Annotated in this window: 43 protein-coding genes and 2 pseudogenes (1 of these 45 running past the window's edge); 26 read left to right on the top strand and 19 right to left on the bottom strand. The window is 71.7% G+C overall.

Annotated features, from left to right (window positions below):
• Positions 1-86: the start of a Gfo/Idh/MocA family protein gene (locus tag JNO44_RS17285; protein ID WP_205365103.1), read on the bottom strand. Its footprint begins 949 nt before the window's first position; 86 of the gene's 1,035 nt are visible here — the first part of the coding sequence; it begins with the start codon at positions 84-86; its stop codon lies beyond the left edge, outside the window.
• Positions 87-477: 391 nt separating this feature from the next.
• On the opposite strand from JNO44_RS17285, the gene JNO44_RS17280 reads away from it, so the two are divergent.
• Positions 478-1,560 carry a LacI family DNA-binding transcriptional regulator gene (locus JNO44_RS17280; RefSeq protein WP_205365101.1) on the top strand — a complete coding sequence of 361 codons (1,083 nt, stop codon included), beginning with the start codon at positions 478-480 and terminating at the stop codon, positions 1,558-1,560.
• Positions 1,561-1,650: 90 nt separating this feature from the next.
• Here JNO44_RS17280 and JNO44_RS17275 read toward each other — a convergent pair whose 3' ends face one another.
• The 5 genes from JNO44_RS17275 to JNO44_RS17255 form a co-directional block, all read right to left on the bottom strand.
• Positions 1,651-1,845: a MerR family transcriptional regulator gene (locus JNO44_RS17275; RefSeq protein WP_073442326.1), complete on the bottom strand. Its 195-nt coding sequence runs from the start codon at positions 1,843-1,845 to the stop codon at positions 1,651-1,653.
• Between the two features lie 345 nt (positions 1,846-2,190).
• The gene (locus JNO44_RS17270; protein ID WP_240167572.1) at positions 2,191-2,562 is read right to left on the bottom strand and encodes a peptidoglycan-binding domain-containing protein; all 372 of its coding nucleotides are present in this window, start codon (positions 2,560-2,562) and stop codon (positions 2,191-2,193) included.
• A gap of 372 nt (positions 2,563-2,934) precedes the next feature.
• Entirely contained in the window at positions 2,935-4,425 is a 1,491-nt protein-coding gene (locus JNO44_RS17265) for a sugar porter family MFS transporter (RefSeq protein ID WP_205365097.1), read from the bottom strand.
• A 540-nt stretch (positions 4,426-4,965) separates the two neighbouring features.
• Positions 4,966-6,003 carry a Gfo/Idh/MocA family protein gene (locus tag JNO44_RS17260; RefSeq protein ID WP_205369971.1) on the bottom strand — a complete coding sequence of 346 codons (1,038 nt, stop codon included), beginning with the start codon at positions 6,001-6,003 and terminating at the stop codon, positions 4,966-4,968.
• 238 nt (positions 6,004-6,241) lie between these two features.
• Complete coding sequence (locus JNO44_RS17255; protein ID WP_205365095.1) at positions 6,242-7,162, bottom strand: sugar phosphate isomerase/epimerase family protein; 921 nt, start codon at positions 7,160-7,162, stop codon at positions 6,242-6,244.
• A gap of 434 nt (positions 7,163-7,596) precedes the next feature.
• Between JNO44_RS17255 and iolC the strand changes: the two genes are divergently transcribed.
• The 9 genes from iolC to JNO44_RS17210 all read left to right on the top strand — a co-directional run bounded on the left by iolC (position 7,597) and on the right by JNO44_RS17210 (position 20,021).
• Positions 7,597-8,589: a 5-dehydro-2-deoxygluconokinase gene (gene iolC, locus JNO44_RS17250; protein WP_205365094.1), complete on the top strand. Its 993-nt coding sequence runs from the start codon at positions 7,597-7,599 to the stop codon at positions 8,587-8,589.
• Positions 8,590-8,680: 91 nt separating this feature from the next.
• Positions 8,681-9,568 (top strand): Cgl0159 family (beta/alpha)8-fold protein, encoded by an 888-nt coding sequence (locus tag JNO44_RS17245; RefSeq protein WP_205365093.1) that lies wholly within the window; start codon positions 8,681-8,683, stop codon positions 9,566-9,568.
• A 148-nt stretch (positions 9,569-9,716) separates the two neighbouring features.
• The gene (iolB, locus tag JNO44_RS17240) at positions 9,717-10,754 is read left to right on the top strand and encodes a 5-deoxy-glucuronate isomerase (RefSeq protein ID WP_240167571.1); all 1,038 of its coding nucleotides are present in this window, start codon (positions 9,717-9,719) and stop codon (positions 10,752-10,754) included.
• Positions 10,751-12,787 carry a 3D-(3,5/4)-trihydroxycyclohexane-1,2-dione acylhydrolase (decyclizing) gene (iolD, locus tag JNO44_RS17235; protein WP_240167570.1) on the top strand — a complete coding sequence of 679 codons (2,037 nt, stop codon included), beginning with the start codon at positions 10,751-10,753 and terminating at the stop codon, positions 12,785-12,787. The genes iolB and iolD overlap by 4 nt, the downstream gene beginning before the upstream one ends.
• 36 nt (positions 12,788-12,823) lie before the next feature.
• Positions 12,824-14,317: a CoA-acylating methylmalonate-semialdehyde dehydrogenase gene (locus JNO44_RS17230; RefSeq protein WP_205365092.1), complete on the top strand. Its 1,494-nt coding sequence runs from the start codon at positions 12,824-12,826 to the stop codon at positions 14,315-14,317.
• Between the two features lie 206 nt (positions 14,318-14,523).
• The gene (locus JNO44_RS17225) at positions 14,524-15,666 is read left to right on the top strand and encodes a hypothetical protein (RefSeq protein WP_240167569.1); all 1,143 of its coding nucleotides are present in this window, start codon (positions 14,524-14,526) and stop codon (positions 15,664-15,666) included.
• Between the two features lie 137 nt (positions 15,667-15,803).
• Positions 15,804-18,578 carry an alpha/beta fold hydrolase gene (locus tag JNO44_RS17220; protein WP_205365091.1) on the top strand — a complete coding sequence of 925 codons (2,775 nt, stop codon included), beginning with the start codon at positions 15,804-15,806 and terminating at the stop codon, positions 18,576-18,578.
• Positions 18,575-19,435, top strand: coding sequence for an ABC transporter permease (locus JNO44_RS17215; RefSeq protein WP_067351380.1), 861 nt, complete (start codon positions 18,575-18,577; stop codon positions 19,433-19,435). Before JNO44_RS17220 ends, JNO44_RS17215 begins: the two co-directional genes overlap by 4 nt.
• 148 nt (positions 19,436-19,583) lie before the next feature.
• The gene (locus JNO44_RS17210) at positions 19,584-20,021 is read left to right on the top strand and encodes a hypothetical protein (RefSeq protein ID WP_205365090.1); all 438 of its coding nucleotides are present in this window, start codon (positions 19,584-19,586) and stop codon (positions 20,019-20,021) included.
• 79 nt (positions 20,022-20,100) lie between these two features.
• On the opposite strand, the gene JNO44_RS17205 is transcribed toward JNO44_RS17210, so the two are convergent.
• The gene (locus JNO44_RS17205; RefSeq protein ID WP_205365089.1) at positions 20,101-21,123 is read right to left on the bottom strand and encodes an alpha/beta hydrolase; all 1,023 of its coding nucleotides are present in this window, start codon (positions 21,121-21,123) and stop codon (positions 20,101-20,103) included.
• A 439-nt stretch (positions 21,124-21,562) separates the two neighbouring features.
• On the opposite strand from JNO44_RS17205, the gene JNO44_RS17200 reads away from it, so the two are divergent.
• The gene (locus tag JNO44_RS17200; protein ID WP_205365088.1) at positions 21,563-23,629 is read left to right on the top strand and encodes an FUSC family protein; all 2,067 of its coding nucleotides are present in this window, start codon (positions 21,563-21,565) and stop codon (positions 23,627-23,629) included.
• Between the two features lie 163 nt (positions 23,630-23,792).
• Positions 23,793-24,968 carry a rod shape-determining protein gene (mreB, locus tag JNO44_RS17195; RefSeq protein WP_205365085.1) on the top strand — a complete coding sequence of 392 codons (1,176 nt, stop codon included), beginning with the start codon at positions 23,793-23,795 and terminating at the stop codon, positions 24,966-24,968.
• A 73-nt stretch (positions 24,969-25,041) separates the two neighbouring features.
• Here the strand turns inward: mreB and JNO44_RS17190 are convergent, their stop codons facing one another.
• Positions 25,042-25,791, bottom strand: a complete 750-nt coding sequence (locus JNO44_RS17190) for a TetR/AcrR family transcriptional regulator (RefSeq protein ID WP_205365083.1) — start codon at positions 25,789-25,791, stop codon at positions 25,042-25,044.
• A gap of 97 nt (positions 25,792-25,888) precedes the next feature.
• Here JNO44_RS17190 and JNO44_RS17185 point away from each other — a divergent pair, with 97 nt between their 5' ends.
• The 10 genes from JNO44_RS17185 to JNO44_RS17140 all read left to right on the top strand — a co-directional run bounded on the left by JNO44_RS17185 (position 25,889) and on the right by JNO44_RS17140 (position 37,951).
• Entirely contained in the window at positions 25,889-27,271 is a 1,383-nt protein-coding gene (locus JNO44_RS17185; protein WP_205365081.1) for an FAD-dependent monooxygenase, read from the top strand.
• A 189-nt stretch (positions 27,272-27,460) separates the two neighbouring features.
• Positions 27,461-28,045, top strand: coding sequence for an LURP-one-related family protein (locus tag JNO44_RS17180; RefSeq protein WP_205365079.1), 585 nt, complete (start codon positions 27,461-27,463; stop codon positions 28,043-28,045).
• 192 nt (positions 28,046-28,237) lie between these two features.
• The gene (locus tag JNO44_RS17175; RefSeq protein ID WP_073442311.1) at positions 28,238-28,420 is read left to right on the top strand and encodes a hypothetical protein; all 183 of its coding nucleotides are present in this window, start codon (positions 28,238-28,240) and stop codon (positions 28,418-28,420) included.
• A gap of 89 nt (positions 28,421-28,509) precedes the next feature.
• Complete coding sequence (locus JNO44_RS17170; protein WP_205365077.1) at positions 28,510-29,763, top strand: lanthionine synthetase LanC family protein; 1,254 nt, start codon at positions 28,510-28,512, stop codon at positions 29,761-29,763.
• Complete coding sequence (locus tag JNO44_RS17165; RefSeq protein WP_240167568.1) at positions 29,760-32,984, top strand: lantibiotic dehydratase; 3,225 nt, start codon at positions 29,760-29,762, stop codon at positions 32,982-32,984. Before JNO44_RS17170 ends, JNO44_RS17165 begins: the two co-directional genes overlap by 4 nt.
• Positions 32,977-34,824, top strand: a complete 1,848-nt coding sequence (locus JNO44_RS17160) for an ABC transporter ATP-binding protein (protein ID WP_205365075.1) — start codon at positions 32,977-32,979, stop codon at positions 34,822-34,824. The genes JNO44_RS17165 and JNO44_RS17160 overlap by 8 nt, the downstream gene beginning before the upstream one ends.
• Positions 34,825-34,847: 23 nt before the next feature.
• Positions 34,848-35,840: an LLM class flavin-dependent oxidoreductase gene (locus JNO44_RS17155; protein ID WP_205365073.1), complete on the top strand. Its 993-nt coding sequence runs from the start codon at positions 34,848-34,850 to the stop codon at positions 35,838-35,840.
• Positions 35,841-35,893: 53 nt separating this feature from the next.
• Entirely contained in the window at positions 35,894-36,295 is a 402-nt protein-coding gene (locus tag JNO44_RS17150) for a hypothetical protein (RefSeq protein WP_159030889.1), read from the top strand.
• 133 nt (positions 36,296-36,428) lie between these two features.
• A complete protein-coding gene (locus JNO44_RS17145) occupies positions 36,429-37,106 on the top strand; it encodes a response regulator (protein WP_205365071.1) in 678 nt (225 codons plus the stop codon).
• 80 nt (positions 37,107-37,186) lie between these two features.
• Complete coding sequence (locus JNO44_RS17140) at positions 37,187-37,951, top strand: class I SAM-dependent methyltransferase (RefSeq protein WP_205365069.1); 765 nt, start codon at positions 37,187-37,189, stop codon at positions 37,949-37,951.
• Here JNO44_RS17140 and JNO44_RS17135 read toward each other — a convergent pair.
• The 10 genes from JNO44_RS17135 to JNO44_RS17090 form a co-directional block, all read right to left on the bottom strand.
• Positions 37,906-39,117, bottom strand: a complete 1,212-nt coding sequence (locus JNO44_RS17135) for a sensor histidine kinase (RefSeq protein ID WP_205365068.1) — start codon at positions 39,115-39,117, stop codon at positions 37,906-37,908. The two genes, JNO44_RS17140 and JNO44_RS17135, sit on opposite strands and share 46 nt — an antisense overlap.
• A 545-nt stretch (positions 39,118-39,662) precedes the next feature.
• A complete protein-coding gene (locus JNO44_RS17130; RefSeq protein ID WP_205365067.1) occupies positions 39,663-41,045 on the bottom strand; it encodes a VanZ family protein in 1,383 nt (460 codons plus the stop codon).
• A 76-nt stretch (positions 41,046-41,121) separates the two neighbouring features.
• Positions 41,122-43,743, bottom strand: a complete 2,622-nt coding sequence (locus tag JNO44_RS17125) for an ABC transporter permease (protein ID WP_205365066.1) — start codon at positions 43,741-43,743, stop codon at positions 41,122-41,124.
• Positions 43,744-43,803: 60 nt separating this feature from the next.
• The gene (locus tag JNO44_RS17120) at positions 43,804-44,592 is read right to left on the bottom strand and encodes an ABC transporter ATP-binding protein (RefSeq protein WP_205365065.1); all 789 of its coding nucleotides are present in this window, start codon (positions 44,590-44,592) and stop codon (positions 43,804-43,806) included.
• A gap of 248 nt (positions 44,593-44,840) precedes the next feature.
• Complete coding sequence (locus JNO44_RS17115; RefSeq protein ID WP_205365064.1) at positions 44,841-47,402, bottom strand: ABC transporter permease; 2,562 nt, start codon at positions 47,400-47,402, stop codon at positions 44,841-44,843.
• A 62-nt stretch (positions 47,403-47,464) separates the two neighbouring features.
• Positions 47,465-48,292, bottom strand: a complete 828-nt coding sequence (locus tag JNO44_RS17110; protein ID WP_420882653.1) for an ABC transporter ATP-binding protein — start codon at positions 48,290-48,292, stop codon at positions 47,465-47,467.
• A gap of 153 nt (positions 48,293-48,445) precedes the next feature.
• Positions 48,446-49,705 (bottom strand): sensor histidine kinase, encoded by a 1,260-nt coding sequence (locus JNO44_RS17105; protein WP_205365062.1) that lies wholly within the window; start codon positions 49,703-49,705, stop codon positions 48,446-48,448.
• A gap of 5 nt (positions 49,706-49,710) precedes the next feature.
• On the bottom strand, positions 49,711-50,412 hold the full coding sequence (cseB, locus tag JNO44_RS17100) for a two-component system response regulator CseB (protein ID WP_205365061.1): 702 nt from the start codon (positions 50,410-50,412) through the stop codon (positions 49,711-49,713).
• A gap of 351 nt (positions 50,413-50,763) precedes the next feature.
• Positions 50,764-51,462 carry a response regulator gene (locus JNO44_RS17095; RefSeq protein ID WP_205365059.1) on the bottom strand — a complete coding sequence of 233 codons (699 nt, stop codon included), beginning with the start codon at positions 51,460-51,462 and terminating at the stop codon, positions 50,764-50,766.
• A 22-nt stretch (positions 51,463-51,484) separates the two neighbouring features.
• The gene (locus JNO44_RS17090; protein ID WP_205365057.1) at positions 51,485-53,212 is read right to left on the bottom strand and encodes a sensor histidine kinase; all 1,728 of its coding nucleotides are present in this window, start codon (positions 53,210-53,212) and stop codon (positions 51,485-51,487) included.
• A 273-nt stretch (positions 53,213-53,485) separates the two neighbouring features.
• On the opposite strand from JNO44_RS17090, the gene JNO44_RS17085 reads away from it, so the two are divergent.
• The 3 genes and pseudogenes from JNO44_RS17085 to JNO44_RS43495 form a co-directional block, all read left to right on the top strand.
• The gene (locus JNO44_RS17085; protein WP_205365055.1) at positions 53,486-54,169 is read left to right on the top strand and encodes a DUF4232 domain-containing protein; all 684 of its coding nucleotides are present in this window, start codon (positions 53,486-53,488) and stop codon (positions 54,167-54,169) included.
• Positions 54,170-54,345: 176 nt separating this feature from the next.
• Positions 54,346-54,528 (top strand): annotated as a pseudogene (locus JNO44_RS17080) (aldo/keto reductase); the annotation flags it as partial.
• 206 nt (positions 54,529-54,734) lie between these two features.
• Positions 54,735-55,034: pseudogene (locus tag JNO44_RS43495) on the top strand (recombinase family protein); the annotation flags it as partial.
• Positions 55,035-55,105: 71 nt separating this feature from the next.
• Here the strand turns inward: JNO44_RS43495 and JNO44_RS43490 are convergent.
• The gene (locus JNO44_RS43490; protein WP_240167567.1) at positions 55,106-55,423 is read right to left on the bottom strand and encodes a hypothetical protein; all 318 of its coding nucleotides are present in this window, start codon (positions 55,421-55,423) and stop codon (positions 55,106-55,108) included.
• Between the two features lie 930 nt (positions 55,424-56,353).
• Between JNO44_RS43490 and JNO44_RS17070 the strand changes: the two genes are divergently transcribed.
• Positions 56,354-57,652: a pentapeptide repeat-containing protein gene (locus tag JNO44_RS17070; RefSeq protein WP_205365053.1), complete on the top strand. Its 1,299-nt coding sequence runs from the start codon at positions 56,354-56,356 to the stop codon at positions 57,650-57,652.
• Positions 57,653-57,671: the final 19 nt, after the last annotated feature.

Genomic DNA, 57,671 nt, shown 5'->3' with positions numbered 1-57,671 from the left:
ACCAGCCCGGTGACACCGGGGACCTTCAGCAGGGTCGCGGCATGGAACGCACCGATGCGCCCGGTGCCGATGAGGCCGATCTTCATGGGGGTTTCCTTCGGGGGAGGGGTGGCGGGAGGCGGGTGGGGTGGGGAGGAGGGAGAGGGAGGGCCGAGGGGCCGGGGGCTGAGGGGCCGGCCGGGGCAGCTTGCGGGAGAGGGCGCCGCAGGTGGGGTGGGCGGGCTTCCGGAAGGGGTGGGGCAGCGAACGGGGCGGTCGGGATCCGGGCGCAAGAGTTGGAACGGTCCAAGTGCTGCGTCTCCGGCACCTTGCATGTCCGTATGTCCTGATGTCAACCCCTCGGTGGTAGCCAACTCTGCGTACCGGCACCGGCACCGGCACCGGCACCGGCGGTGGCAGTGGCAGTGGTGATGGTGGTGCTCAAGGTGAAGGTGCTCGCATTGACGGCGATGCGACCCGGTGGAAGGATTTCCAGTCATGGAACGGTCCAATGGCTCGCCGGGCGAGCCTCCCAAGGAACGCTCCGGTGCAGACCGGCCTCCGACGATCCGTGGTGTCGCCGAGCGCGCCGGTGTCTCCAAATCGCTGGTGTCGCTTGTCCTCCAGGGCTCACCCAGGGTCAGCGACGCCAAGCGGCAGGCTGTCCTGGAGGCCATCGACGAACTGGGTTACCGGCCCAACGCCGCCGCCCGCAGTCTGGTCGCCCGGCGCACGCACACCATCGGCGTCCTGCTGAACGACATGCGCAACCCGTGGTTCGTGGACGTCCTCGACGGCCTCAACTCCCTGTTGCACGCCCACGGCCTGCGGATGCTGATGGCCGACGGCCGGCTGGACCGGCGTACCGGCCAGGAGTTCGCCCGCGCCTTCCAAGAACTCCGGGTCGACGGCCTGGTCGTCGTCGGCACTCTCCCGGACACCACGGGGCTCGCCGAGGTCGCCGAGCGGCTGCCGACCGTCATCGCCGGCAACCACGAACCCCGGCTGCCGCGGGCCGACATCGTCGCCAACGACGACGAGCGCGGCGCCCGCCTCGCCACCGAGCACCTCATCGGCCTCGGGCACCGCAAAATCGCCCATCTCGCAGGTCAGGGGCTGGTCGGCGACCTGCGCCGGCGCGGCTTCGAGGCCACGATGCGCGACCACGGGCTGGCCGCGAACGCCGTGGTGGAGAGCGGCGACGGAACGGAGGAGGGCGGCTACCGCGCCGCCGTACGACTGCTCAGCCCGGCCCGTGGCGGTCGCCGCCCCACCGCCGTCTTCGCGTTCAACGACCTCTCCGGCATCGGCGTGCTGTCCGCCGCCGGGGAACTGGGCCTCGATGTGCCCGCCGACCTCTCCCTCGTCGGCTACGACAACACCTACCTCTCCCGCATCCGCCACCTCTGGCTGAACTCCGTCAACAACGCCAGCCATGAGGTCGGCCGCCGCGCCGCACGCTGCCTGCTGGACCGGATGGCGCACCCCGACGCACCCGCCGCCCATCAGCTCGTCACCCCGGAGCTGGAGATCAGGGGCTCGACGGCGCCGCCGTGGGACGGCGTCGGGGCGGCGCCGTAGCGGAGCGGGTGGCGGGGTGTGGGCTGGCGGGGTCCGGGCGCGGCCCGGCGGTCCTGGCGGATGCCGGGCCGTGCCCGCCGACTCAGGCGCTCATTGCCGTCCGCGGTGGCCCGGCCGCCGCGCCACCCAGGCTCTGACGGTATCGGCGAACCAGTACGGTTTGCCGCCCTCCACCAGATCTGGATCCGGTAGCAAGCCGTGCTTGCGGTAGGAACGCACGGTGTCCGGCTGCACCTGGATATGGGCGGCGATCTCCTTGTAGGACCAGAGCCTTCGATCGGTCATCTCTGCGCACCTCCTTGGCGCCGCACGCAGGTCGGCCCGGCGAGCCGGCGGAGGGCTGCGTACGGCGGGGCGATCACTCACCCTGTGCCGGGACAACGACGGTGAGTGACCCTCGGCGAGGGGCTGTTGAAGGGCTGTGACGGAAGGCCCGCGCAACGGTGACAGCCGTGACAGGGGTGGGACGGAAAGATCTCAACGGGACGAACCGGACGGGGCGTCGCCGCCCGCCGGCCCGAACGTCGGCCGCCACGCGGCGAGGTGGCGGCCGATCCCCGTCAGGGAGACCGACCGCCACCTCGTGGTACGGCGTCAGGGACGCCTCGCATCAGGAACGGACGGGAACGATCAGGAGTACAGCGCCCGCCACGTCCCCTTGCCGACCTTGCCGTCGGCGGCCAGATGGTGTGCGGTCTGGAACTCCTTCACCGCGGTCCGGGTCTTCGCGCCGAAGTTGCCGGTCACGTCCTTCCAGGTCAGGTAGTGGCGGTTCGCCAGCAGGCACTGCGCCTGCCTGACGCGGTCGCCGTGCTGGCCGTAGACGGTCAGGGCGTTCCCGTTGTAGAACGCGCAGGCGGCAAACGTGGCGGGTTGCGTGGAGTCGGCCCGTCCGGCCGGACCGGCGGCGACCGCCGGGCCGGTGAGCAGTCCGGCGGTCAGCAGCCCCGCAGTCGCCGCGAGGGTCCCCGTACGCGGGAGGGCCCGGCCGACGCCCCGCACGGCTCCCGTGCCGGTCGCGGCGCCCGCGGTATCGCTCGCAGCTTTGCTTGCGGCTTTGCGGGTGGCTTTGCTTGTGGCTTCGTCAGTGGCTTCCTTGAAGCCCGTTGTGTTGGCTTTCACGAATTCCATTGCTTCCCCCCGTTGGATGCGTTGGATGTGAGCGCACCCCTTTGCGCGCGGGGAGGACGAAGTGTGGTTCCGAAAGGTGCAGGGATTGGCCGGAAGTGTCTCGGGAACCGTCAGTTCCGTTCATTCCGATCTTCCGTCACTTCCGCTACCTCAGCGCTCCCTTCGTTCCCCTTGTTCCCCTCGTTCCCTTCATGCCGTGCCGTCGTGCCGTCGTGCCGTCGTCCGGTCGGGTGGTCGGGTGGTTCAGCGGGGTGCGCCCGGGGTGCTTTGCGGGGCGTTCTTCGGGGCGGCTCCTTGCGCTGTCCTGCGCAGTTCCTGTTCCAGGTCCTCCAGCGCCAGGCCCTTCGTCTCCGGGGCGTACCGCTTGCAGAAGATCAGCGAGAGCACGCACATCGCGCTGAAGAGCCAGAACGTGACCCCGGCGCCGACCGCGTCGAGCAGCACCGGGAAGACCAGCGCGATCGCGAAGTTGACCAGCCACATCACGAACACCGCCGCGCCCATGGCCAGTCCACGCACCTTCAGCGGGAACATCTCGGCGAGCAGCAGCCAGACGCCGGTGTTGAGGGTCGCCTGCATGAAGCCCATGTACAGGACCATCAGACCGAGGACCAGGTAGCTGACGGCGGTGGAGTGCGGCAGATGGAACGCCGCCCCCAGCAGGGCCAGCGACACGGTCATCCCGGACAGTCCCCACAGGAGCATGGGACGCCGGCCCACCCGGTCGATCAGGGACATGCCGATCGCGGTGGCGACGACCGAGACGGCGCCGACCGCGATGGTGGCGGTGATCGCGGCGTTGGTGCCCAGGCCGGTCGTCGCCAGGATCTTGGGCGCGAAGTAGATGACCGCGTTGACGCCGGTGATCTGTTGGACGATCGCCAGCCCGATGCCGACCAGCAGCAGTCGTCGCACCCAGGGGAGCTGCAGTTCCCGCCAGGCGCCGCTTCGAGCGTCGGTCTCCAGGTCGCGGGCCTGTGCGATACGGGCGAGCTCGTCCGGGACGTCGTCGGCGGCCAACGTACGGCGCAGCACCGCGGCAGCCTCGTCCCGCCGACCGCGACTGATGTACCAGCGCGGCGTATCGGGCAGGAAGAGGACGCCGAGGAACAGCGCCACCGCGGGCAGCGCGGCCAGTCCCAGCATCCAGCGCCACGCCTCCCAGTGGGCCAGTACGGCGTTGACGAGGTACGCCAGCAGCTGACCGCTGACGATCATCAGGGAGTTGAACGAGACCAGCCGGCCGCGGATGTGCGACGGTGCGATCTCGGAGAGGTAGAGCGGGGTGATGACGGAGGCGCTGCCGACGGCGAGGCCCAGCACGAAGCGCGCCACGGTCATGAACGGCACGGTCGGCGCCACCGCGACCGCCACCGCCCCGCCGATGAACACCGCACCCGCCCACAGCAGCGAGTTGCGTCGTCCCAGTCCGTCGGACATCCGGCCGCCGATCAGCGAGCCGAACGCCGCGCCTATCAGGAGCGCACTGGTGATGACGCCCTCGCTGAGGGACGTGAGGCCGAAGTGCTGCTCCATGAAGGGGAGCGCACCGGAGACCACCCCGGTGTCGTAGCCGAACAGGGCGCCGCCGAGCGCGGCGATGGCGGCGATGGCGACGATGAACCGCTTGGCGGTGGGGGACGGGGCGCCGGGGCGGCCGTGGTCCTGCCCTGCGGCGTTCCCCTGCGCTTCGGGCCCGGCGGTGGACGCGGACCGACTGGTCGGAGCTGCCATCGTCAGCCCCCGATCGCCATGGCGTCACGCGCCGACAGCGTGCCGGGCGGCTCGGGAGCGGTTTCCGAAAACGCTGGCCTTTCGGGCGTGCATGGACCGTGCGCAGTGGACATGGTGCGGCCTTTCGGTGGCTTGTTTGCTCGTTTGTGCGCGTCGGGTGGGCGCGGATGGCGCGCGTAAGGAGCGGACGGCCCACGCAGAAAGCGCCAACGGCGCGCGGCAACTGATTGCCGGCGAACTGGAAACACACAACGGGGGGCGAGCGGGGCCGGTCGGACCGCGCTCGCCAGCCGTACGAACCGCTCCGCTACGGAGCCCCTTTCCCGGCGGCCTCGGCCCGCCCACAGGGGTAACTCGCCCGTAGCGGCGATTCATTCACGGTCACATGACCCTCCGGGAATCCTTTCCGGAGTTTTCGGAGTCCCTTCCGGGGCCATGGCTCTGCCGCGCTTCATAACTCGTCCACGAGCCTCGTTTCGAGCCCCATCTCGCCTCCGAGTCGCAGTTCGTCCACGGCCGTGACGCGGTTGCGCCGACCGCTCATCGATAGAGGTCCGGCCGCTCGATCAGCTCGACGACGACCCGGTCGCCGGTGGCCTGGGCCAGCACTCCCGCCTCGCACACCGCGGCCGCCGCATAGCCGTCCCAGCAGCTGGGGCCCTCGACCTCGCCGCGCCGGGTGGCGTCCACCCAGTGCTGCACCTGCCGGTCGTAGGCGTCCTCGAAGCGCTCCACGAAGCCGGGGGTGATGGTGCCGCCCCAGTGGCCCGCGGTGTTGACGTACACCCCGTGGTCATCGCCGATCCGGGCGGTGCCGGCCTCGCAGACCGCCTCGCAGCTGACCTGGTAGCCGAAGCGGCAGTTGACGAAGAGCTCGGTGTCCACGACCTGGCCGCCCGCCGTCTCGAAGAGGATCAGCTGCGGGTCGCTCAGCCCCTCCGGCGCGTTGTCGGTCGGTGCCGGCCGCAGTACGCGTACGGCGGTGATCTCCTCGTCCAGCAGCCAGCGGGTCACGTCGATCTCGTGCACCACCGAGTCGTTGATCATCATCGCGTTGGTGAAGCCGGGCGGGGTGTCGACGTTGCGGTGCTTGTTGTGCAGCATCAGCGGGCGGCCGTAAGCGCCCTTGTCCAGCAGGGACTTGAGGGCGCGGTAGCCGGCGTCGTAGCGGCGCATGAACCCGACCTGGACCCGCCGGTGGCCCAGCTTCTGCTCGGCCTCCAGGACCCGCAGCGCGGAGGCGGCGTCGGGGGTCAGCGGCTTCTCGCACAGCACCGGCAGGTCGCGGGCGAAGGCGTCGAGCAGCGCCGCCTCGTGGGCCGGGCCGGGCGAGGCGATCAGCACGGCGTCCACGCCGGGATCGTCCATGGCGGCGGCCGGTTCGGTGTACGCGGTGGCTCCCTCGATGCCGTGGGCGAGGCGCTCCGCCCGGCCGGCGTCGATGTCGGCCACGGCCGCCACCCTGGCCCCACTGATCACGTCATTGATGCGTCGCACATGGTCGGCCCCCATGCGCCCGGTCCCGATGACCGCCACGCCCAGCGTCCCGCGCGAACCCTGCGCACCCGTCTCGCCCATCTCGCCCATCCGTCCCTCACGCCCTTCGTCGATCTCGTCGTCCCTGTCCATGTGCCACGCGTCGTCCTGCGCCACGCGTGGTCATGCACTACGCGTCGTCATGTGCCATGCGCTCTTGTGCACTGCGCGCTCAGTGCGGCTCGCCTCCCCATCGTCCCTGCCCTCCCCGTCGTTCCTGCCCTCCTCGCCCTCCTCGTCCGCCCGGGCCTCCCGTGTGCGGTGGAGCGGAGGGTGTCGCTCACGCCCCGCAGGACCGCAGGAAGCGGCGCGTCCGCTGGGCGATCGGGAACGGCTGGTCGGGCGGGCAGGGGTACATGTCCTGCTCGACGATGGCGAAGAGGTCGACGTTCAGCTCCTGGGCGGCCTCCAGGACGGGCGGCAGCGCCGGGACGCCCAGCGGCGGCTCGCACATCACGCCCTGCTGGACGGCCGGGCCGAACGGGGTGCCCTTGGCGACGACGTCGCTGAGGATGTCCGGGTCCACCTGCTTGAGGTGGAGGTACCCGATGCGCTCTCCGTAGGTGCGGATCAGCTTGACGCTGTCGCCGCCGCAGTAGGCGTAGTGGCCGGTGTCCAGGCAGAGGTTGACCAGGTCGGAGTCGGTGACGTCGAGGAAGCGCTCGACGTGCTCCTCGGTGTCGATGTGGGTGTCGGCGTGCGGGTGGACGACGATGTCCAGGCCGAACTCGTCGCGGACCCGCTTGCCCAGCCGCTCCATGCCGGTGGTCAGGTGCTTCCACTGCTCGACGGTCAGCTCGGGCGACTCGATGATCTCGGCGGTCTTGTCGTCCCGCCAGAAGGAGGGGATGACGACCAGGTGCTTCGCGCCCATCGCCTGGGTGAGCGAGGCGACTTCGGAGACGTGGGTCCAGGTCTTGTCCCAGACGGACGGGCCGTGGTGCATCGACGTGAAGATGGTGCCGGCCGAGACCTTGAGGCCGCGCCGGGAGGTCTCCTCCCGTAGGGCGGCGGGGTCGATGGGCAGGTATCCGTAGGGGCCGAGTTCGATCCACTCGTAGCCGGCCTCGGCGACCTCGTCCAGGAAGCGCTGCCACGGGACCTGCTGCTCGTCGTCGGGGAACCAGACGCCCCAGGAGTCGGGGGCGGAACCGATGCGGAGGCGGTCCAGAACGGGCGAGGCGGCACGGGGTGCGGACATGCTGCGGCTCTCCTCTCGCCGGTCGGCGATGACCGGGAGGCACTGGGGTGGGTTGTGGGGCACAGCCTCTCTGCCGCCCTGGGGAGTGTCAAGACTTCGTCCTGACATAAGGACTTAAGGACTTGGTGGGGCGAGGGCGGCTCGGGTGGCCCTGGTGTCCTGGGCCGCCCTCGGGGCCCAGGTGCCTCAGGTGGCCCTGTTGGCGCGGGTGGGGCGGCGGGTTCGATGGCCGGGATGGGGTGGCTGACGTCATAATGTAAGGACAAACTGTTGACAGGGTTTGTGGCTGGCCGTTAGACCTTTGGTCGGAGCTGGAACCGGCGGGGAGAGCCGGTTCCGATCGACCGACCCGTCGCGCCGGCCTCCCCCGAACCCTCGGATCCGCCCGAGCGGGGGAACCCCACCGCCGCGCCGGGCGACCCGAAGGGGCGTCTATGACCGAGCCGTACGACCTGATCACCATGGGGCGCATCGGGGTGGACATCTACCCGTTGCAGACCGGGGTGTCGCTCGCCCAGGTGGAGACGTTCGGGAAGTTCCTCGGCGGGTCCGCCACCAATGTGGCGGTGGCGGCCGCTCGGCTGGGGCGTCGTAGCGCCGTCATCAGCCGCACCGGACAGGACCCGTTCGGGGAGTACGTCCATCAGGCGCTGCGCGACTTCGGCGTCGACGACCGCTGGGTGACCCCGGTGCCGGACCTTCCCACGCCCGTGACGTTCTGCGAGATCTTTCCGCCGGACGACTTCCCGCTCTACTTCTACCGTCGCCCCAAGGCCCCCGACCTGGTCATTCACCCCGAGGAGCTGGACCGGGAGGCGATCTCCGCGGCCGGGATCTTCTGGATCACCGGCACCGGACTGTGCGAGGAGCCGAGCCGCGGCGCCACCCTGGCCGCGCTGGAGGCCCGGGGCCGCAGCGGCATCACCGTCTTCGACCTCGACTGGCGGCCGATGTTCTGGGGCGGGGAGGGCGGCGCCTCCGGGGACGGCGGGGCGACCGGGGCCGCCGCGATGGCCGCCGCCCGCCCGTACTACGAGGCCGCGCTGAAGCATGCGACGGTCGCGGTCGGCAACGTCGACGAGGCCGAGGTCGCCACCGGCCTCCGGGACCCGAAGGCGTGCGCCGAGGCGCTGCTGGAGAGGGGTGTGGAACTGGCCGTCGTCAAACAGGGGCCGAAGGGGGTGCTCGCCGTCCACCGGGACGGGCGCACCGCCGAGGTGCCGCCCACCCCTGTCGAGGTCGTCAACGGGCTCGGGGCCGGCGACGCGTTCGGCGGGGCGCTGTGCCATGGGCTGCTGGCCGGTTGGGAGTTGGCGCCGATGATGCGTTACGCCAACGCCGCCGGGGCGATCGTCGCCTCCCGGTTGGCATGCTCGTCCGCGATGCCGACGGCCGGCGAGGTCGAGGAGTTCCTTGCCGGGCGGTGAACGGGGCGCTCGCTCGTCCCGTCCACCCCTTCTCCTGCCCCTTCCTCAAGCCCCGCCCCCACTCAATGTCCTCAAGAAGGTGAGTTGAGCCTTGACTCCTCGGATCAGTGACCTCCCGACGCTGCGGGCCCGGCATCCCGAAGCCGTCGCGGAGGCCGCCGCCCGCCGCGCCCGGCGCCCGCTGCTCGGCGACAACGGCCGACTGATGATCGTCGCCGCCGACCATCCGGCCCGGGGTGCGCTCGCCGTGGGTGACCGCCAACTGGCCATGGCCAACCGCCTGGACCTGCTGGAGCGGCTGGTCCTGGCACTGTCCCGGCCCGGTGTGGACGGGGTGCTGGCCACCGCCGACATCCTGGAGGACCTGCTCCTCCTCGGTGCCCTCGAAGGCAAGGTCGTCATGGGTTCCATGAACCGGGGCGGCATCGCGGGCGCCTCCTTCGAGATGGACGACCGCTTCACCGGCCACCGCCCCCAGGACATCGCCCGGCTCCGCTTCGACGCGGGCAAGCTCCTGCTGCGCATCGACTACGACGACCCCGGGTCGCTGACCACTTTGGAGGCCACCGCCCGAGCCATCGACGCGATGGCGGAACGGCAACTCCCCACCTTCGTCGAACCGTTCCTCTCCCGACGGGTGGACGGGGTGGTGCGCAACGACCTCAGCCCGGAGGCCGTCACCCGTTCCGTCGCCATCGCCTCCGGCCTCGGCGGCACCTCCGCCTACACCTGGTTGAAGCTGCCCGTCACCGACGACCCCGAGGCGATGGCCCGGGTCTGCGAGACGTCCACCCTGCCCGCCGTTCTCCTCGGCGGCGAGGTCGGCGGGACCGTGGCGGAGCAGGAGGCCGCCTACGAGAAGTGGCGCAAGGCGCTCCGGTTGCCGACCGTGCACGGCCTGGTCGTCGGCCGCTCGCTGCTCTACCCGGCGGACGGCGACGTGGCCGCCGCGGTCGATACGGCCGTGGGACTTCTGTAGGCGTGGGACTTCGGCAGCCGTGGGCGTCCTGCAGTCCTGCGGCCGCGGCGCCGTGCGAAGAAGGACTTCACTGTCAGTGGCGAGGAGGAGACTTGCAGTCATGAGTGCTGAGTTTGCGGATACGGCAGATGTGACAGGTACGGCAGATATGACAGGTACGGCAGGTACGGCGGATGGGGCGGATGCGGCGCGTGTCGTGGCCGCCGGAGGCGCGGTCGCCCCCGCGCCCGTAGCCGCCGGTGGGTTCCACCTGGTCGCGGGCCGCGGCGCCGACGGGCCGTATGCGCTGGACGTCTCGCCCGAGAAGGCCGGTTGGGGCTACTCCTCGCTGCGGATCCTCGAACTGCCGCCGGGCGGCCACCACACCTTCGCCACCGGCGACAGCGAATGGATCGTGCTGCCCCTCTCCGGCGGTTGCACGGTCCGCGCGGACGCCTCCGAGGACGGCGCCGGCGACGCGGCCGTCCCCGCCGGCGGGACGTTCGAACTGGCCGGGCGGGAGAGCGTGTTCAGCGGGGTGACGGACTTCGCCTACGTACCGCGGGACGCGCGGGTCCGGATCGACAGCCGGGCCGGCGGGCGGTTCGCGCTCACCGGGGCGCGCTGCGAGCGCCGGCTGCCCGCTCGTTACGGCGCCGCGTCCGACGTGCCCGTGGAGCTGCGCGGCACCGGCAGCTGCTCGCGGCAGGTCAACAACTTCGCCGCGGCAGCCCCCGCCGGAGGCGACAGTCGACAGGGTTTCGCGTGCGATCGGCTGATCGCGGTGGAAGTGCTCACCCCCGGCGGCAACTGGTCCTCGTATCCGCCGCACAAGCACGACGAGTGCCGCCCCGGGGAGGAGGCCGAGCTCGAAGAGATCTACTACTTCGAGATCGCGGCCGCCCACGGGACGGAGGGGCTGGGCTATCAGCGGGTGACGCCCTCCGGGCGCGGGCGCGGTACGGACGTCCTGGCCGAGGTCCGCACGGGGGACGCGGTGCTGATCCCGGACGGGTGGCACGGCCCGTCCATCGCCGCCCCCGGGCACGACATGTATTACCTCAACGTCATGGCGGGGCCCGGCGAGAAGCGCGAGTGGCTGATCTGCGACCACCCCGACCACGGCTGGATCCGCGCGACCTGGCCGCAGCAGCCGGTCGACCCCCGACTCCCTCTGTACGAAGCACCGGCAGGAGACCCGCGATGACCGCCCCCCTCAACACCCCCGGCGACGCCCCGTCCCACGCCCCGAGCAACGCCCCGGTCACCGTCCCCGCCGAGGGCGCGACGAGCGATCCGACGGCCGTCGCGGCGCAGGGCGCGGCGGCGGACGGCGGCACCCGGCGGCTCACCGTGGCGCAGGCGCTGGTCGAGTTCCTCACCCACCAGTACACCGAGCGGGACGGTCGCCGGCACCGGTTGATCAGCGCCTGCTGGGGCATCTTCGGACACGGCAACGTCGCCGGTATCGGGCAGGCGCTGCTGGAGTCCGGCAGCGCGGCGCCCCGGGGGGCGGCCGGCGCGCCGCCGCGACTCCCGTACCTCCAGGGGCGCAACGAGCAGGCCATGGTGCACGCCGCGGTGGGCTACGCCCGGCAGTGCGACCGGCTCTCCGCGCAGGCCGTGACGACCTCCATCGGACCCGGCGCCACCAACCTCGTCACCGGTGCCGCGCTGGCCACCGTCAACCGCCTCCCGGTGCTCCTGCTGCCCGGCGACGTGTTCGCCGCCCGGCCCGCCGACCCGGTGCTCCAGCAGCTCGAAGTGCCCTTCGCGGGCGATGTGTCGGTCAACGACGCGCTGCGCCCGGTCTCCCGCTACTTCGACCGGATCACCCGCCCCGAGGCGCTGATCCCGGCGGCCCTCCAGGCGATGCGGGTGCTCGCCGACCCGGTCGACACCGGCGCGGTCACCCTCGCGCTGCCGCAGGACGTGCAGGCCGAGGCGTACGACTGGCCGGTGGAGTTCTTCGCCGACCGGGTGTGGCGGGTGCCCCGCCCGGCGCCGGACGCCGACGCCCTGGCGGACGCCGTCCGGGCCGTCCGGGCGGCCCGCCGACCGCTGATCGTCGCGGGCGGCGGCGTCCACCACAGCGAGGCGGAGGAGGCGCTGCGGGCGTTCGTCGAGGCGACCGGCATCCCGGTGGCGTCCACCCAGGCGGGCAAGGGGTCGTTGGCCCACGACCACCCGGCGGACGTCGGTGGCATCGGGCACACCGGCACCGCCACCTCCGACGGGCTGGCCCGGCGGGCCGACCTGGTGATCGGTGTCGGCACCCGCTACACCGACTTCACCACCGCCTCGGCCACCCTGTTCGCCGAGCCCGGGGTCCGCTTCGTCAACCTCAACATCGCCGCGTTCGACTCCCACAAGCTCGGCGCGCTGGCCCTGGTGGCCGACGCCCGCGCCGGGCTCGACGCGCTCCGCGGGGCCCTTGCCGGCCATCGGGTCGCGGCGGCCTACGAGGCGGAGTACGCCGCCGCGAAGGCGGACTGGGAGCGGCGGGTGGATGCCGCCTACGAGGCCGCCGACCCGTCGGCGCAGCCGTCGCAGACCCAGGTCCTCGGCGCGCTGGACGCGGTCGTCGACGCGTCCGACATCATCCTCAACGCGGCCGGTTCCCTCCCCGGCGACCTGCACAAACTCTGGCGCGCCCGGTCCCGCAGGCAGTACCACCTGGAGTACGGCTACTCCTGCATGGGCTATGAGATCCCGGCCGCGATCGGCGTCCGGATGGCCGCTCCGGACCGGCCGGTGTGGGCGCTCGTCGGCGACGGTACATACCTGATGAACCCCACTGAAATCGTCACCGCGGTCCAGGAGGGCATCAACATCACCCTCGTCCTCATCCAGAACCACGGCTATGCCTCCATCGGCGGTCTCTCCCAGGAGACCGGCGGCGAGCGCTTCGGCACGGACTACCGCTTCCGCGCCGCGGACGGCACGTACACCGGCGCTCCGCTGCCCGTCGATCTCGCCGCCAACGCCGCCTCGCTGGGCATGCGGGTGCTGCGTGCCACGACGGTCGCCGAGCTGCGCACCGCGCTCGCCGAGGCGCGTGACGCAAAAGCGCCCACATGTGTCTACGTGGAGACCAAAACGACTGACACTGTGCCGGGCGCGCCGCCGGCACAGGCCTGGTGGGATGTACCCGTTGCCGAGACCGCGACGCGTCCGGCGGCGGTCGCAGCCCGCAAGGCGTACGACGAGCACGCCGCCGCGCGCCGCCGCCACCTCTGACATCCGCTCTGCCGCACCGTACGAAAGGCCCCTCGCATGAAGACCATCAACCACTGGATCGGCGGGAAGCCCGTCGAGGGCGTCTCGGGCAACTTCGGGCCGGTCTACAACCCGGCCACCGGCGCCCAGGAGAAGCAGGTCGCCTTCGCCTCCGTCGAGGAGGTGGACGCCGCGGTGCGCACCGCCAAGGAGGCGTTCCGCAGCTGGGGCACCAGCTCGCTGGCCAAGCGCACCTCGGTGCTGTTCAAGTACCGCGAGCTGGTGGACGCGCACCGCGACGAGCTGGCCCAGCTGATCACCGCGGAGCACGGCAAGGTGCACTCCGACGCGCTCGGCGAGGTCGCCCGCGGCCTGGAGATCGTCGAGCTGGCCTGCGGCATCCCGGAGAAGCTCAAGGGCGAGCTGTCCACCCAGGTCTCGACGCGGGTGGACGTGGCCTCGATCCGGCAGTCGCTGGGCGTGGTCGCCGGCATCACGCCGTTCAACTTCCCGGCCATGGTGCCGATGTGGATGTTCCCGATCGCCATCGCGTGCGGCAACACCTTCGTCCTGAAGCCGAGCGAGAAGGTGCCCAGCGCCGCGTTCAAGCTCGCCGAGCTGGCCGCCGAGGCGGGCCTGCCCGACGGCGTGCTGAACATCGTCAACGGCGACAAGGTGGCCGTCGACGCCCTCCTGGAGCACCCGGACGTCGCCGCGGTCTCCTTCGTGGGCTCCACCCCCATCGCCCGCTACATCCACACCACCGGCACCACCCACGGCAAGCGCGTGCAGGCGCTGGGCGGCGCCAAGAACCACATGCTGGTCCTCCCGGACGCCGACCTCGACCTGGCCGCCGACTCCGCGATCAACGCCGCATACGGCTCGGCCGGCGAGCGCTGCATGGCGATCTCCGTGGTGGTGGCCGTCGGCGACACCGCCGACCCGCTGATCGGCAAGATCAAGGAGCGCGCCGACAAGCTGCGCATCGGCCCCGGCGACGACCCGGCCTCCGAGATGGGCCCGCTGATCACCAAGGCCCACCGCGACAAGGTCGCCTCCTATGTCACCGGCGCCGCCGCCCAGGGCGCCGACGTCGTCATCGACGGCACCGGCTACACCGTCGAGGGCTACGAGGACGGCCACTGGATCGGCGTCTCGCTGCTGGACAACGTCACGCCGGAGATGGACGCCTACCGCGACGAGATCTTCGGCCCGGTGCTCTCGGTCGTCCGCGTCGAGACCTACGAGCAGGCCATCGAGCTGATGAACTCCTCGCCGTGGGGCAACGGCACCGCGATCTTCACCCGGGACGGCGGCGCGGCCCGCCGCTTCCAGCTGGAGGTCGAGGCCGGCATGGTCGGCGTGAACGTGCCGATCCCGGTCCCGGTGGGCTACCACTCCTTCGGCGGCTGGAAGGACTCGCTCTTCGGCGACCACCACATCTACGGCAACGACGGCGTGCACTTCTACACCCGCGGCAAGGTCGTCACCACCCGCTGGCCCGACCCGTCCGACGGCGGCATCAACCTGGGCTTCCCGCGCAACCACTGAGCGGCAGCCAGGCCCCCGGCCGGCGGGGCGCCCCCCTCACGGGCGCTCCCGTCCGGACTCCCTGCCGGACCCCCGCCGGCAGGGAGTCTCCCCCGCACCCGGCAACGGACCGCCGCCCAGGGGGAGACCGTGCGGACGGGCGTTGCTACGGTGCTCCTCGCGCCGCCGGAGGCCGGCGGCGCGGCACTGACACGACGGGGGACGAGATGGCACAAGGCATGGCGCTGGCCAAGGGCGCACGGATCACCGGGGGCATCCTCTGCCTGCTGTTCTTCCTGTGGACGGCGTACTGGCTCGCCGTCGACATCGGCGCGTTCGGCGTGGTCGGCGTCTGGGACGGCTGGATCGGTGCCCGCGGACCGGGCGTCAACGAGGTCACCAACCCCGTCCAACTCGGCTTCGGACTGCTCCAACTGGCCGCCGCCGGCGCGGCGTTCACCGGTCGCCGGTCGGCCGGCGGACTGCTGGCCGTGGCCACCACCGTCACCTTCGCCACCGCCCTCCAGGCCCTGGTCAGCGTGGGCAACCACACCAGCGACGAGCGCTGGTTCCGCAACGCCCAGACCGGCACCGCCACCTTCGACGGGGTCTTCCTCAGCAGCCTGCCGCTGTTCCTGCTGACCCTGGTCGCCGGCGTCGTGCTGCTCGCCGGGATGCGTTCCTGGCCGCGCCCGGCCCCCAGTGGGCCGCCGGCCCGCCCGGGCCGGGCCGGCGGCGTGCTCGGCGGTCTGGTGCTCGGCGCGATGGCGCTGTGCTACGTCGTCTACCAGGTCTACATGCTGGTGCAGGGCGGCCCCGAGACCTTCACCATGCTCTACCTGGGCAAGGGCGTGCTGTCCTCGCTGCTGGCGCTCGCGCCAGGCTGGTACGCGGTGGTGTTCTTCCTGCTGACCGCGATCGCCGGCCTGAACTGCCTGACCCGCGGCTGCGCGGCCCGCGGTCTCGCCCTCGGCCTGGCCATCGCCCTGCTGCCCAGCGCCGTGCTGACGGTCGTCTCGTTCCTCGCCTCCGGCACGTTCCTGGAGATGAGCAAGACGATGCCGGGCCTGAGCATCATCATCTGCGTCCAGCTGGCGCTCGATCTGTTCGGTTCGCTGGCGCTGGTCGCGCTGATGGTCCGCGGCGAGCCGGTCGCGCCCGCCTGGCAGCCGCCGTCCCCGGCCCTCGCCTTCGCCGGCCCCGGATTCGTTCCGGGCCCCGTGGCCCCGCCGCAGGCCGGCTGGCAGCAGCCCGGCTGGCAGCAGCCCGGCCCGCCGGCGATGCCCCCGGTCGGTGGCCCGCCCATGCCGCCCGGCGTGCCGCAGCCCCCGCACCCCCCGCAGAGCGGTTTCGGCCCGCCGCAGTACTGACCGCGGCGGGACGCAGCGCCGTTCGGGCCCGTACCACGGACGCGGTACGGGCCCGAACGGCGCTACTCCATGAGGAGGGGGCCCGGTTCCGCCCCGGGGACGGGTCGCCCGCCCGGGCCGGTACCTAGGATTCAGCCATGGATCTCCGACTGCGCGGGCGCCGGCTCTATGCCGCCGTGGGCGCGCTGGCCCTCCTCATAGGAGGCGGCACCTGGGTGGCCGCCGCCTCGGACGCCCCACCCTCCGTGCACCGCGAGGACCACTTCCTGACGATGCCCGAGACGCCCGGCGGCCCGGGCACGGTGCGGATCGACACCTCCTTCTTCACCGCCGGGGGCGCCGCCGGCCGCCGGCCCGCGGTCCTCCTCGGCCACGGCTTCGGCGGCAGCAAGTCCGATGTCCGCGCCGAGGCCGAGCAGTTGGCCCGGGACGGCTACGCGGTGCTGACGTGGTCGGCGCGCGGCTTCGGCAAGTCCACCGGCAAGATCGGGCTGAACGACCCGAACGGCGAGGTCGCCGACGTCAGCCGGCTGATCGACTGGCTCGCCGAGCGTCCCGAGGTGCGGCTCGACAAGCCCGGCGACCCGCGCGTGGGCATCGCCGGCGCCTCGTACGGCGGCGCGATCGCGCTGCTGGCCGCCGGGCACGATCCGCGCGTGGACGCCATCGCCCCGCAGATCACCTACTGGAACCTCGCCGACGCCCTGTTCCCCAACGGGGTGTTCAAGAAGCTGTGGGCCGGGATCTTCTTCACCACGGGTACGGCCGGTTCCGCCACCGGAGCCCCGGCCGCCCCTTCGGCCCCTTCCACCTCGTCCGACGCATCCGGTCCGTCCGACCCGTCCGCGGCGTCCGGCGGCTGCGGACGGTTCCAACCCGCCCTGTGCGCGATGTACGAGCGGGTCGCGGTCAGCGGCACACCGGACGCCGCGGCCCGCCAACTGCTGGCGGCCCGCAGCCCCTCGGCCGTCGCCGACCGCATCAAGGTGCCCGCCCTGCTCATGCAGGGCCAGACCGACTCGCTGTTCCCGCTCGGCCAGGCCGACGCCACGGCGCGGGCCCTCCGCCACAACGGCGCGCCCGTCGCCGTCGACTGGATCGCCGGCGGGCACGACGGCGGCGACCGCGAGACCACCCGGCTCACCGCCCGCACGTCGGCGTGGTTCGACCGCTACCTCAAGGGCGACCCGCACGCCGACACCGGGCCGGCGTTCCGGATCAGCCGCAGCGGGGGAGTGAACTCCACCGACGGCACCGTACGGCTGCGCGGCGCCGGCGCCGACGACTACCCGGGCCTGGACCACGACCCCCGCCGCATCCCGCTGACCGGCCGGGAACAGCGCTTCGCCAACCCCGCAGGAGCCGCCCCGCCGGCGATCTCCGCGGTCCCCGGCGCCGGCGCCCTCGGCAACCTCTCCGCGCTCGGCGCCGGCGGCCTCTCCCTGGACTTCCCCGGCCAGTACGCCCACTTCGACTCGGCGCCGCTGCGCACCGCCGTCCGCCTCACCGGCAGCCCCACCGCCACCGTGCGGATCCGCTCCAACTCCCCGGACGCGGTGGTCTTCGCCAAGCTCTACGACGTCGCCCCGGACGGCCGCCGCCAACTGCTGCCGTCCCAACTGGTCACGCCGTACCGCATCGAAGGGGCCGGGGAGGGCCGCACCGTGCGGCTCCAACTCCCCGCCGTCGACCATGACTTCGCGGCCGGGCACCGGCTGCGCCTGGTGCTCTCCGCCACCGACCTGGGCTACGCCACCCCCGTCGAGCCCGCCACCTACACCGTCTCCCTGGCCGGCGGCGGGGGCACCGCCGCCGCCACGACGGGCGAGCTGAGCGTGCCCACCGCGCCCGAGGTGCGCACCGCCGCCGCCCCGCTGCCCGCCTGGACCTGGGCGCTGCCCGCGGTCGCCGCGGTGGTGGCCGCGCTGCTGCTGCTCACCGCCCGCCGCCGGACGGCGGCACCGGCCCCCGACCCGGCCCTGGCCGACGTCCCGCTGCAGATCACCGATCTGAGCAAGCGCTACGCCAAGTCCACTGACCGGTACGCGGTCCGCGACCTCACCTTCCGGGTCGAACGCGGCCAGGTGCTGGGCCTGCTGGGACCCAACGGCGCCGGCAAGACCACCACCCTGCGGATGCTGATGGGGCTGATCCGCCCGGACGGCGGGGAGGTCCGGGTGTTCGGCCAGGCGGTCCGGCCGGGCGCGCCGGTGCTGTCCCGGGTCGGCGCGTTCGTCGAGGGCGCCGGCTTCCTGCCGCACCTGTCCGGCCGCGCCAACCTCGACCTGTACTGGCAGGCGACCGGCCGGCCCGCCGCCGACGCGCACACCGAGGAGGCGCTGGAGATCGCCGGCCTGGGCGACGCCCTGGAGCGCGCGGTGCGCACCTACTCGCAGGGCATGCGGCAGCGCCTGGCCCTGGCCCAGGCCATGCTGGGCCTGCCGGACCTGCTGATCCTCGACGAGCCGACCAACGGCCTGGACCCGCCGCAGATCCGCGAGATGCGCGAGGTGATGATCCGCTACGCCGCGGCCGGCCGCACCGTCATCGTCTCCAGCCATCTGCTGTCCGAGGTCGAGCAGAGCTGCACCCACCTGGTCGTGATGGACCGCGGTCGGCTGGTCCAGGCCGGCCCGGTCGGCGAGATCGTGGGCTCCGGCGACACCGTGCTGATCGACGTCGGCGCCGCAGCGCCGCTGCCCGACGCGGTGGTGGAGAAGGTCGACGCGCTGCCCGGCGTGGTCTCGGCGGTCCGCGCCGACGAGGGCCTGCTGGTCCGGCTGGCCGCGCCGGACGGCACCCCGCACCTGCTGGCCGAACTCGTCCGGCTGGAAGTCCCGGTGCACCGCGTCGGCCCGCACCGCCGCCTGGAGGACGCCTTCCTCACCCTGATCGGAGGAGACGGACGATGACCGCGACCACCCCGGCGGCCGCGCCCGGCTACCGCGCCCGCCGCACCCTGCCGCTGCGCGTCGAGGCCCGCCGCCAGCTGCGCCGCCGCCGCACCCTGGTGATCGGCGCGATCCTGACGCTGCTGCCGTTCGTCCTGGTCGCGGCGTTCGCGATCGGCGGCGATCCCAGCACCCGGAACACCGGCCGGATCAGTCTGATGACCACCGCCACCGCTTCCGGCGCCAACTTCGCCGCCACCGCGCTGTTCGTCTCCGCCGGCTTCCTGCTGGTGGTGCCGGTCGCGCTGTTCTGCGGGGACACCGTGGCCTCGGAGGCGAGCTGGGCGTCGCTGCGCTATCTGTTGGCCGCGCCGGTGCCGCGGGCCCGGCTGCTGCTGAGCAAGCTGACCGTGGGGCTGGTGTTCAGCGCCGCCGCGATGCTGCTGCTGCCGCTGGTCGCGCTGGCGGTGGGCACCGCCGCGTACGGCTGGGGCCCGCTGCAACTGCCCACCGGGGGCGCGCTCGCCCCGGGCGACGCGGTGCTGCGGCTGGCGCTGGTGACCGGCTATGTCTTCGTCAGCCAACTGGTCACCGCGGCGCTGGCGTTCTGGCTGTCCACGGTGACCGACGCGCCGCTGGGCGCGGTCGGCGGCGCCGTCGGACTGACCATCGTCGGCAACGTCCTCGACCAGGTCACCGCGCTCGGCGACTGGCGTGCGGTGCTGCCCGCGCACTGGCAGTACTCCTGGGCGGACGCCCTCCAACCCCAGCTGGAATGGTCCGGGATGCTCCAAGGCGCCTCGGTGTCGGTGTCCTACGCGCTGGTGCTCGTCGCACTGGCCTTCCGCGGCTTCGCCCGCAAGGACGTGGTGTCCTGACCGGGGCGGGGACAGGGGCCGCAGGGCCGCCGGGCGGCGCGGCCGGATGCGGACACCCGTCCCCCTTTGTTCGGGTTGTCCGGCACCGCAACCATGCGCCGGACATGGCTGTCTACGCAGTCACACGCCCTGAAGGTGAGGACCTGCCATGTCCCGTACCGCATCGCGTCCCGTCACCGCCGTCGCCGCCTGTGCCGCGGCCCTCGGCCTGACCCTCGCCGCCACCGCACCCGCCGCCGCCACCGTCCGCAGCGACCCCGCCGGCCGCCACACCGCCGCCGAGATCCACCGCTTCCTGGCCGGCTTCTACGGCCAGCACGGCCCCACCCCGCACCAGCGCGCGCACCAGGTCTCCGCCTACCTCAAGGACCGTGCCGCCCACACCGACGGCTACGACCTGCTGCTCTGCGCCCAGAACACCCCGCAGGCGATCACCGTCGGCCCGGTCACCACCGCCCAGTCCGCGGGCGTCGGTTGGGCCACCGTCACCACCGGCTGGGACGGCGGCGCCACCCGCAGCTTCACCGCCTACGTCCGCCTGGAGTCGCACCCGATCACGCTCCAGGACGTCGACTGCGGGCAGTGAACCGCCCGCCCGCCATACGACGAGGGCGGTCGCCGCGGACCGAAGCGTCCGCCGCGACCGCCCGCCGGTCGGCCCGTCCTCAGCCGGTCGGCCCCTGCATGTGGGCGCTGACCCACTGCATCGTGCCCATGCCCAGACCCGTGACGTAGGTCTGGCCGCTGTGCGTGCCGTTCGGCACGATCTGCAGCCGCGTCTTCACGTGCCCGTGCCCGTACTGCGCGAGGAACTTCCGCACCTTCGGCAGCACGGTGTACTCCTTGGAGCCGTCCTGGAAGGCCAGATAGACGTCGGGTCCGCCGTGGGCGTTCAGCTGGCGTGCCAGCACCTCGGGGTTGTTCTCACGCATCTCCTTGAGGTGGCCCCGCCACAGCGGCGAGTCCGGGACGATGTCCGGCCCGTTGGGGATCGCCACCTTGAAGTCGTTCGGGTTCTGCAGCACGTTCTTCAGCGCCGAGAAGCCGCCCGACGAGGAGCCCATGATGCACCAGGCGTTGCGGGTCTTCAGGGTGCGGAAGTTCTCCCGGACGAGGTCGGGGACGTCCTTGCTCAGCCACGTCCCGATCTTCGGCTGACCGGGGATGTCGCTGCCGTCGTAGTACTGCTTGTCGTTGGGGTTGAGCACCGGCATCACCACGATGAAGGGCAGGCTCTTGCCCTCCTTCGACCAGGTGGCGAGGCTCTCCTCCAGCTTGAGGTCGGAGCCGATCCAGTAGTTGACCGGGTAGCCGTAGGCGCCGGGCAGCGCCTCCATGACCGGGAAGCCCTTGTTCGCGTTCTTCTTCTCGTAGTACTCCGGCGGCGCCCAGACCCACACCTTCCCCGTGAAGCCGGACTTCTTCCCGTGGTAGGTGGTCACGGCTATCGGGGTGTTCCCACCGGCCCCGCCGACCTTGCTGGTCTCCTGGAAGTTGATCGGATGGGTGGGCATCTGCACCAGCGAGTTCTTGCCGGCCGGCGCGGTCTGCATGGCGGCACCCGACCGCGGACCGCTGAACCGTACGGGCGCGCCCTGGGAGTCGTCGCTCGTCCCACAGCCGGCCGTGGTGCCGAGTACGGTCAGGGCGATCAAGGCGATCACCGGTTTGAAAAGGGATTTGCGCACGGGACCTTCTCCTTGGCGAACGGGCCGGGAGTTGTCCCGACCGGCCAACAAGAGGGGGCGGGGCCGGGACAGGTTTCCCTCCTGGGGTGTCTGCTTGCTCGCACCCTCGGGAACGAAACTGGCCGACCGGCTCTGACCTGTGGTGTTTACGCGCAACGGAGATCTGGTTTACCGTGATTTTCCCGGTGGAGGCGCAACGCGGGCGCCCGATGGCCCCCCGCGCGCCCCCTTCCGGCACACCGGGCGTGCGTCCGCGCCCCGGCGCCGGCCGCCGCCTCCGGCACCCCGCCGCACGCCCCTGCGAGGGTCCGCAGCGGCCCCTCGGGAACCCGCCGCGAAGGCATCCGGGTCGCCCTTCCGCACCGTCCCCCAGCCGCCGCCGGGGGCACCCCCAGCCCGGCACCCGGCCGCCCCTGCTCCCGGCCCGTATTCTCTCGCTATGACCTGGTCGCGTGCGCTGAAGGAAGCCACCCGCTCCGGGCTGACCATCGAACGGGCCAAGCTCACCCCGCTGATCGCGATCCGCGGCACGGTCGGCGTGGCCATCGTCCTCGGCCTGTGCCTGTGGCGCGGCAACCCCGCCCTCGCGGTCTCCTCCGCCTTCGGTGCCTTCTCCGCCGGCATCGTCACCTTCCAGCGCAGCATGCGGCCCCGCCCGGTGCTGGCGCTGGCCGTCGCCGGCGCGCTGGCGATCTCCACCTTCCTCGGCTACCTGGCCGCCGCCCACGTCGTCTGGTTCGTCCTGCTGCTCACCGGCTGGACGTTCCTGGCGGGCATGGCCTGGGCGATCGGGCCGGTCTCCGGCCTCGTCGGCACCCAGACCGTGGCGATCATGCTGATCACCGTCACCCTCCCGACGTCCGTCCTGGGCGCCCTCGAACACGCCGCGCTGATCGCCTGCGGCGGCCTCGTCCAGGCCGCCCTCATCGTCCTCTTCCCGGTGCGCCCCTGGGGCATCCAGCGCGACACCCTCGCCGACGCCCTGGCCGCCGAGGCCGACTACGCCCGCCGGCTGCGGCACGACCCGGTCGCCCCGTTCGACCCCGCGCCCCTGATGGACGCCCGGGCCGCCGCCACCGTGACACCCCGCCAGGCCCGCCGCCGCCCCGTACAACTGCACGGCCCGCGCGGCCTCGCCGAGCGTGTCCGCCCGGTCCTCGCCTCACTGGCAGACCCGGTCGTCGGCGCCCCCCTGGAGGGGCCCGAACGCGACCGCGCCCGTGAACTCCTGGGCGCCGCCGCCACCGTCCTGGACGCCGTCGCGTACGCCGTACGGCACGCCAGCCCGGTCCGGCTGCCACCGGAGGCGGTGGCCGCCCTCGAAGTACCGGCCAGCGGCCCGATGCTCCGCGGGCCCGCCCGGCGCACCGCCTACCGCCTGATCTCCCTCCTCGCCGACGCCGTCGAACTCACCGACGAGCCCGTCGAGGCCACCCGCCCCACCACCGAAGCCGAACGCGGCCACCTGCTGCGCCCCAGCGTCCCCCGGCTCGTCCCGGTCGCCCTGCGCGCCCTGCGCCGCGAGGCCCGCTGGTCCTCGCACGTCCTGCGGCACGCGCTCCGCGTCGCCGCGGTCGCCGCCGCCGGCTACCTGCTCGGCGCCGCCCTCCACTTCGGCCACGGCTACTGGGCCCCGCTCGCCTCCGTCATGGTGATGCGCCCCGACTTCGCCCAGACCTACTCCCGCGGCGTCGCCCGCTTCGCCGGCACCGTCGTCGGCGTGACCCTGGCCGGCGCCCTGATGGCACTGGCCCACCCCGGCGCCTACGTCAGCGCCGCCCTCGCCCTGCTCTGCGTCTTCCTGATGTACCTGCTGATGCGCACCGGCTTCTCCGTCACCTCGGCCTGCATCGCGGCCTATGTCGTCTTCCTGCTCGGCATCGTCGGCGCCGGCTGGGAACAGACCGTCCAGGAACGCCTCGTGCTCACCCTCGTCGGCGGGGTCCTCGCGATGCTGTCCTACGCGCTGTTCCCCGCCTGGGAGACGCCCCGGCTCCGCGACCGCCTCGCCGACTGGCTGACCACCAACGGCCGTTACGCGCTCGCCGTCGTCGACGGCTACGCCCGGCCCGCCGAGCGCCGGCCCCGGCAGGTCCGCGAGGCCCTGCTGGACGCCCGCGCGGCCCGCGCCGCGTGGGAGGCGACCGAGGCCCGCGCCGAGAAGGAGCCGGTCCGGCACCGCGGCCTCCCGCTCGGCGGGGCGCACGCCGCCAGCACCGCGCTCGCCACCATGGGCCGGGTCACGATGATCCTGGAGGCGCACCCGCCCGACCGGGACGCCCGGCCCTCGCCCGGCGCCGCCGCGTTCGCCGCCGCCCTCCGCCCCGCCCTGGACCGCGCCGCCCGGGCCGTCCGCGACGGCGAGGCGATGGACTGGGGCGAGCCGCACGCCGCCTGGGAGCGGTGGAGCGCCGAGGGCGAGCACGAGGGCGTCGCCGTCCGCGCCACCGAGTTGCTCCTGGACGCCCTCGACGACCTCGCCGAGGCACTGCCCCCCGACCCCTGACGACCCGCCCCCGACCGCTTCTGCACCCGGGCGCATCCGCCCCCGCAGGAACTATTCCGCACCCCCAGTAGTCTAGATAATTGCCCGCAATTAGCGTCATTGGCACGTCAATGACGCTCTCTGCGGCGCAATGTCCTCCCGAGAGAGAGCAAGCGAACTCCCCATGGCGTCCAGCACTTCGTCCGGTACGTACGACATAGGCATCGACCTCGGCACCGCCAACACCCTCGTCTACGCGCGCGGCAAAGGCGTGGTGCTGAACGAGCCCTCCGTGGTCGCCGTCAACGCCGCCGGCGACGTCGTCGCCGTCGGGTCGGAGGCCAAGCGCACCATCGGCCGCACGCCCTCCGGGATCACCGCGATGCGCCCCCTCCGGGAGGGCGTCATCGCCGACTTCGACGCGGCCGAGCAGATGCTGCGCGCCCTGATGAAGAAGGCCCTGCCCAGCCGCCGCTTCTCCCGCCCCCGGGTCGTCATCTGCGTCCCCTCCGGCATCACCGGGGTCGAACGGCGCGCCGTCATCGACTCCGCACGGGGCGCCGGCGCCCGCGAGGTGCACCTGATCGAGGAGCCGATGGCCGCCGCGATCGGCGCGGGCCTCCCGGTGGCCGAACCGGTCGGCTGCATGGTCGTCGACATCGGCGGCGGCACCACCGAGGTCGCCGTGGTCTCCATGGGCGGCCTGGTCACCGCCCAGTCCGTGCGGGTCGCCGGCGACGCGATGGACGCCGCCATCTCCACGTACATCAAGAAGGAGCACGGCCTGGCCATCGGCGAGCGCACCGCCGAGGACATCAAGATCGCTATCGGCTCGGCGGTCTGGACCCCGGACGACGACCGCCCGCTCCCCACCCGCCTGGCCGTGGGCGCCGCGTCCGACTCCGTATCCGAGCCCGCGTCCGACGCCGAGACCGACGCCGAGTCGCTCGCGGACAGGGCGGCGCGCCCCTCCCCCCACTCCTACACCGTCCGCGGGAGGGACCACCTCAGCGGCCTCCCGCGCCTCCAGGAGATCACCGCCGAAGAGATCCGCGCCGCCCTCGCCGAACCCGTCGAGGCCATCGTCCGCGCCGTCCACAACACCCTGGACGACTGCCCGCCGGAGCTCTCCGGCGACATCATCGAGCGCGGCATCGCCCTCACCGGCGGCGGCGCCCTGCTCCGGGGGCTGGACCGCCGCCTCCGCGAGGAGATGGGCGTCCCGGTCGTGGTCGCCGACGCCCCCCTGGACTGCGTGGTCAACGGCACCGCCAAGTGCGTCGACGAATTCGCCACCCTCCACGGCCTCCTGACCGGCGCCAAGGAACAGCCGCGGAAGAACGTGCGACTGGGGATGTAGCGCGACGGCGAGGGCCCCGCGCGCAGCACGACGACGAGGGCCCCGCGGGGCGTACGCAGGGCGAGCGGGCTTCTCACCCCCGTCCTGCGTACGCCTCCAGCCCGTCCAGGATCCGCTCCAGCCCGAACTCCCAAGCCTGCTCCCGGGTTTCGCCCCCGGCGGCGCCCGCCAGCGCGGCGCTCAGCGCGGGGAACCGCTCGGACCGCCCGACGAGCAGCTCGTTCAGCGCGGCGCTCAGTGCCGCCTCCGGCTCCTTCGCGGGGGCGCCGCCCACCCCCATCGACGCCGACACCTGCGCGATGGCCCGGACGTGCCCGCTCACCACCAGCACGGCATCCAGCTGCTCGCCGCCGGTCAGCCCGGTGCCCGCGAGCGCCGCCAGCGCGCGCTCCGTCCAGCCGAGTTCGTTGGGGCCCATGACCCGCGGTCCGACGAGAGCGCTCAGCAGCCATGGGTGCTGGGCGAAGACCGCCGCGAGCCGCTGTGCCCAGTCCCGCAGCGCGCCCCGCCAGTCGCCGGCCGCGGCGCCCGCCGGCTCCGGCGGTTCACCCATCGCCGTGTCGATCATCAGGGCGACCAGCTCCGCCTTGCCGGGCACGTACCGGTACAGGGACATCTTCGTGAAGTCCAGCTCCGCCGCGACCCGTTGCATGGAGACCGCGCCGAGCCCGCCGGTGTCGGCGAGGCCGATGGCCGTCCGTGTGATCCGCTCCAGGCTCAGCGCCGGCTTGGGGCCCCGGCTCGGCCGTTCGCGCCCGCCCCACAGCAGCTCGACGCTGCCCGCCTGATCCCCGAACGCACTGCTCTTCTCGTCTCCAGCCACCTCCGCATCCTAAAACTGTGTCCGAGGGTATACAGATCTGTGTCCGGCGGATACAGTTGTTGTGTCGCCACAGCACGCAGACACAGGGGGGCGTCCGATGACGCGCACAACGACACCGCACCACACGGACAAGGCACTTGAGACGCGGGGGACGTACGGGGCGTGCGAGAGGCGCGAACCGACGCCGACCCCCGTCGCGCGGGCCCGGACGGTCCTCATCTCCGGCGCCAGCATCGCCGGCCCGGCCCTCGCCCATTGGCTCGCCCGCTATGGCTACCGCCCCACCGTGGTCGAGTCGGCGCCGGCCCTCCGTGGCGGCGGCTTCGCGGTCGACTTCCGCGGTGCGGCGCACCTGGCGGTACTGCAGAAGATGGGCGTCCTGGAGGAGATCAGACGGCGCCGCACCGGCGGTAGTTCCATGACGTTCATCGACGCCCGGGGGAATCATGTGGCGGCCCTCCCGCCCGAGTTCGCCGGCGGCGACGTGGAGATCCTCCGCTCGGAACTCTCCCGCGTCCTCTACGACCACAGCTGCCCCACTCCCACCCCTCACGACGACACCACCGCCCCTGCCGCCGTCGCCGGCACCACCACCGCATACCTCTTCGGCGACTCCCTCACCTCTCTCACCGAAACCGCCGACGGCGTCCATGTCACCTTCGAGCACGCCCCACCCCGCACCTTCGACCTGGTCATCGGGGCCGACGGCCTGCACTCCACGGTGCGCCGGCTCGCCTTCGGCCCCGAAGAGGACTTCGTCAGCCACCTCGGCTACTACGTCGCCGGCTGGGATCTCCCGCACGGCGCGGCGCCGGACCTTGCCGCCCACGCCGTCGGTTACAACGAGCCCGGCCGACTGGTGACGGTCGGCCGCGTGCCCCGCCGCGCCGGCGACCCCTCCTACGGGGGCGAGGCATTCTGCGTCTTCGCCTCCGAGCGACTGGGCCACGACCGCCGAGACCCACAGGCCCAGCGCGAGGCCCTCGTCCAGGCGTACGAGGGCGCGGGCTGGCGCACCACGGAACTCGTCGGGACCGTCCGGGATGCCGACGACCTCTATTTCGACGCCATAAGCCGCGTCGACGCACCGACGTGGTCGAGGGGGCGGATAGCGCTCCTCGGCGACGCCGCCTATGGCGCCACCGTCGGCGGGATGGGCACGGGCTCGGCGATCGTCGGTGCCTATGTCCTCGCCGGCGAACTGGCCCTCGCGGCCGGCGACCACCGCCGAGCCTTCGCCCGGTACGAGCAGAAGCTGCGGCCGTATGTCTCGCGCTGTCAGGAAGGCGGCCGCGGAACGGGCGCGTTTTTGGCGCCCCTCACCCAGGAGGCGATAGCGGCCCGCAACTCCGCGCTCAACGACCCGGCCGCCCTCACGGCCATGCTCCAGGAGGGCCAGGACATCTCCGCCGACATCTCCCTCGACGACTACCCCTCGCTCGTCCACCACGACACCGGGTCGGACCGGAACGGCAGTTGAGCGCCACCGGCTCCCTCGGGCTCGGCGATGCCCACGGGAGTCGGCGGGGCGGTCAGTGGCTGGGGGATTCACCCGGGAATTCAGGAGAGGGAGGTGACCACTCGGCCCTTTTCCACCCTCCGGTCGGAGGGGGTCTGCTCCGCCTTGAGATGCACGAGTGTGCGTTCTGTCGATGCTTACGGTTCCTGCATGTGGCAGCCCGACGAAATTCTCATGACGCAGAAGATCGCCCCGCTCGTGAACCGGTACGTGTTCACGCTTCCGGAAAGTGGTGAGGTCCTCGCCTTCGCGGAGCAGAAGCGGTTCGCGTTGCAGGAGCAGCTGACCTTGTGGACCGATGAGGGCCGTTCCCGGGAAATCGGCGGATTCAAGGCGCGGGAGGTGATCGACCTCGGGGCCACGTACGACGTGACAGGGCCCGGTGGGGATCTCGTCGGCAGCTTTCGCAAGGACTTCAAGGCGTCTTTTCTGCGGTCCACTTGGCATCTGACGCAGGGGGAGGAGGGCGCCGCCGTGGGCAAGGAACGGCGGGTCGGTGTGGCGCTTGCGCGACGCATGTGGGACGTCGTCGATCTCGTCGTGCCGCTCGTCACTTTGCCGCCCGTGCCGTTCGTCTACCACTTCGACTTCGTCCGGGACGGGCGGCCCGTCCTGGCGGTCGAGCGGAAGTGGGGGATCCGGGACCGGTACGTCATCCGTATCCAGGATCCGGGGTTGGACCGGACGCTCGCGCTCTGCATGGCAGTTGGGCTGGACGCCCTGCAGGGGCGCTGACGGTCGGGCACCGGACAGCCGGGCGGACCGTCCCGCCACATGGTGGGGGAAGAATAGGAAGGTCGGCGGGTTCAAGAGCGTCCTCGGCCTCATTACATTCATTCTCTGACCGCCTCGGAAACTCCTTTGGAATCCCTTCCTCGTTTCCTCGGTGGGCGGTTGGTTTTACGGAATGAAAGGTGTTGTACATTCATGGACGAGTTCGACCTTGACGCTCGCGTGATCGTTTCCGCCGACCCGGCTCAGACGTCGCTGTCCCCGGTTGCCAGCGTCGCCTCGCGCGTCGCCAGCAAGTGGGCCGTCAAGCAGACCATCCGGCAGACGATCAAGATGACGGCCGCCTGCGCCGCCGTCCGCACGAACGGCAAGTGCTGACCGCGCTGCCGATCGAGTCCGATCACCGCGGTGGGGTCCTCCGGAAGGAAACGGAGGACCCCCTCCGAAGAACCTGTAGAGCCCCACACATGCACCCCAGCCCCCTTCTGCCGACCGGACTTGCCGCCCGCGCGAACGCCGTCGCGAGCGTGATCCGGGAACGACTCGACAGCCCCGCCGGCGCCGATGCGCACGCCGCCCGCGCCGCCGGGCAGAGCGAGGTGTCCTTCTGGAACGGCGCTTCCCTCAGCGAGGGGCATGCCGGGCTGGCGCTCCTCCACCTCCACGCAGCGCGTACCGCGGAGCGCGGCGCGGAAGGGGAGCGGTCGCGCGACCGGGCCTTCTCCTTCGTGCGCGCCGCCTTCGCCGCCACACAAGAGGATGCCCTCACGCACCCGGGGCTCTTCGACGGCACGGCCGGCCTCGCCTTCGCGCTGCGCGAGGTCGCGGCCGACGAGCCCCGTTTTCTGCCCAGCCTCGCCGCGCTGGACGAACAGCTGTCCCGGCAGGTCCTGGCCATGGAGCTGCCCCGCCGGCCCGGTGCCGTCGCCGCTCACCACTACGACCTCGTCTACGGGTGCGCGGGCGTCCTCGCCCACCTGTGCCACGTCCGCCCCGCGACCCCGCTCGTCGAGCAGGCGCTTCAGCGGTGCCTGCGGTACCTGTTGTGGGTCGGTGCCGATCAGCGGTGGGCCGTCGAGGGACGGCTCGACACCGGGATGTCCCACGGCGCAGCGGGTATCGCCGCCGCCCTGGCCACCGCCTGGCGGCACGGTCACCGGCTGCCCGGGCAACGCCTCGTCCTCGACCGGCTGGTGGCGTGGCTGCTGGAGGTCGGCAGCCGCGGAGGCCGGCAGCTCCAGTGGCCGCGGTCCGTCCCCGTGGCCCCGCACCCCGACGACGGGGACGAAGCCGTGCCCGCCTGGTGCCACGGGACCGGGGGAGTGGCCGCCGGGCTGCTCGCCGTCGCCGACGCGACCGGCGACCGGGCCCTGGAAGCCCGGGCGTTCGCCGCGCTGGACGGGCTGCTCGACCGGATCGCCGCCGGGGACGTGCCGCGCTCGCCCACCATGTGCCACGGCCTCGCCGGATGCGTCGCGCTCGCCCACGAGTTCGCCGCGCGGGGCAGCGAGGGCGCCGCGCGTGGACTCGCCCGGCTCGTGGCGGAGCTGCTCGATGCCGCCGAGCCCGAGCGGGCCCTGGTGTACCGCGACCGCGAGACCACCGGGCACGTCGTCGACAATCCCGGGCTCCTCACCGGCGCGGCCGGTGTCTCCCTCACCCTCCGTGCCGTAGCCACCGGCCGGAGGCCCAGTTGGTGGCGGGTGCTCTTTCTCCGATGAACGCAATCGACGCAATCGACGCAATCGACAAGGACCTGACCCGCCCCATGCCGCGGTACGAAGCCCTCGACTTCCCTCTCCTGCGGGCGCCTGCCCTGCCGGTCGAGGTCTGGCGGGAGACGCTCGCCGACCGCGACCCCGCCCGCACCCGCGCCCGGTTGCGCGCCATGGCCGACGACCCCCGCGTACGCCACGGGCTCGTCGCCGCCGGCAGCGGACTGCTCGACGGGCTGGCCAAGGTCGAGGCCGCACAGGGACGTGCGAGCGGCAAGGAGATGCGGCGCGTCCACTCCCGGGCCCTGCGCTACCTCACCCGCATGAGCACCCGCCCCACCCCCTTCGGGGCCTTCTCCGGCGTCGCACTCGGCTCCTTCGGCGAGACCACCACCGCCCGGCTCGGCGAGACCCCCCTCGTGTCCGCCCGGGTGCGGGCCGACATGGGATGGCTGCTCGCTCTGGTGAAGGACCTGGAGGGCGCGCCGGAGGTGCTCGGGCGGCTCAGCGTGTCCATGAACGCCATGGCGCACCGGGTGGGTGACCGGCTCGTCCTGCCTTCCTCGGATGTGCACGGCAACGCCGATCGGCGATCGGTGCGGGTACGGCACACCAGCCCGCTCAGCCACATCCGGCGCCTCGCCCCGGCCGCCGCGCCCGTCCCGTACGCCGAGGTGGTCGCCGAACTGACCGACCGGTTCCCGGCCGTCGGGCACGAGCGGATCTCCGCGTTCGTCGCCGAACTGGTCGGCCTCGGGCTGCTCGTCACCGACCTGCGGCCGCCCGTCACCGATCCCTGCCCGGAGGCGTACGTCCTGGCCCGGCTCACCGCCGCCGGGGTGGAGCACCCCGCCGTGGCCGGACTGCGCGAGGTCGTCGACCTGACCCGGACCGCCGTCCACGACGACACCGGCGCGCTCGACAGGCTGCGCCTGACCCAACGCACCCTCGTCCCCGCATACCGGCACCAGCCCTTCCAGGTCGACTCCGCCCTCGGCCTCGTCGATACGGCCCTCAACCGCCAGGTCGCCGACGAGGTCGCCGAGGCCGTCGGCTGCCTGGCCCGGCTGGGTCGGGCGGCGCCCGGCGGATACGACCACCTCGTGCCGTATCACGAGGCGTTCATGGAGCGGTACGGAAGCGACGCGCTCGTCCCCGTCCTCGAACTCCTCAGCGCCGAGCGCGGCCTCGACGCCCCCAACAGCTACCTCAATCCACCCCGCGCCATGGTCATGCACCAGACCGGCGGCGAAGGAGACCCGCGGACCGCGCGGGCCCTGGTCGCCCTGGCCTCCCAGGCGTGGCGGAGCGGAGCCGACGAGGTCGAGCTGAGCGACGAGGCGCTGCGCAGGCTCGTCCCCGCGGACGAGGGCGATACCCGGCGCGGGTGCCCCGGCGTCGACGCGTACGTCCAGATCGCCGCATCCAGTGCCCGTGCGATCGACGACGGCGACTGGCGCGCCGTGCTCAACAGCGACGGTCTCGGCGAGGGCGGACGCACCTTCGGACGGTTCTTCCACCTCCTCGGGCCCTCCGCCGCCGAACGCCTCCGCTCCTACGCCCGTGCCCGGGAAGCCCTGGAGCCCGACGTCGTGGTCGCCGAGCTGGCGTACCTGCCCGGCAACGGGCGCGGCGCCAACGTGGCGATCCGGCCCGCCGTCCACGGCTACGAGATCCCCGTCAACGTCGCGCCCTCCGCCGCCCCGGACCGGATCATCGACCTCTCCGACATCCATGTCGGCGCGACCGACGACGGCCTGCGGCTCTACTCGGCACGGCTCGGGCGCGAACTGGTGGTCGTCCAGAACCACATGCTCAGCCCGCTCGGCGCGCCCAACGTGTGCCGGTTCCTGCTGGAGGTTTCGCGCGCCAGGTATGCGATCCCCACCGGCTTCACCTGGGGCCCGGTCGAGGGAGCCCCTTACCTGCCGCGCGTCGTGCGGGGCCGGGTCGTCGTACGGGCCGCCGAGTGGAACCTCTACCCGGCCGGCGCGCAGGCCCCGCTGGACACCGCTCCTGTCCCCGTACCGCGCACCGCCGCGGAGTTGACGGAGTGGCGCCGCACCTGGGGCGTTCCCCGCCACGTCTACCTGGCCGACGACGACAACCGGCTGCTCCTGGACCTCGACCACCCGGCCTGCGCGGACGAGCTGTTGACCGATCTGCGGGCGGCCGACGAGCGGGTCACGCTCCAGGAGGCGCTGCCGGATCCCGACAGGACCTGGCTGCGCGACAGCGCCGGACGCGGGCACCTCGCCGAGGTCGTCATTCCGCTCCTGGCGGCGCCCGCCGGCACCGAGGCCGCGCCGCCACCGGATACGGCGTCGGCCCGCGCGGCCGCGGCGGAGGGGATACGACGCAAGGCCCGTCCCGCCGCCCACCCCAGCCATCTGCCCGGCTCCGAGTGGTCGTACCTCAAGCTGTACGCCGCCCGTGACCTGCACGACGAGATCGCCGCGGTCGAACTGGCCGGACTCGCCCAGGAGATACGGGACGCGGGCGCCGACGTCGACCGGTGGTTCTACATCCGGTACGCCGACCCCGATGCGCATCTGCGCATCAGGACCCGTACACCGGCCGGCGGCACGTCCGCCCTGGAACCGCTCCTGGACTGGGGGCGCTCCCTCGTCCGGCGGGGGATCGCCGAGCGTCTGGAGGTCGCCACGTACCACCCCGAGGTGAGCCGGTACGGCGGTCCCGCCGTGTACGACCACATCGAGGAGTTCTTCGCGGCGAACAGCGCCGTCTCCGTCCAACTGCTCGGTCTCCTCTGGGACAAGGAGCCCGGACTCACCGCCGAAGCGGTCACCCTGGCGGCCGTCGACGCGCTGTACGCCCAGTGGGGTCTCGACGTCCGCGAGCGTCTCGCCGCCATGCCCCGGCCCGCCGAGGACAAGGGAGCCCGCGAGCAGTACAAGAAGGACCGCGACTATCTGTGCGAGCTGCTCGCCCCCTGGGACCGCCGCCCGCACCTGCGGGGCCGCGCCCACCACGAGCGCCTCGCCCCGGTTCTCGCCGGCCAGGCCGACGCCGTCCGCCGGGCCTCGCGGGCCGTCGCGGACGCGGAGGCGGCCGGAACGCTGTGGGGCACCCGGGACGCCGTCCTGGCCAGCCTCGCGCACATGCAGGTGAACCGGCTGCTGCCCATGGACCGCCCCGCCGAGGACCGCTGCTACCTGGTCTGGGGGCACGTCCTGAACTGCCTGCGGGGGAGGCCCCGTGACTGATCAGGAAGCCAGGGACCAGGCCGTGCCCGAGGAGCACCGGCGCCTCTCCCGGGACCTGCGCTACTGGTGGCTCGTCCTGCGCACGTTCTGGGGACTCAGCCCCCTGAGGGTCTCCGCGCTCGCCGTGGCCACGGTACTCACCGCCGCCGTGCCGGCCACCGGAATCTGGCTGACCGCCGGGGCCGTGCAGGCCGTCGTCGACGCCCTCGCGCGGGTGCCGGACGCCATGGACCGGCTCACCTGGGCCGCGGCCGGTCTCGTCGCGGTCGCGGTGGCGGAGCACGTCCTGACGTCGTTCTCGCAGTACCTGAACTCCCTGCTCCAGTTGGAGTTCACGGCCAAGATCGGTGAGCGGGTCATGGTCAAGGGCACCCGCATGGACCTCAGCGCCTACGAGGACCCCGAGGCGTACGACCGGCTGCAGCGCGCGCTGCGGGAGAGCGGCAGCGGCACCGCCTTCGAGGTGTTCGAGGAGATGATGCGCACGCTCACCGCGCTGGCATCACTGGTGATGGTCAGCTGGGTGCTGTTCTCCTGGAACGTCTGGATCGCCCTGGCCATCCTGCTGGCGCCGTTGCCCGCGCTCGCCGCGCACGTGGTGTTCAGCAAGCAGGGCTACGCGATCGAGTACCACCGTGCGCAGGACCGGCGCCGTGCCTTCTACTACCAGGACCTGACGACGACGGACGCCTCCTACAAGGAAGTGAAGCTGTACCAGCTCGGCCCCCACCTCGTGGGCCGCTACCGGTCGCTCGTGCAGGAGTTCTTCCGCGTCGACCGGGCGCTGGCACGCCGCCGGCACGGCTGGTCGGCGGCGCTCGGCCTGGTCAGCGTGGGCTGCTCGGCGGGCGCGCTGGTCTTCGCCCTCAGATCCACCGCGGACAACGGCCGGATCGGCGAGCTCGCCGGGTACCTGCAGGCGCTGGGTGCGGTGCACGCGGCGGCCACCGGGCTGCTTCTCGGCGTGGCCACCCTGTACCAGAACACGCTGTTCACGGGGAACCTCTTCGACTATCTGACGCTGCCCGACGGGCGCATCACGGGCGGCACCCGGCCCTTCCCCCGGCGCCTGACGCACGGCATCGAGTTCCAGGACGTCACCTTCCGCTACCCCGGCACCACGACCACCGCCCTCGACCGGTTCAGTTGCTTCATCCCCGCCGACACCTGCTGCGCGATCGTCGGCGCGAACGGCGCGGGCAAGAGCACCATCGTCAAACTGCTCTCCCGCCTCTACGAGCCGACCAGCGGCCGCATCCTCGTCGACGGCGTGCCCCTGGAGGAGTACGACACCGACGACCTCCAGCGGAACATCGGCGTCGTCTTCCAGGACTTCATCCGCTACGAGATGCCCGTCCGGCACAACATCGGCTTCGGCCGCCTCGAACACCTCGACGACGACGCCCGCCTCCGCGCGGCGGCCGGGTCCAGCGGCGCCGCCGAGTTCATCGACCGCCTCACGGACACCTACGACACCACACTGGGACGGCACTTCGAGGGCGGCCACCAGCTGTCCGGCGGCCAGTGGCAGAAGATCGCCCTGGCGCGGGCCTTCCTGCGGGACGCGCCGATCGCGATCCTCGACGAGCCGACCGCCGCGATCGACGCCGAGGCCGAGGCCGACATCTTCGGCCGGCTGCGCACGATCTGCTCCCGGGCGACGTCCCTGGTGATCTCCCACCGGTTCTCCACCGTCCGCATCGCCGACAAGATCCTGGTCGTGGAGGGCGGTTCGCTCATCGAAGAGGGCACCCACGAGGAACTGCTCGCACACGGCGGGACGTACGCCCACCTCTTCCGGCTCCAGGCCGACGCCTACCTGCCGGGAGCCTCCGCATGACCGCCGCCGCACAGGAAGCACCCATGACCCGAACACCCCCGCTGTCCCTCATGTACCCGCTCATGGCGTACGACCTGGACCACCTCACCGCCTTCGGCGAAGTCGTCCGGGAGCTGTCCCTGGAGCGGCTCTACATGGGGCAGTCGGTGCTGGTCGACACCCACCATGCCTTCGCGCACCTCGCCGGGCGCGGCATCCGCGTGCCGGTCGGCACCAGCGTGGCCCTGACGGCTCTGCGCCACCCGCTGGACGCGGCGATACAGGCCAGGTCGCTGGCCCTGCTGACCGGCGCCGACGTCGTCGCCGGCTACAGCACGGGCGACCCGGCGTTCGTGACGGCGCTGCGCGGCGCACCGTACGACAGTCCGCGCACCGCCGTCGCCGAGTACCTGACCGTCGTGCGACGGCTCCTGGACGGCGAGTTGGTGGACTTCCAGGGGCGCTATGTGCGCGTGGACGAGGGGCTCCCCCAGGTCCCCCACCCTCCCGTCTCGCTCGGTGTCGGCGTGCTGCGGCCGCGCATGGCGTACACGGCGGGCCAGGTCGCCGACGTGGCGATCACCCTGCTGACGCCGGCCACCTACCTCAGGGACCGGATCGTGCCTGCGCTCGCGCGCGGCGCCGCCTCCCGGGACAGGGCGGTCCCCGGGGTGACGTCGATCGTGCCGTGCGCGGTGCGCAGACCCGGCCGGGACCCGCGCCGGCTCGCGTTCGCGGCGCACGAGCTGCACCTGGGCGGTGAGCACTACGCGGCGATGCTCCGCTCGGCGGGCCTCGGCGTGGACGCGGCCGACCCGTGGGCCGGGGCCGGCGCACTGGTCGAGGGCGGGGTCTTCGCCTACGGCACCCCTGACGAGCTGGCGGACCGGCTCACCGGTTACGGTGAGGCGGGGGCCACGGAGATCGCGCTGAGCTGTGCGGGGGTCCTGCTGACCGAAGGGCTCGACGCCGCGCTGGCCGACGTGCGGGCCATCGTGGGGGCGATGCAGGACCGGGCCGTGCCCCCGGGCCGATGAGGGCCCCGGGTTTTGAACGAGAGCCATCCCAAGTTGAGTTGAGGGGCAATCACATGCTTCTGGAATTCGTCCTGTTTTCCCTGATGGACACGGTGTTCTGGATAGGCGGCAAGAGTCTTGACAGGGCACGTTCAGCGCGTCGCATTGCCGCCTTTCGGCGCGGTGAAAGGATCACGCTGCGCTGCCGGTTCCGAATTCGGGCACAAGGCCCCGCCATGCATCGCGGGAGAATCGTGGTGAGCGCGTCCGGGGTCGTCCTGGACGGGCCCGGCCCAAGAGCGCTGGCGCTTTCCGGTCCGGCCGCCGCGGCGACCGGCGGCGGGCGCTTCGGAACGGCCCTGGACTGCACCGTGACGGCCGAGGACGGCTCCGCGAAGAAGATCGAACTGCTCGTCTCCACGTGGGACGCGAAGCTGGTGGAGCTCATCACGGAGCACCTCTCCGAGCCCGTCTGATCCGCTCCGCGATATCACGTCGAAAACGATGTCCATCGCGCTCCCTTTCCGGCCCCCGCGCTCTCGAATCCCTTGTCTGTTGGTACCTTGAACGAGGTTTGACCGATTAGGGCTGCTCTGACGGGGGGCGTGGATGATCCGGGTGATGATCGTCGACGATGAAATTCTGCTGCGGTCGTGCATGCAGCGCATTCTGGAGAGCGAAGCGGACATCGAAGTGCCGGTCGCCTGCGATGGGCGGGAGGTCCGCGAGGCCGTGGCGGCCCACCGGCCCGACGTGGTCCTGCTCGACCTGCGCATGCCGGAGGTCGACGGACTCACCGCCCTCGAATGGATCCGGGCCCACCAGGACCCGCCCGCGGTCGCCGTCCTCACGACGTTCCTGCGGGACGAGGACATCGCGGCCGCGCTGCGCTCAGGTGCGGCAGGCTTCCTGCTGAAGGACGCGACACCGCAGGAACTCGCCGACGCGGTCCGGGTGTTGGCCTCGGGCGGAACCGTGCTCTCCCCGGCCGCAGCACGCATCGTCGTCGACGGCTACCTCGGCGCCGGTCCGCGCCACGGCGAGCGGGACCCGCGCCTGGACACGCTCACCGAGCGGGAGCAGCAGGTGCTCGAACTGCTGGGGGAGGGCCTGACCAACGCGGACATCGGGCGCCGGCTGCTGCTGAGCGCGTCGACGGCAAAGGAGCACGTCAGCTCGATCCTGACGAAACTGGGGCTGGCCAATCGCGTCCAGGCCGCCGTGGCGGCACACCGCGCCGCCGCGGAAGGCCACCTGCGTCCGTCGGCCCTGGCCGAGACCCGCTGAACGCCCGAACGGCGGCGGGCCGGCCTCCGAACTCTTCCCCCCCCCCGCCCGTCCACCCCGCCGTTTGGAGTTGAACCACCATGGCCCTCGGCAACGCGCTCTACGACCAGAAGCTGGCGAGCGTCTACGACCGCATGTATCCGATCGACCACGACACCGCCCAGGCGGTCGAGTTCGTCGCCGGCCGTACACCGCCCGACGGGCGCATCCTGGAACTGGGCGTCGGCACCGGCCGGATCGCCGTCCCGCTCGCCGGGCGCGGCTTCCGGGTGCACGGCATCGACGGCTCCGAGGCCATGCTGGACGAACTGCACAGGCAGAACCCGCAGACCGCGGTGACCACCCAGTTCGGTGACTTCACCGAGGAAGGCACCGGCGGTGTCTTCGACACCGTGACCCTGCTGCTGAACACCTTCTTCGTCGCGATCACGAAGGAACAGCAGCTCGGCACTTTGCGGCTGGTCCGCCAACAGCTCGCGCCCGAGGGCCGGTTCGTCCTGGAGGCGTTCGACCCGGCGCCGTACCACCACCTGGAGAAGCCGGACTTCTCGATGCGCCACCTCGACGAGCAGGCCGTCATGCTGGACACGCTCGCCGTGGACCGCTCGCAACAGCTCATGCTCTCGACGCACACCATCATCGACGGCGGAGCCCCGGCCACCCGTGAGCACGTACTGCGCTACGCCTTCCCCTTCGAGATCGATCTGCTGGCCGAGCTGTCCGGGCTGCGGCTCGTCGAGCGCACGGAGGACTGGTGCGGCACCCCGTACACCTCCGCCAGCCTGCGGCACGTGTCGGTCTACGAGCGGGACCCCGACTCGCCCTGGGCGGCGGTCGCGGGCTGATGGCCCGACGCCGGCCCCGACGCGACGGGAGCGGCAGTCCCGAGCGGCAACTCGGCACGTACCACGAACCCGCCGTCCGCAGTGGCCTCCGCCCGGAACGCGCCGCCGACGAGAGTGACGCGTTCCCTCAACCCCGCGAGGCCGTAGCCGCTCGCGGGCACGTCGAGCACGGGGGCGACCGGCGGAGGTGTCCGGGGTGCCGGCTGGTTACGGACCTCGACGACGAGCGTGTCGCCCCGGGCCGAGGGGCGTACGGAGGCGGCGACCGGGGCACCGGGAGCGTGCTTGCGGACGTTGGTGAGCGCCTCCTGGACCGTTCGGTAGGCGGCTCGTTCCACGGAGGGGGCGAGGGTGTGGGTCTCCAGAGCACCACAGTCGAGCGTCGCGTCCAAGCGGGCTTCCGCCACCAGGGTCGGCACGTTGCCGAGCCGGGCGTCCGTCCCGTCCGCCCGGCTCGGCCCGTGCCGCAGAACCCCGACGATCTCCCGCAGCTCCGCCATGGCGTCGGCGCTGTGACGGCGTATGGACTCGGCATCCCGCCGGACGGTGTCGTCGGGGGCGGTCGCCCACAGGGCGCCGGACTGCGCGGCGATGATGCCTAGGTGGTACGAAACGCTGTCGTGCATCTCGCGGGCCATACGGGTGCGCTCCTCCGCCACGGCCCGCTCGGCTTCCAGGCGGCGGCCGTGCGCCTGGGAGGCGATCAGGTCCGCGAGCCTGGCCCGCAGCTCGGAGCGGGTGCGAAAGAGCAGCCCGAGCCCGGCGGGGCCGACGCTGAACATGAGAGCCACCTCGACCACGAACAGATGGTGGCTCCAGTCCACCGCCCCGCCGTCGAGGTCGTACCCGGACCACATGGTCGCCGCGAACAGCGCGGCCGTCGCGACGCCGACGACGGCACGGCGGGCGGTCCTGGACGCCACCGTGAACATGGCGATCATGGGAGCCAGCCACAGATGGCCGGTGGCCATGGAAGGCAAGGTGGCGAACAACACGGCCACCGGGAAGCGGCGGCGCAGCACCAGCGCGAACAGCGACGGCGGGCACACGAGCGCCGAGAGGGCGTCGAGCGCATCGTAGAGAGTCAGCAGCTCCGCGGCGGCCGCCGCGATGACCACCCCGTCGACAACGAGCGCGGCCCGGCGGGAACCCCCATCCCCCCACACCCCCTCACCACGAAAACGAAAGAAGGCTCCGCCCCGGAACCAGTCTCCGCCCCGGAACCAGGACCTGCCCCCGAACCAGGACCTGCCCCGGAAGAAGGCTCTGCCACGCAAGAACGACCTGCGCCCGGTAGTGCTCATTGGTGCTCCCCGTTTTCACGGGCCAAAGACATCCGGATCCACGGATTCTCGGTTGCGATGCCCCGCCCATGCCCATGCCCGCGGCCGACTGAAGAGCCGGGACGGTCCCGGGAACCCCCGAGAATCTTCCACCCCGCATTCTAGAAGATTGCGAAAATCCCTCAGATTCCGGCCTTACCCGCCCCGATCCGCAACCGAACCGTCGCACGCAGCCGCGAAGACCGCCGGCACCTACCCAGCGGGCTGCGCGGAAGAAGGACGGTCGGGGCCGGGGGGACGGCGCGGCGACCCGACCCGACCTGACTCGGCCGACCCGGGATTCCGGTCCGTGCGGAGCTGCCGCCGGGGCAGGCTCCGCACGGCTGCGGGCGTCGTCACGCCGCCCACAGTGCGCCGGAAGCGTCTGCTCACGTGCCCCTCACGGGTGGGACGGTGGCCGGTTCCGGCGATTCCGTCCTCGTCACGCCGTGCTCACAGGCTGGGGTGGGTTGCAGGGGCAGAGATGGCCACCAGATCGTCTGGGGGCCGTCGGATGGTGCCATCGGCCATGACACGTGTGGATCGGCTGGGTTGGGCGGCGTGGGCGGTGTGGCTGGTGTGGGCGGTGTGGCCGGGGTACGGGCTCGGGTGTGGGGGAGGGCGTGGTTGCGGATGCCGGAGCGGGTTTCGTGCGGGCCCAGGCCCTGCGGGTGGCGGCGGACGGATTTCACGTATGCGGCGATCAGGGTCAGGCAGGCGGCTGGGGGCAGCAGCAGGACGAACGCTGACGCCGGGTCTGCCGAGAGGGTTCGATGGACGACCTCGTCGGCGATCTCGATCAGCAGGGAGGGGTCTGCGGCGATGGCGAGGACCGCGCCCGCGGCGAGGCATGCGAGCACGAGGGGAGGACTCAGCACCAGGGCCCGCAGTGCGAGCCTGGCGGGGCTCGGCCGTCCGCCGTCCGGCGTGACCAGTCGTAGCAGCAGTACGTGTTTGCCCGGTGTCGCGCCCGTCAGCCATGGGATGACGACGAACCAGAGTGCGAAGGCCAACGGCGGCGCGCACAGCAGTGTGCCCTCGCCGAGTTCGCGGTACGTGAGGGCCCCGATCAGCCAGCTCAGTAGGGTGACGCCCGTCGTATCCAGGATGAGTGCGACGAGGCGGCGGCCGAAGGGGACCTTGCCGGAGGCGAGAGCCCGGTCGTCGAGGGTGTCCAGCTCGGGCAGTGCGCGGGCGAGCGGTCCGGCGACGGCCCAGCCGAGGGCGGCGCCCGCTGTGTTGGCGATGAGGTCGTCGACGTCGAAGAGGCGGTAGGGGCAGGCGTAGAGGCCCCAGAGCCCGGTGTACTGGGTCAGTTCGAAGATGAGTGAGGTGGTGAACCCGGCTGCCGTGGCGGCGGTGAGGCCGCGCCGGAAGTGGATCCGTACGAAGACCCCGAGCGGCAGCAGCAGGAGCACGTTGAACGTGTTCGACCAGAAGGCGGGGTTGTGCAGTACCAGTGCGTCGAGGGTGGCGTGGTGGTGCGCCTCCTTCCAGATGTCGGTGAGGGCGACGCCCGGTGTGAGCTGGGGGTGGGCGAAGGCCGGATACGCCTTGCAGACGTCCACCGAGGGTTTGGGCAGGGGCACGATCGTCATGCAGAAGGCGGTGAGTGCGTAGTACACGCCGCCGTACAGCGACAGTGCTCGCCAGCGGGTCAGCACGCCGTGCCGCCGGTAGAGGACGATCGCCGTCGGCACGAACATCAGCAGGGCCAGTGCGGGGAAGAGCAGTGCGGCCGTACGGATCGGCAGCAGGTACGTCGAGTTCATGTTTTCTCGGTCGGTGTCGTCTCTGCGGCGCGGGCATGTGCGGGCATGTGCGGGTAAGCCATGGCGTTCGCGGGTCCTAGTGCGCCTGGATCGCCCGGAGCATGTTCAGCCGTGCGGCTCTGCGGGCCGGCCAGATGGCCGCGAGCACTCCGATCAGCAGGGCCAGCGCGAGGAAGAGCCCGAGCTTGGCCCAGGGCAGGACCGTCTCGTACAGCGGCATCGACGCCGTTGTCAGACTGCCCGCGGCCCAGGCCAGGAAGGTGCCCGTGCCGATCCCGAGCAGGGCGCCGAAGAGGGAGATGACCACCGATTCGAGCCGGACCATCTGCCTGATCCCGGAGCGGTCCAGGCCGATGGCCCGCAGCATCCCGATCTCCCGGGTGCGCTCGAAGACCGACATGGCGAGGGTGTTGACGACGCCGAGCACCGCGATGACGACGGCCATGGCGAGCAGCCCGTACAGCATGTTGAGGACGGTCGTCATGGATCCGCTGCCGGCCTTGATGAGCTGTTCCCGGGTCTGGACCTTCAGCAGCGGGCTGTTGCCGAGCGCCTGGCGGATCTTCTGCTCCAGTCCTGCGGCCTTGCCGGGCTCGGCCTTGACCAGGACGTTGTCGAGCTTGTGGGTTTCGGCGGAGGGGAGGACGTCGGCCACGGCGCCCAGCGCGTCGTACGCGGCGCGGGTCTTGGCGTAGACGGCGACAACCGTCAGCTTCTTCTTGTTGTTCTTGTTGTTCTTCGTGTTCGGCGTGCCCCCGCCGGTGTGCATGTCGGCGTCGATCGTGTCGCCGACATGCAGTCCGGCCTGCCGTGCGAACTGGTCGGAGACCGCGATCCTCCCTGGGCCGACGTCACGCAGCGAGCCGGCCTGGAATGTGAGGTCCGCTGCCCTGCCGAACGTCTTCGGGTCCGTGCCCGTGATCGTGGCGAAGACGCCCTGGGCGTCGAAGTTTGCGGAGGCGACGGGGGCGGCCGCCGCGACGCCCGGCAGTTCGGCGATGTCGTCGGCCGCGGCGGTTTCGAGGCCGCGGTAGGCGCTGTTGGAGACCTTGTAGTCGGCGGCCAGGCCCTGGGTCGCTTCCTCGTCGAGGGCCCGCTGCGTGGAGTACCCGCCGACGGCGAGGCCGGTGATCAGGGTGAGGCCGATCATCAGGGCCGAGGAGGTCGCGGCGGTGCGCCGCGGGTTGCGCAGGGCGTTCTCCTTGGCCAGCTTGCCGCTGACGCCGAAGCGCGCGGTGACCTTGCCGGCCAGGGTGATCAGCGGGCGGGAGAGCAGCGGGGCCAGGACGATCATGCCGCAGAGGGTGAGGGCGCCGCCGAGCATGGCGGTCATCAGGTTCGTCTCCTTGCTGGTCCTCAGCGTGGAGACGTACAGCATGACCGCGACACCGAGTCCGGTCAGGAGTGTGCCGAGGACGGTGCGGACCTTCAGGGAGCGGGCGGGCGGGGCCAGGCCGGCGCTGCTGAGCACCGCGACCGGCGCGATCTTCGCGGCCCTGCGGGACGGTAGCCAGGCGGCCAGGACGGTCACGGCGACGCCGACCGCCAGCGATGCCAGCGGAGCGGTGGGCGAGACGACCAGGGGGCCGTCGGGCAACTCGGCGCCGCCGGTGCTGAGCAGGGGGTGCAGGGCGGTGGCGATGCCGAGGCCGAGCGCGAATCCGGCGGCGGAGGCGCCGAGTCCGACGAGGGCGGCCTCGATGAGGACGGAGCGGACGACCTGGCGGCGCGAGGCACCCACGGCCCGCAGCAGGGCGATCTCACGGCTGCGCTGGGCGATCAGCATGGTGAAGGTGTTGACGATGATGAACACCCCGACGAACAGCGCGATGCCCGCGAAGCCCAGCAGCGCCTTCGTCAGCCGCGTGGTGTTCTCGGCGATCTGCCGGGACTGTTCGGCGGCCAGGTCGGCGCCGCTGGTGGCCCGGGCGCCCTTGGCGGGAAGCAGGGACTGCACCTGGGCGGTCAGCGCGCGCTCGTCGGCGCCGGGCTTGGCCGCCACCGCTATCGCGTCGAACCGGCCGGGGGCGAGGAACAGCTTCTGCGCGGTCGTGGTGTCGAACAGCGTCAGCGTGCCGCCCGCGGTGACGCGCGGGTCGTCGGTGGTGACGATGCCGACCAGCTTCTTGGTCAGCGCGGGTCCGTCGGTGGCGAAGCGGACGGTGTCACCGACGCGGTAGCCGGCCTTCTCGGCGGTCGTGGCGTCCAGGGCCAGCTCACCCTCGGCGGCGGGGGCGCGGCCTTCCTTCAGCGGGAAGCGGCTGTCCTTGCCGTCCTTGCCGGGCAGGTAGTTGGTGGCCAGGTTCTGCCAGCTGCTGTCGGCGTTGACCGGGCGGCCGTCCTTGCCGGCCAGTGTGGCCTGGCCGTTGACGGTGGGGCGCACCGAGTCGACGCCCGGCAGCGCGCGGATCTTCTGTGCCAGCGCGGCGTCGAGGGCAGAGGGGCGCCCGCCGTCCTTGCCGGCGGCGGTGCCGGCGCCGGGGGACACCGGTGCCTCGTCGCCGGCGGACTCCCCCGCCTGGACGGCGACGGCGACGCCCTTGAGGCTCTGGGTGGAGGCGTTGCGGAAGGCGTTCGCGGTGGTGTCGCCGAAGACGAGGGTGCCGGAGACGAACGCGACGCCGAGCAGGACCGCGAGCGCGGTCATCATCAATCGGGCTTTGTGCGCAAGGACGTTGCGCAGGGCGGTACGCAGCATGGTGGTGTCAGTCCTGGAGGTACGCGGCGGAAAGTCGGAGTCGTGCGGCGGAGGAACGCGTCAGCACGTCCGGCCGGTGGTCTCGAAGCGCCGCATCCGGTCGAGTACGTCTTCGGCGGTGGGGGCGGGCAACTCGTCGATGAGGCGTCCGTCGGCGAGGAAGACGACGCGGTCGGCGTAGGCGGCGGCCACCGGGTCGTGGGTGACCATGACGATGGTCTGGCCCAGTTCGCGTACGGAGTCCCTGAGGAAGCCCAGGACTTCGGCTCCCGAGCGGGAGTCGAGGTTGCCGGTCGGCTCGTCCGCGAAGATGATCTCCGGCCGGCTCGCCAGCGCGCGGGCCACGGCGACCCGCTGCTGCTGTCCGCCGGAGAGTTGTGAGGGGCGGTGCCGGAGCCGTTCGGCCAGGCCGACGGTCCCTACGACCAGGTCCAGCCAGTCCTGGTCGGGCGTGCGGCCGGCGATGTCCATCGGCAGCGTGATGTTCTCGATGGCGTTCAGTGTGGGCAGGAGGTTGAACGCCTGGAATATGAAGCCGATCTTGTCCCGGCGGAGCCTGGTGAGCTGCCGGTCGCCCAGGCGGGAGAGCTCGGTGTCACCGATCCGGGCGGAGCCCGCGGAGATGGTGTCGAGCCCCGCCATGCAGTGCATCAGGGTCGATTTGCCCGAGCCGGACGGGCCCATGATCGCGGTGAACCGGCCGCGCCCGAACTCCACGGAGACCGAGTCGAGGGCCACGACGCGGGTCTCGCCCGCGCCGTAGATCTTGCTCAGTCCGGTGGCGTACGCGGCGGCCCCGGCGGGGGCCGGGGCCTGGGGGACTGCGGTGGTGCTGGCTGCCTGCGGCATGGGGACTCCGGGGGCTGAGGGAAGGGTGCTCGACTCGCTTCCATCGTGGTCGCGCAGGCGGCCGGATCCGTCGCCCTCAGGTCGTGAATCGGCGGCCTGCCGAAGGTCGGAGACACCGGGCGCGACTCTGCCTTGCGGAAGACCGCGCCTCTGCCCAAAGACAGACCCCGGCTCCCGGGCCGCGCCGTCGCCCGTCGGGCAGGTGGGCGGTCAAGCCCAGGCGGCGGCGCGGCGGGTCGGGCCGTGCGTTACGCCTCCGCGACAGCTTCCAGCGGGCTCAGGGCGGCTGCCCGGCGGGCCGGGACGGCGGCCGCGGTCGCGCCGATCGCGAGGGAGGCCAGGCACACCAGGAGCAGCGTTCCCCAGGGCAGCGCCAGGGAGTACTGCTCCACCGCGCCGTTGGCCAGCGAGCCGACCGCCCAGGCGCCCAACAGCCCGGCCGTCAGGCCGAGGAGGGTGCCGAACGCGGCGACGGTCACCGCTTCCAGCCGGATCATCCGGCGGACGCCGGCGCGGTCCATGCCGAGGGCGCGCAGGGCGCCGATCTCGCGGGTGCGTTCGGTGACCGACATGGCCAGGGTGTTCACGATGCCGAGTGCGGCGATCACGACGCCGATGGCGAGCAGCCCGTACGTCAGGGTGAGCAGATCGCCCACGGTGCCGGCGGCCTCGCGGACGAGTTCCTCGCGGTCCTGCACTTTCAGCAGCGGGTTGTTGCCCACCGCGGTGCGCAGCCGTCCCTCGGTGGTCTTCGAGAGCGCGCCGCTGTCGGCGCGGACGAGGATCCGCTGGACGGAGCCGGGCTTGAAGGTGTTCCGCTGCACTTCGGCGCGGGCGCCCAGCGCGTCGTGGGCGACGGGGTTGTCCTTGTAGACGCCCACGACGGTGTACTGCTTGAAGCCCTGGCTCCGGCCCAGGCCGGCGTTGAGTCTGTCCCCTGCGCGCAGGCCGTGCTCGCGGGCGAGGGTGCTGGAGACGGCGATCCGGCCGGGCCGAAGATCCGCCAGGGAGCCGCTGACGAAGTCGAGCTTCATGACGTCGTTCACGGTGCGGGGGTCGATGCCGGAGATCTGCCGGACACCGCCGCCGGTGAACAGGGTGGAGTCCGTGACGGCGGTCGCGGTCCGCACCCCGGAGGTGCCGGCCACCCGCTGCACGGCGGCAGGGTCGATGCCGGTGGTGGGGGTGCGGGTGCTGATCACGTAGTCGGCGCCGAGACCGGCCGCGGCCTGGCGGTCGAGGGCCCGGCCGGTGGAGTTGCCGATGACGGCGAGCCCGGTGACCAGTGCGGTGCTGATCAGCAGGGTGGCGGCGGTGGCCGCGGTGCGCCGCGGGTCGCGCAGCGCGTTCCGCTGCGCGAGCCGGCCGGTGATCCCGAAGCGGCCGGTCAGTCGTCCGATCAGCCGGATCACCGGGACGGCGAGCAACGGCGCCAGCACGATCAGGGCGACGACGAGGGCACCGCAGCCGAGCATCGCGCTGCGCAGGTTCTCCTCGGACGCGTCCTTCGCGCCGGTGAGGGAGATCAGCAGGCCGGTGCTCAGGACGAGGAGGGCCAGGCCCACGAGGGCGCGGATGCGGGACCGGCTGGTGGGTGGCTGCTGGGCCGTGCGCAGCGCCTCGATGGGCGCGATCCTGGCCGCCTTGCGGGACGGCAGCCAGGCGGCGAGCACGGTGATGCCCACGCCCACGCCGAGCGCCGCCATGACGGGGCGCGGGCCGACCACCAGGGGGCCGCGGGGCAGGGTGTTCCCGCCGGTGCTCAGGACGTCGGGCAGTACGGAGGCGATGCCGAGGCCGAGCAGGAAGCCGGCTGCCGATGCGGCGAGGCCGACCAGGAAGGCTTCGGCGAGGACGGAGCGGACCACCTGACGGCGCGAGGCGCCGATCGCCCGCAGCAGCGCGATCTCGCGGGTGCGCCGGGTGACGAGCATGGTGAAGGTGTTGATGATGAGGAACGAGCCGATGAACAGCGAGACTCCGGCGAAGACCATCGGCATCTTCGCGTATCCCCGGGTCAGGGTGTCGACGAGGAGGGCCTGCTGGTCGGCCTGGGCGGTGCCGGTGGTGGCCTCGGCGCGGTCGGCCGGCAGCACGTCGGTGACCCGCCGGGAGAGCTCGGACGGGGCGGTGCCGGGTGCGGCGGACAGATCGATGCCGGTGTAGTGGCCCGGGGACGCGAACAGCTTCTGGGCGGTCGCCTTGTCGAACAGGGCGAGGGTGCCGCCGGTGGTCACCCGGGTTTCGGTGGTGGTGACGATGCCGACGAGCCGCTTGGTCATGACCGGGCCGTCGGTGGCCAGCGTGACCGTGTCGCCGATGCCGAAGCGGCCGGCGGTGGCGGCGCCGCTGTCCACGGCGAGTTCGTCCGCGCTTTTCGGGGCGCGGCCCTCGACCAGCGGATAGCGGCTGTCGTTGCCGTCCTTGCCCGGTACGTAGGCGGCGGCGAGGTTCGCCCATGCCTTGCCGGCCCGCAGCGGGGTGCCGTCCGCCGCGTTCAGGACGGCCGAGCCGTCGGCCGACGGTCGCACGGCGGCGACACCGGGTACGTCGGCGAGTTTCCGCGCGAGCGCGTCGTCGAGCACGCTGGTGCGCTGGGTCGGTGCAGCCCCTGGCGGGGGCTCCTTCGCCGTCACGCTGACCGCGATGTCTGCGAAGTTCTTCGACGCGGCGGCGCGGTAGGCCGCGGCGGAGGAGTCCGCGAAGACGAGGGTGCCGCAGACGAACGCGACACCCAGACAGACCGCGAGGACGGTCATGACCAGACGGGCCTTGTGCGCCAGGACGTTGCGCAGGGCTGTTCTCAGCATGGGCAGCTTTCGGGAACGTAGGAGGGGCGGGGAGCGACGGGAAGGTGCGGCGCGGGCGCGGGTCAGCTGGTGCGTGAGCGGGCGTCGGAGTTCTCCGTGCCGACGTTCTTCGTGCCGACGTTCTTCGTGTCGAAGTTCTTCATGACGTCGAGGACCCGGTCCGGAGTGGGGTGCGCCATCTCGTCGACCATCCGGCCGTCGGAGAGGAAGACCACGCGGTCGGCGAAGCCGGCGGCGACGGGGTCGTGGGTGACCATCACCACGGTCTGGCCCAGTTCGCGTACCGAGTCGCGCAGGAAGCCGAGGATCTCGGTCCCGGCGCGGGAGTCGAGGTTGCCGGTGGGCTCGTCACCGAAGATGATCGCGGGGCGTGCGGCCAGGGCACGGGCGACCGCGACGCGCTGCTGCTGTCCACCGGACAGCTGTGCGGGCCGGTGGTCGAGGCGCTGGGAGAGGCCGACCATGGAGACCACGCGGTCCAGCCACTGCTGGTCGGGCCGGCGTCCGGCGATGGTCAGCGGCAGCGTGATGTTCTCCAGCGCGGTCAGCGTCGGCAGCAGGTTGAACGCCTGGAAGATGAAGCCGATCCGGTCGCGACGCAGCTGGGTGAGCTGCCGGTCGCCCAGCGTGCTCAGTTCGGTGGTGCCGATACGGACGTTGCCGGAGGTGGGGGTGTCGAGTCCGGCGGTGCAGTGCATCAGGGTGGACTTGCCGCAGCCGGAGGGGCCCATGATCGCGGTGAACTCGCCCTCGCGGAAGTCGATGCTGACCTGGTCGAGGGCCACGACCCGGGTGTCACCGCTGCCGTAGACCTTCGACAGGTCGGTGGTGGCGGCCGCGATCCCGGGCCTCGTGCGCAGCGTGTGTGGGGCAAGGGGGGCGGCGGTCACAGGAGGACTCCTCTTCGGGTGCGGAAAGGTGCACTTCGAAGGGTGTCGAGGGAACGTATCGGCGCCTGGGCTGCCGTGTATCGGCGTGCGCGCCGCTTCGTAGCGGTTCTGTAGGCCCGCAGCGGTTCTGTAGGGATTGCGGGTGCCGGGCGGTCAGGTCGGCAGGCGCAGGGTAGCGACGGCGCCGCCGTCCGGGGCGTTGTCCAGGCGCAGTTCGGCACCGAGCAGCCGGGCCTGTCCCAGGGCGATGGTCAGGCCCAGGCCATGACCCGAGCCGCGCTCCGCCGCACCCGTGTGGAAGCGGCGCGGGCCGTGGAGCAGTAGGGCCGAGGGAAAGCCGGCACCGTGGTCGCGTACGACGACCGTCCGGCCCTCGACGGTGACCCGCACCGGGGCGTCTCCGTGCCGGTGCGCGTTGACGACGAGGTTGCTGACGATCCGCTCCAGGCGTCGCGGGTCGGTCTCCACGGTCTGCGCGGTGTCCGCCTCGGCAACGGTGACCTCGGTGTCGAAGCCGGTGCGCGCCACGGCTTCCGCGACGACCGCGCCGAGCGGGACATGGGCGCGGATGGGCTGTTCGGCGCCCGCGTCCAGTCGGGAGATCTCCAGCAGGTCCTCGACCAGGCCGCGCAGATCGCGTACGCGGGCCCGGAGCAGATCCTCCGTCTCACCGGGTGGCAGCAGGTCGGCGGCGGCCAGCAGACCGCCGACGGGGGTGCGCAGTTCATGGGCCACGTCCGCGGTGAACTGCCGCTCGGTGCGCAGCCGTTGGCCGAGACTGTCGGCCATGAGGTCGACGGTGGCGGCGATGTCGGCCACCTCGTCGCGTCCCTTGGTGGGCCCGGTGCGTGCGTCGAGGTCCCCGGTGGAGATCCGGCCCGCGGTCTCGGAGACCCGCCGCAGCCTGCGGGCGACCAGCCCGGCCCCGTAGACGGCCAGGGGCGTGGCCGCCGCGAGCGTGACCAGCGAGGCCACCGCCATGGTCACATCGAGTTGGCGCAGGGTGTGGACGTCGTTGCTCATGTTGACCTGGACGGCGAGCACCGGGCTGCCCGGGCCGCCGGTGCGCTGGGCGGCCCACATGGTCGGTCCCACGTTGGAGTCCGCATGGACGCGCCCGTCGTAGGCCGTGTGCCGCTTGCCGTCGGCCGGGTCGCGCAGGACGGCGGGCAGGTCGGCCGGATCGAGCTCGGCACCGTCCGCCAGCGTTCCGGTACGCCGGTAGACGTCCATGGCCGAGTAGACACCGTTGAAGACCTGCGCTTCGGCCCGGAAGCGGATGTCGCGCGCGGTCCACAGGTGCACCAGCACGCCCACCGCGGCGACGACCAGGCAGGCGGTGACCGCGGCCAGCGCGGCGATCTTCCAGCGCAGGGACCCGAGGTCCGGCCGCAGCCGGTGGAACGGGCGCACCGGCCTCAGCGCCTGAACTTGTAGCCGAACCCGCGGACCGTCTCGATCCGGTCCCGGCCCAGCTTCCTGCGCAGCCGCTGCACACACAGGTCCACGACCCGGCTGTCGCCGTCCCAGCCGTACTCCCAGACGTCGCGCAGCAGCGTGTGGCGCTCCAGCACGACGCCCGGGTGGGCGGCGAACTCCAGGAGCAGCTTCAGCTCGGTCGGGGTCAGTGCCACCGGGCTTCCGGAGACGAACACCTCCAGGCCGCCGGTGTCGATGGTCAGGTCCCCGAAGACCAGCGTCGCCCCCTCGGACCGCGCCGGTCCCTCGCCCCCGGGGTGCTCGGGGGCGAGGCCCGGGGCGGGCGCGTAGGCCGCCCGCCGCAGCAGCGAGCGGATGCGTGCCACGAGCACGGAGGTCTCCACGGGTTTGACCACGTAGTCGTCCGCTCCGGCCTCCAGACCGGCGACGACATCGAGTCCGTCCCCGCGGGCGGACATCATCAAAACGGGGACCAGACTGGTCTCCCGGACTCTGCGGCACAGGCCGATCCCGTCCAGACCGGGCAGCATCACGTCCAGAATCAGCAGGTCGAAGTCCTCGTCCCGGAAGAGCTCAAGCCCCGTGAGGCCGTCGGCCGCGGCCTGCATCTCGTAGCCGTAGCGCTCCAGGGCGACGGTGAAGGACCGGCGCATCAGCTCGTCGTCTTCCACCAGCAACACGCGAACAGGGCGCGAAGAGGCCCCAGCCGGGGCAGACGAGGACACGGGCAGAAAACTCCTGTCGGAGGGGTCCGGATGAGACACCGATCCCGGCTGCACGCACAGCCGGAGACCTGAAACGAACGATACGGCAGACAGCGGGCGCGGCGACTGCGGCGCAGAGGGGCACACAGCGCCTTCCCCGCGGCCTCTTCCCTCCGCGAATCCCCAGGTCAGACAGGGTAGAACCGGTCCAGACAGCCGGCGGGGCCACGGCACTCCAACCTCCTGTAGCCCCCTTCGCCATGGGCCGGCGCGGTGATTCGATGGACAATCAAGCGCTCCCTGATACCCACCGGATACACGTCCCGCTCAGCCCATCAGACCCGCCTGGTGGGCGAGCAGTGCCGCCTGGACCCGGCTGTTCGAGTCGGTCTTGTCCAGGATCGATCGGACGTGTGACTTGACCGTCCCCACGCCGATGCCCAGCCGTTTGCTGATCTCCAGGTTGGACAGGCCCTCGCCCAGCATGGTCAGGACCTCGCGTTCGCGGGCCGTCAGGCTCGCCAGCCGCTGGTCCGGTCCGGTGATCACGGCACTGGCCGCGCCGCCGCGCAGCATCCGCTGGATGACGGTCCCGGTGACTCCGGGCGAGAGGACCGCGTCCCCGGCGGCGGCCGACCGTACGGCGCTGATCAGCTCCTGCGGGCCCTCGTCCTTGAGCAGGAAGCCGGTGGCGCCGGCCGCCAGGGCCCGCAGGACGTTCTCCTCGTCGCCGAAGGTGGTGAGCATGACGACCTGCGGGGCGGGGTCGAGCGCACACAGCCGGTCGATGGCGGCGAGCCCGTCGAGTACCGGCATCCGGATGTCGAGCAGCACCACGTCGGGCCGGTGCTCGGCGGCAAGCTGAACAGCCTCGGCTCCGTTGGCGGCTTCGCCGACCACGTCGATGCCCTCCGCGTGCCGGAGGATCAGCCGGACGCCGTGCCGGATCATCTGCTCGTCGTCGGCGAGCAGCACCCGGATCGCGGAGCCGGCCGCGGAGGCGGTGGAGTCGGCCTGGTCAGTCATGTGTCCTGCTCCCATAGGGCGGTTACGGTTCGGTGACCACAGGCACGGTGAAGTGGTCGATGGAGATCAGGATGTCGGAGCGGAAGCAGTAGCGGACCATCGGCAGCCGCCCGCCCTTGGCCTGGTCGTCGACCCACGGGTACATGCAGTCCTCGGCGGACCGAGGGCGTCGCGGTTCCCGGCCGGCGGCGGCTGCCCGCACCACGCCGTAGTCGGAGATCCCCTTGCTCTGCAGCTGGCCCCGGGTCATCCCCACCCGGGGCTCGAAGGGTTGGTATTCGGGGTGTGGCTTCGCCTTGTCCGCCAGGACCACCCCGAACAGCATCATCGCCCCCACGCCCACCAGGCCGAGCAGCCCGGTGGCCGCCCTCGTCAGGCCCTGCTGAAGGCTCCGGTGCCGTCGGTCGGGCCGGGGCAGGCCGGCCGCGCCCGCCAGTCGTTCCTCGTCCGGTGCCGCGTCCGCCGCCCGATCTCCCGGGGCCGGGCGCGCGGCGTCTGCCGGGTCGGCGGGGATGTCGGCCGTCACGCTGAATCCGCCGCCCGGTGTCGTGCTCGCATCGAAGGTGCCGCCGAGCAGGGCCACCCGCTCCCGCAGGCCGGTCAGCCCGCGTCCGGAGCCCAGCCCCGTGGCGGTGGTGGGCGGTACGGGCGGAGCGCCGTTGCGCACCCGGACCTCCACCCGCTCCGCGGTGCGGGTGACCACAACCGTCACATGGGCCCCGGTCGCGTACCGGTGCACGTTGGTGAGCGACTCGCGCACCACCCGGTGCACCGCCCGACGTACCCGTGCCGGCAGCGTGTCGAGATCGTCCCCCTCCCAGGAGAACTCGACGGGAATGCCGGCACCACGTGACTCCGCCACCAGTGCCTCGATGTCGGAACGGGTGCCGGTGGCGTCGGTCAGTGCGTCGGTGCCGGTGTCCAGTCCCAGGGGGCCCAGGACCCCCAGCGCCTCACGCAGCTCCCGCATGGCATCGCGGGTGGCACAGCGCACCAGCGACGCCTCCTCCCGCAGCTCGGGGGCCTGCCTCTGCAGTGCCATCTCCAGGCCGCCCGCGTGCAGCGAGATCAGACTGAGCCGGTGCCCGACCAGGTCGTGCATCTCCGCCGCGATGCGCGACCGCTCGTGCATCCGCGACTCGCTGTCGGCCAGCCGCCGTGCCTCCTCGGCGGCGGCCGTGCGCTCCCGCAGTGCCCGCACCAGCTGGTCCTGCTGCCCGCGCGCGGTGCCGACCAAGCCCGGTACCAGGACCGTGGTCGCGGCGAGCACCGCACCGAGCCCGAGCCCGTACGACCGGCTGCCGAGCCCGGTGACGGGAGCCAACGCGAAGCAGACCAGCATGGCCGGCGCAAGCCCCGTGAGCAGCAGCGCGGTACGCCGTCGCCGCGCCTCCGTCTGCCGGGCCGCGGTGTACGAGGCCACCGCGGTCAGCAGCCCCGTGGGAGGCAGCACGCCCATCAGCGCGGACAGCCCCAGCACGCTCGCCGCAGGGAACCGGCGCCGCACCAGCACCAGCCCGTTCCCGGCCAGTGCCAGCACCACCATGACCCAGCCGTCGAGCGTCATGCCGAGCATCGACGGCACACCCCTGTACCAGTCCAGCACCAGGTAGGTGAGCAGCACCAACAGCCCGCCGAGGACCGCCTCACCCGCCGTACGCCACAGCTGCCACCCCTGTTCTCCCGGCCCGGCGAAGGGGCCCCGGGCAGACAGACACGGTGCGGAGGCTGGTGGGGCGCTGAACGACATACCACCGATTGTCAGGCCCGCCCGCGCCGGAATCCTGCGACCTACGGGGGACTGTCCCTCTACCGGAAGGCAGAGGGGCATCCGCCGGTGCGACGGCGGTGCAACCGGCCACCATGCGACGACCCCGACCCCATGCGGCTGCGGCATTAGCGGTGCGTTAGCTCCTCATTAGCGGTCCGGCAGTGCCTCGGATCACGCTCGAAGCACAACGGACCGACCGTGCCCCCCATCCCGGGATGGGCGTGCACCAGCAGACGAGGAAGAGACGGAAAGATGTCGCTCGCCACCAAGACTCTCCGCCACGGCCGCCGGGTCGCCGCCGGATCGCTGATCGCCGTCACGGCGCTCGCGCTGTCCGCCTGCCAGAGCGGGAAGGACTCCGCGGCCCACTCCTCGTCGGCCTCCGCGCCCGCAACCGCGGTGACCACTCAGGGGGGTTCCTCCGGGGCCGCCGGATCCTCGTCCGGCGCCGGGGCGAAGTCCGCCAACGGCAAGGCGGCCAACGGGCCGAGCGCGCTCCAGGCCCACACCTCGACGATGACCGCCCCGGACCGCTGCACTGCGGACAACCTGTCGCTGCGCCTGGGCCGCACGGACATCGGCGCGGGCAACATCCACATACCGCTGGTCTTCACCAACACGGGCAAGACGGCCTGTTCGCTGCGCGGGTTCCCCGGCGTCTCGCTGACGCTCAAGGAGGGCACGCCGGTCGGCAAGCCCGCCACCCGCTCGGGCGCCGCGGGCGGCACCGTCCGACTGAAGCCCGGACAGAGCGCGCACGCCGTGCTGCACACCGTCAACGACGGTGTCTCGGACACGCCGTGCTGGTCCACGGCGCAGCTGGTCCGCGCCTACCCGCCCGGCTCCAAGGACGCGGTGACCACCGGTACCGACGGGTTGCGGGTGTGCGGCGGGCAGTTCGACGTGACGTCGGTGAAGCCCGGGGCCACGGACTGACGGCCGTCACAACCGGGCCGCCGGGGTTCTGGACCCGGCTCGGGTGGTGGCACCGACGCCTGGCTCTCCACCCACCGGGCCGGCCCCGCCGGCACGTCGTATCCCGTTGGTGAACACGTGAGTTCGGCGTCGTACGGTCCGTCGGCCCCGGCGCCCGGCGGGTCGCCCCGACGCCCGTGTACGCCAAGAGGGCCTGCGAAGCTTCGCTGCGGCGGCTTGGGGCGGAGCATCTCGACCCCTACCACCTCCACCGCCGCGATCCCCCCGTCCCCATCGAGGTCACCGCCGTCGCCATGAGCGAGCTGGTGGCCGAGGGCGGGGTGCGCCACATCGGCCTGTCGGAGATGAATGCCGACACCCTGCGCCGAGCGTGCGCGACGGCCCTGGTCGCGGCGCTGCACCGATTGCCCCCCCGTGATCGATTGGTCGCCGGGGTGCGGGCGCCGGAAGCCGACCCGCCACAGCGAGGCCCGCGGTGTCTAAGTAGCCGCCCACCGCGAAGACGCCGGGTGCATCCGCATAACAATGCGGATGCACCCGGTCTCACCGCGGAAGCGTTAGCGAGATCTTCCGGCTACGCGCCCTGGGGAGATTCAGCTACCAGGCGATCGCCGACCGCCTCAACCAGAACCTCGCCAAGTACCCCGCCCCGGAAGCCAATCGACCCGAGGCCACCATCGGTCAATGGACGGTGCAGGCGGTACGCGGCATCCTCGAAAACCCCAAATACACCGGCTACCAGATCGGGAACCGCAAAGCCCGCAAGAAACGAGGCAACAAGCGCAACCCCGTAACCGAATGGATCTGGTCCCCGCACGCCGTCCACGAGCCCCTCACCACCCGCGAACTCTTCAACACCGTCTGGACCACGAAGAGATCCCGCCAGGGCTCCCGCTCCAGCACCGAGCCCAACACCCACCCCGCCACCAAACGCACCTACCCCTGCGCTCCTACGTCCGCTGCGCCCTGTGCGAGCGCCGGATGTTCGGCAAGACCAGCAAGGACCGCCCGCACTTCGTCTGCTACCGCGACGACGTCCACCACCGCAACGCCGACTGGTTCGACCAGCACCCCAAATCCCTCTGGGCCAGCCAAAAGATCCTCCTGGAAGCGGTCCACCGGTTCTTCGGCGAACGCCTCCTCGGCCCACACCGCGGTGAGCCGCTCCGGGCCCAGCTCACCGCCGCCCTGCCCGCGGCCGGCGCCGACGAAGCAGAGAAAGCTGAACAGCTCCGCAAACAGGAACATCAGCAAAGCACGGACCTCATCGACCTCCTACCCCGGCTGGGAACCAGCATCGCCGCGCTCCCGGAACCGGACCAGCGCCGCCTCTACGACGCCTTCCAACCGGAGGTCCGATACCACCGACCCCGACGCGAGATCCAGCTCCAGGCGACAGTGCCCGCGGCGACAGCGGGGGAGCTGAGTGCTCTCACGCGGCAGGCGATCGCTCCCCTCACCGGAAACCGAGAAGGCGAGGGGACTGACCAGCCATGTTTTGGGCGCCCCCGGCAGGACTCGAACCTGCGGCCAAGTGCTTAGAAGAGACCAATGCAGTTCACCGACCGCACCGCCTTGACCTGGCTCTTCCTTGAGGCAAGCGCTCCATGCCAGAGCAACTTCGACACGTATTCGACAGGAAGCCGGTTTGCGTGCACTCCTGTCGGGACTCGCGCGATGTACGCCGTCAGTACGAGCGATCACCATTTTGGAAGTTCGATCACGCCGACGGCACGGCCCGCTTGTCAGACTGCCCCAGCTCTGGCGAGGCCGAGGACTGGCGCTTGACTGTGGGACTCCCGCCCATCGATGCGAACTACGGGCGGGGAGGTTGCTGGTTTCGTCGGGCCTGGTCAGCTGGTCTTACGGAGGCGACGGTAGCCGCTTGAGGCTGCCGCGGTTGCTGCACTTCGCTGCTGTACAGCAACCGCGGCGACCACCGGCTAGCAGTTCAGCGTGAGCCACCCAGTTCTTCCGCAGATACACATCCGCCCTGCCCACGTCCAAGAACCTGATGTGGCATCAGCTGGCCATGCCCTCGGCAGTTCCTTGCACCAAGTTCAGCGGAGGACGATAGAAGCTCGATGTGGTGCGGTGCTCAGAGAAGGGTGTTGCGGTCCATCGGTGGCCGATTGATGTCCGGTGTGTGACGGAAGTGCGCCTCCGTCTGGCACGCTATCCGCTATGCCTGAACCGCCTGTGCCTCAGAGCCCGAACCCCAGAGACGCACATCGCGCACTGGGGCTTTGGTCTATCCGCCGAGCTCTCGTCGTATCTGTAGCCGCTTCTGCGCTGCTATGTATCAGTACGTGGTTTTTTCTCAATTGGTTTCTGGGGTCTCCGCCAAAAGCTAATCCCAAGCCGCTGGATACAACGGCACAACTGGAGCTTCTGAAGCTAGTATTCGCAGTTGTTGCCGGCGTGGGCGCCTTGATTGCTCTCGTTACTAGCTATCGCCGTCAACGTATTGACGAGCTGGCAGGCGAACGAGCAGAGCGGGCACAAGCGCATACTGAAAAGGTAGCCGAAGCCAATATTCACGATGCCGCCGAACGTCGGGTAACTGAGCTGTATAGCCAAGCAGTCGAGCAGTTGGGGCACGAAAAGGCCACTGTCAGGTTAGGTGGACTATACTCGCTTGAGCGACTAGCTCAACATAACAAGGAGCACCGGCAAGTCGTTGTAGAAGTGATCTGCGCCTACCTTCGGATGCCATTTGATCCACCAGCTGACTGTAGGGATGCAGGCGGACTGAGGGATCAAGATGCGGCCACTCATCAAGAGCGGCAGGTCCGGAGCGCCGCGCAAAACATTTTGGCCAGGCACTTGCGGCCGGAACCTCTCGGCATGCGCTTCGAGGGTCGGGGGCGGGAGGTGATTGATAACCCGTCATACTGGCCGGATGTCACACTGAATCTCTGTGGCGCGGTTCTGGTTGACGTTGACTTTTCCGAATGCTTCCTCTCTGAGCCCGCTTTCGATGAGGCAAAATTCATCGGGCAGTCCCGCTTTTCGGGTGCCGTATTATTGGGATCTGCGCGCTTTGCGCATGCGGAATTCAAAGGATATGCAGCGTTTGATGGTGTAGAGTGCATGGGGCATCTGTTCTCTCATGATTCGGTATATGAAGGTGTGGCAGATTTCAGGGGAAGTGCATTCCGGCAGCAACACTCCCTGACTCGCGTGATTTTTAAAGATGAGGCATGGTTCACCGATGCACAGTTTTACGCTGACGTTAGGCTCGTGGATCCGTCTTTCCCTAGATCCGCGTCCACCTTTGCGCGCGGTATCGACCTGAGTCGAGCCAGGGTGTTGAACATGGAGGAGGCGGTCATGCTACCTTCTGGTTGGCGCGTTGAACCTGTGGATGCCGGGCGGGAAATTGTCAACGATGGCGACGCTTCATCGGTAGGTCCGCAGCCGAACAGTCGGCCTGCATATCCGCGATTGGGTCAAGATCCAGATCCGCAATGGAGGAGTTAGTGGTCGCGTCGCTGCATCT

Source organism: Streptomyces noursei (assembly GCF_016917755.1).
GTDB lineage: Bacteria > Actinomycetota > Actinomycetes > Streptomycetales > Streptomycetaceae > Streptomyces > Streptomyces yunnanensis.
The sequence above is the reverse complement of the archived record's forward strand: the minus strand, read 5'-3'. Positions and strand labels throughout refer to the sequence as shown.

What these genes read in the sequence shown, in the direction of transcription:
- JNO44_RS17145 (WP_205365071.1), top strand. Translation starts at nt 36,429, where the DNA reads ATGATCCGGGTGATGATCGTCGACGATGAAATTCTGCTGCGGTCGTGC.
- JNO44_RS17130 (WP_205365067.1), bottom strand. Translation starts at nt 41,045, where the DNA reads ATGAACTCGACGTACCTGCTGCCGATCCGTACGGCCGCACTGCTCTTC.
- JNO44_RS17175 (WP_073442311.1), top strand. Translation starts at nt 28,238, where the DNA reads ATGGACGAGTTCGACCTTGACGCTCGCGTGATCGTTTCCGCCGACCCG.
- iolB (WP_240167571.1), top strand. Translation starts at nt 9,717, where the DNA reads ATGACAGGTACGGCAGGTACGGCGGATGGGGCGGATGCGGCGCGTGTC.
- iolD (WP_240167570.1), top strand. Translation starts at nt 10,751, where the DNA reads ATGACCGCCCCCCTCAACACCCCCGGCGACGCCCCGTCCCACGCCCCG.
- JNO44_RS17085 (WP_205365055.1), top strand. Translation starts at nt 53,486, where the DNA reads ATGTCGCTCGCCACCAAGACTCTCCGCCACGGCCGCCGGGTCGCCGCC.
- JNO44_RS17180 (WP_205365079.1), top strand. Translation starts at nt 27,461, where the DNA reads ATGTGGCAGCCCGACGAAATTCTCATGACGCAGAAGATCGCCCCGCTC.
- JNO44_RS17155 (WP_205365073.1), top strand. Translation starts at nt 34,848, where the DNA reads ATGACCCGAACACCCCCGCTGTCCCTCATGTACCCGCTCATGGCGTAC.
- JNO44_RS17150 (WP_159030889.1), top strand. Translation starts at nt 35,894, where the DNA reads ATGCTTCTGGAATTCGTCCTGTTTTCCCTGATGGACACGGTGTTCTGG.
- JNO44_RS17125 (WP_205365066.1), bottom strand. Translation starts at nt 43,743, where the DNA reads ATGCTGCGTACCGCCCTGCGCAACGTCCTTGCGCACAAAGCCCGATTG.
- JNO44_RS17070 (WP_205365053.1), top strand. Translation starts at nt 56,354, where the DNA reads ATGCCTGAACCGCCTGTGCCTCAGAGCCCGAACCCCAGAGACGCACAT.
- JNO44_RS17120 (WP_205365065.1), bottom strand. Translation starts at nt 44,592, where the DNA reads ATGCCGCAGGCAGCCAGCACCACCGCAGTCCCCCAGGCCCCGGCCCCC.
- JNO44_RS17115 (WP_205365064.1), bottom strand. Translation starts at nt 47,402, where the DNA reads ATGCTGAGAACAGCCCTGCGCAACGTCCTGGCGCACAAGGCCCGTCTG.
- JNO44_RS17140 (WP_205365069.1), top strand. Translation starts at nt 37,187, where the DNA reads ATGGCCCTCGGCAACGCGCTCTACGACCAGAAGCTGGCGAGCGTCTAC.
- JNO44_RS17215 (WP_067351380.1), top strand. Translation starts at nt 18,575, where the DNA reads ATGACCGCGACCACCCCGGCGGCCGCGCCCGGCTACCGCGCCCGCCGC.
- JNO44_RS17265 (WP_205365097.1), bottom strand. Translation starts at nt 4,425, where the DNA reads ATGGCAGCTCCGACCAGTCGGTCCGCGTCCACCGCCGGGCCCGAAGCG.
- JNO44_RS17220 (WP_205365091.1), top strand. Translation starts at nt 15,804, where the DNA reads ATGGATCTCCGACTGCGCGGGCGCCGGCTCTATGCCGCCGTGGGCGCG.
- JNO44_RS17185 (WP_205365081.1), top strand. Translation starts at nt 25,889, where the DNA reads ATGACGCGCACAACGACACCGCACCACACGGACAAGGCACTTGAGACG.
- iolC (WP_205365094.1), top strand. Translation starts at nt 7,597, where the DNA reads ATGACCGAGCCGTACGACCTGATCACCATGGGGCGCATCGGGGTGGAC.
- JNO44_RS17090 (WP_205365057.1), bottom strand. Translation starts at nt 53,212, where the DNA reads ATGTCGTTCAGCGCCCCACCAGCCTCCGCACCGTGTCTGTCTGCCCGG.
- JNO44_RS17200 (WP_205365088.1), top strand. Translation starts at nt 21,563, where the DNA reads ATGACCTGGTCGCGTGCGCTGAAGGAAGCCACCCGCTCCGGGCTGACC.
- JNO44_RS17260 (WP_205369971.1), bottom strand. Translation starts at nt 6,003, where the DNA reads ATGGGCGAGACGGGTGCGCAGGGTTCGCGCGGGACGCTGGGCGTGGCG.
- JNO44_RS17275 (WP_073442326.1), bottom strand. Translation starts at nt 1,845, where the DNA reads ATGACCGATCGAAGGCTCTGGTCCTACAAGGAGATCGCCGCCCATATC.
- JNO44_RS17255 (WP_205365095.1), bottom strand. Translation starts at nt 7,162, where the DNA reads ATGTCCGCACCCCGTGCCGCCTCGCCCGTTCTGGACCGCCTCCGCATC.
- JNO44_RS17170 (WP_205365077.1), top strand. Translation starts at nt 28,510, where the DNA reads ATGCACCCCAGCCCCCTTCTGCCGACCGGACTTGCCGCCCGCGCGAAC.
- mreB (WP_205365085.1), top strand. Translation starts at nt 23,793, where the DNA reads ATGGCGTCCAGCACTTCGTCCGGTACGTACGACATAGGCATCGACCTC.
- JNO44_RS17225 (WP_240167569.1), top strand. Translation starts at nt 14,524, where the DNA reads ATGGCACAAGGCATGGCGCTGGCCAAGGGCGCACGGATCACCGGGGGC.
- JNO44_RS17095 (WP_205365059.1), bottom strand. Translation starts at nt 51,462, where the DNA reads ATGACTGACCAGGCCGACTCCACCGCCTCCGCGGCCGGCTCCGCGATC.
- JNO44_RS17165 (WP_240167568.1), top strand. Translation starts at nt 29,760, where the DNA reads ATGAACGCAATCGACGCAATCGACGCAATCGACAAGGACCTGACCCGC.
- JNO44_RS17230 (WP_205365092.1), top strand. Translation starts at nt 12,824, where the DNA reads ATGAAGACCATCAACCACTGGATCGGCGGGAAGCCCGTCGAGGGCGTC.
- JNO44_RS17280 (WP_205365101.1), top strand. Translation starts at nt 478, where the DNA reads ATGGAACGGTCCAATGGCTCGCCGGGCGAGCCTCCCAAGGAACGCTCC.
- JNO44_RS17210 (WP_205365090.1), top strand. Translation starts at nt 19,584, where the DNA reads ATGTCCCGTACCGCATCGCGTCCCGTCACCGCCGTCGCCGCCTGTGCC.